This is a genomic window from Legionella norrlandica (assembly GCF_000770585.1).
In the GTDB taxonomy this organism is placed as follows: domain Bacteria; phylum Pseudomonadota; class Gammaproteobacteria; order Legionellales; family Legionellaceae; genus Legionella; species Legionella norrlandica.
This window is the reverse complement of record NZ_JNCF01000022.1, coordinates 1-42692: the sequence shown is the minus strand read 5'-3', so window position 1 is coordinate 42692 and position 42692 is coordinate 1. Positions and strand designations below refer to the sequence as shown.

Here is a 42692-nt window from a genome sequence, read left to right as displayed (position 1 = left end):
GAAACAAATCAGCGCCGATGATAGTGTGAGGTCTCCTCATGCGAAAGTAGGTCATCGCCAGGCTTTTTTACTAAAGCGGCCCTTGTGAGGTTAACATCTTTTTTTTATCAAATATTATAAATCCAGGTATTTATTTTTAAGTTTGACATAATGTTGAGCTGAATAATGCAAGTGCTCTACTTCTTGTGAAGATAATTTTCTATGGGCACGAGCTGGATTGCCCAAATATAAATAACCGCTCTCTAATATCTTACCAGGGCTTACTACACTACCTGCCGCAACAATAACATGTTGCTTAACATGGACTCCGTCCAAAAGAAGAGCCCCCATTCCAATTAGGCAATACTCATCTATAGTACAGCCATGCAAAACAGCTTGGTGGCCTACTGTAATTCCTTGACCTAAAATCAATGGTCTACCACCTGGAGTATAAGGGCCATCATGGGTTACATGAAGAACAGCACCATCTTGGATGCTGCAAGAATTGCCAATTTGAATGTAATTTACATCACCGCGAACAATAGCCATAGGCCAGACGGAGACATCATTTCCTAAAGTTACATTTCCAATGACAACAGCTTGCGGATCGACATAAACTCTTTCCCCTAATTTAGGATATTTATCTTGAAATTTTCGAATTGAATGATTCATATATTTATACCATAGTTACCAACTCTTCAGCGCTAGTTGGATGAATTGCAACTGTTTTATCGAAATCTTTCTTGCATGCTCCCATTTTTATTGCAACGCCAAATCCTTGTAACATTTCATCGGCACCATATCCTATGATATGCAACCCAATGATTTTTTCCTTTTTGCCCAAGGTAACCAATTTCATGGCTGTGGGAGTTTTTTCAATACTTAATGCATCATACATAGGAATAAAACGTGTTTGGTATATTTTGATTTTATTCTTACCATATTTTTCAATAGCCTCATGCTCACTTAAACCTACAGAGCCGGCTGGCGGATGACTAAATATTACTGAGCAAATATTATCATAATTTAAACAAGCATCGGGTTGATTACCAAAAATTCTGTCACACAAACGTCTTCCTGCCGCTATTGCAACAGGTGTTAAGGCTGGGGCATTAGTGACATCTCCTATAGCATAGATCCCTTCCACAGAGGTATTTTGAAATTTATCGACCAGAATCAATCCTTTTTCATCGGTTTTTACTTTTATTTTGCCAAGATTCAAATCACTTGTTCTGGGGTTTCGACCTGCTGCAGATAGAATGACATCAATGTTTTCAATAACAGAGCCACTTTGGCAGAAGATGCTTTTTCTTCCATCACTATGTAGGTGGATTGCTTGAGCTTTATGATTTTTATAAATATAAATTCCTTGTTGCTGCATAATTTCCATTAAGGTATCACCAATTAGTTGATCGAATCGACTTAATGGCCTTGTGCCTCTCATTAGCAAATGAGTTTCACTTCCAAGTGTATTCAGAATTCCTGCAAGTTCTACTCCTATATAACCACTACCAATGACTGCTACTTTAGCAGGTAATTTGGTTAAGGAAAAAAAACCATCCGAATCAATAGCATGTTTGATGCCATTGATTGCAGGTAGCGCTGGTTCGCCTCCAGTTGCAATAATAATATGCTCAGCCTGATAAATGGTATGATCGATTGTGATAGAATTTTGATTATGAAAAATGCCCTTGCCTTTAATCAATGTGATTTGGTATTGAGATAACCGTTTTGTGTAATTTTCTCTTAGACGTTCAAGATAGGCATTGCGCTTATTGATTAATTTTTCCCAATCTAATTTTGTGCTTTCTAAGGAAAAACCATAGTCAGCAGCTTTATGAAGTGTCTCAGCGATCATGGAGGCATTAAACATGACTTTTTTGGGCACACAACCTAAGTTAACGCAGGTACCCCCTATGTGATTTTGTTCAACGATCGCTACTTTAGCACCATGTTGTGCTGCACGTACTGCACTGGCTATTCCACCACTACCGCCACCAAGAACAATAAGATCAAAATGTATTTTTTTCATAGATAATTTAAGAAATAAAATAATAGTAACAGGTAGCATTCAGTCTACCAAGAGAATTAATCAGTGTAGGTTTTATAACAATCTATAGTATTTTGAAGATTGATACAAGGAATGGTTCTAAAAGAGTAGAACTTCACTAGACTTCTTTAGAAAACTCTACTGCAATGAAGTCTAGTGAGTATTGGGAGAAATAAAATAGAAACTTAATTTAGTTTTGCTAATAGTTCTTTCCTGGTTTTTTCATCAATAAATGCCGATTCAATGGCCATCCTTGTGATGTTGTTCATAGTATCATCACTATACCGATAGGATTTTTGGACCTTTTTATATTCTTGGGCGAGCGTTGTATTCATAAAAGGAGGGTCGTCGGAATTAATACTGATTTTAATACCTGCTTCATATAGTTTGTGGAAAGGGTGGCTGTTCATGTCTTTGAATAAACCCAAAAAAATATTACTTGTAGGACAAACTTCTAATGCGATATCTCTATCCTTAACCATATTCATGACATCAGGAGAATATATTACTTTGACACCATGCCCAATTCTTTTGATTGGCAGGTGTTTCATTGCCTCTTCCATTCCTCTTGCTGAGTCAAACTCACCAGCATGGACAGTGCACTCAAAACCTGAGGCTGCTGCGATTTGGTAAGCTTTGGTAAATAGTTTAGGAGGAAATTTTGCTTCATCACCCCCCAACCCAAATCCTGTCACACAAGGAAGCTTGTCTATCCCAGCCTGTTTGGCAACCCGTTCACATGCTTCTACCCCAAAATGGCGTACAGCAGTAATAATAATACGTCCTACTATGTCAAATTTATTTTTGGCATCATCGATAGCTTGTTGAATGGCTACCAGATGCTCTTTTGAAGGAATTCCACTGGATTTTTCTGCATGATCTGGTGAATACATCATCTCAATATAGATGGCATTTTCTTGCGCATTGGATTTCAAATAATCAAAGGTAATATCATAATAATCCTGTGGATTTTTGATTACGGATGCTAAGGTATCATAAACATTAAGAAAATCCAGGAAATCTTTCGACAAGTAGCTTTTCTCATCAGGAGCAATAAGTCCATTTGGGAGTGTTAAATTGTTTCTTTTTGCTAGTTTTTTAGCCAGATTAGGAGAAATAGTTCCTTCTAGATGCACATGCAATTCTGCTTTTTTTAAGTTCATAATATGACCTTTATCTTATCTAAAGAAGATTAATGGTAACTTAGATGAAAAAGAGATAAAATAACTTTTTTGAATAAAGTTATTTTGGATGAGCTATGAATAAAGATGATATAAATAAAGCTTATGTCAGTCCTTATGATAAATTTTTATTTGAATTTGATGCTACTCATAAGAAAACGGCGTCACAACTTCAAGAAATACAAAAGCATGAGCGAATTGCCCGCATGCGCGACGATAAAAACTATAAAATAGAGCAAAATGTGATTTGGGAAGAGTTTTAACTATTTTGAATATGAAATTAATTTGTTTGCGGTTGGTTATTAGTGAGATGGGTCGGGACACTAATCTAAAAATTTAGTATTTTTAATTGGGGTTAGCCAAACAAGTATTTGCTCAAGATAATCCAGATATGGAATTCCTCTGAAGTCGAAAACAGTTACCCTAACAAAGCATGCAAAAGCTTATAAGATAAAATCGTTAATATTGATGCAGCGGGTAATGTGAGTACCCACGACATAAAAATATTACGAATGACAATGAGATTTAAGGCACCAATACCTCTTGCCAGACCTACGCCTAATACAGCTCCAACCAGGGTCTGAGTTGCTGAAACTGGAATTCCAGTACTTGTGGCTACAACGACAGTAGTTGCGGCAGAAAGTGTTGCTGCGAAGGCGCGGCTAGGGGTTAACGCAGTAATAGCACTACCTACAGTTTCAATGACCTTTCTTCCATACATAAGTAAGCCTGTTACTACACCAACACACCCTAATAAAATAATCCAAGAAGGGTAATTGTCCGCATCAAAGGCTTGATGAGAATGCATTACCAGGCTGTGTACGATACTCAATGGGCCTACTGCTAATGCAACGTCATTTGAACCATGAGCAAAAGCCATAGCACAGGCAGTCAATGCCATTAATACAGCAAAGTATTTCTCTACTTGGATAAAGCGTTCTCTACGTCTAATTTTATGATGTTCAGGGATACGCTTAATAAAGATCATGCCTATGATGGTAAGAATAATACTGGTTGCTAAAGTAACAGCTAAATCCTGCTTTAAATTTAAATGAATATCAAAATGGTTAAGTCCTTTAAATACAGTAATAAAGGATAGAATAAAACCGATTAAAAAAAGATAAATTGGAATGTATAGTTTAGCTTTGGTGAGGGGATTGCTTTTTACGAATATGGTTTGCTGAATACTGATAAATAGGGCATAAGCTGTAATTCCGGAAATCATGGGTGATGTGACCCATCCTACCGCAATACGGATTACTTGATTCCAATGTATTGCGTCAGTACCTAGAACCATAGTACCAAAACCAACCATAGAACCTACCAGGCATTGGTTATGGATACAGGAACGCCAAGATAACTCGCAAGATTCATCCAGATGGTGCAGGCGAATAAAACACATAACATGCCTTCGATGAGGATTAAAGGCTCATTGGAAAGTTGGCTGGTGTTGATAATTCCATCACGCATAGTTTCAGTGACACCACTGCCACCTAAAAATGCTCCTGCAAATTCAAAAACGATGGCAATAAGCATGGCTTGACGAGCTGTTATTGCTTTTGAGCCCATTGTTGTGCTCATAACATTAGCTAAATCATTAGCACCAACTCCCCAAGTCATAAGAAAGCAAAGAATTAGCGCAGAAAAAAGTAAGAAAATTGAGTAATCCATGAGTTAATAACTACCGGGCAATGAGAATTTGAAGTCGACCACCAACCGTCTGGGCATGGTCAGCCAATTCGCCAATCCATTGGACTAATTTGTATAGAAATATGATATCTATAGCAGGAAGTTCCTGTTCTAATTCAAAGATTTTATGCCTAATATCCGCTAGTTTTTCATCGCAGTCATGTTCAATTTCATCTAGCTTGACTATCATTTCTTCAACAATTCTAACTTCACTGCCTCTGAATCCTGTTTCAAGCAACTCATCTAATTCATTAATTGCTGTACAGGCCTGCTTTGAAGCATCAAGGCATCGGCTTAAAAAAGGCATAAAACTTGGAACTAATTTTGGAGGTATCGTCATTTGTCTGCTTATAATCAAACCAGCGATATCTTCCGTTTTATTAGCAATTTTATCCTGAGCACTGAGTAATTCTAATATGTCAGTACGGGCAACTGGTAAAAATAATCCAGTGGGGAGATGCAGGCGTAAATCACGCTTTATTATATCCGCTTCTTTTTCAATAGAGATGATTTTATTCTTGATCTTATTTGCTGTGTCCCAATCGTTTTTAAGCACAGACTCAAAAAAAGGGTACAATTGTTTTGCACATTGGTGTGCCTTTCGTATGTGTTGTTCTATGGGCTTTATTGGAGAAGGCCCGAACATATTAAAAATACTACCCATAATTTTTGATCTCAGAGAACAGATTTGGCAATTATACCCAAACTTTTTTAGGAACAAAACCACTACTTATTTTTTTCTCAGGTTCTTTTTCATAATTGACTGTAAATCAAACAATCAACGAATCAGATTATTAATTAATCTATATGTAAAAATTAAAAGCATTAATGGTGTATAATTAAAGTGAGCAGAGATAATTTTCGGGGGGCTTTCTTATGGCAATTATCAATTCATTAGCTAATCATTTATTGATTGCCATGCCCTCATTAAAAGATCCAAACTTTGAAAGGTCAGTAGTTTACTTATGCGAACATCATGAGCAGGGTTCAGTAGGATTAATTATTAACAGGCCTTTGCAGTTTCCATTATCTATTGTTTTTGAACAGTTGGAAATTGAACCAATTCGAGTGGAAAAAAATAAATGGCCTTTATTATTTGGTGGGCCTGTTCAACCTGAGAGAGGATTTGTTATTCATAAACCAATGGGTGGATGGCGCTCGAGTTTGTTTTTACAGGACGAGGTGACGGTTACCACTTCAAATGATATTATTCGTGCCATAGCTTATGATGAAGGACCTGAAAATGTATTAATTACTTTAGGTTATGCCGCATGGACGGAACAACAATTAGAAAGAGAAATTATGAATAATACCTGGTTAGTCTGTCCTTATAAATCTGAAATTCTTTATGAAGTACCTTTTGAAGATCGTTGGGAATATGCAGGGTTGGCATTAGGTGTCAAGATGAATCAATTGTCCTCTGATGCCGGTCATGCCTAACGCTGTCTATTTAGGCTTTGATTTTGGCTACAAACGAATTGGGGTTGCAGTGGGGCAACGGCTAACATGCAGTGCTTCTCCTTTATCAACTATTAATGCCAAAGCTGGTGTGCCCGATTGGAACGCTATCCAAAGAGTGATATCGCAATGGAATCCTCAAGCACTAATTGTTGGGTTGCCTACTTGCATTGATGGGAAGGAATTATATACCACATCAGCTGCTCGTCATTTTGCAAAGCAATTGCATAAGCAATTTACTTTACCTGTATATTTAGTAGATGAACGCCTTTCAACTGTTGAAGCAAGAGGGCATTTATTTGAACAAGGTGGATATCGTAAAATTAAAAAGACAGAGGTAGATAGCATAGCAGCTTGTGTTATACTAGAGCAATGGTTGCAACAGCCAGAAGAATTCAAATGATGAGCGTATAGCAAAATTAAATGTGCTATTTTTGTGACTGTATAAAAGAAGATCTAATGGGGGAATATGAAGCATTTTCTTGAAATTAGCCAATTATCACGCGAACAAATTGAAGCTCTTTTACAAAGGACTTTATATTTTAAACAGCAAACACATTATCCTTCGTATTCTCAGCATATCGTCGCTAATTTATTTTATGAAAACAGTACACGAACTCGAACAAGTTTTGAATTGGCTGCTCGTCATTTATCAATGACTGTTGTAAATCTGGATCTTCAGACTTCATCCGAGACTAAAGGTGAAGTCATAGAAGATACCATTAGAACTTTGGCGGCTATGGGTATTCAATATTTTGTGATTCGTCATAAGCAGGACAGATTACAGCAAAATTTAGCAAATAAATTAGACAATATAGCCCATATAGTAAATGCTGGTGATGGAACTCATGCCCATCCAAGTCAGGCAATACTCGATATGGTGACTGTGATTGAACAAAAGCCACAATTAGGCAAATTAAAAATTGCTATTTTGGGAAATATTAAACACTCTCGTGTTGCGAATTCTTTTCAATGCATTTGTGAAAAATTAGGTGTTGGGGAGTTGGTTTTGATTTCCCCGGAAATCTGGCAGCCACAACAAGTGCATTATGGTAGAATTACTAATAATTTAAGAGATGGTTTAGCAGATGCTGATGTTATTATGTGTTTACGTGTGCAGCGAGAACGTTTGCTAGAGGATGACCATTTAGATTTGGAGTTTTATAGAAATAATTTTGCACTTACTCAAAGAAGTTTATCTTATGCAAAGCCTGATGCTATGGTGATGCATCCTGGCCTATCAATCGAGGTGTTGAAATCGATGACGATGTCGCTGACAGCAGTCAATCCTTTATTTTGAAACAAGTCACTAATGGTGTTTACGCACGAATGGCTATTCTTGAGTCACTGGTGGCAAAAAAAATGTAATAATAAATGTCATTCTCAATTTTTTATGGTTTTATCCAACAACTCAGATAGACCAAATAAAACCTAAAAACCATGAAGCTACCTCTAAAAGAACCCTTATCAGCAAAATATCTTTATGTCAGCTCAGAAAACATCGTGCATGTGTTTATGCCGGTAGTCAGTGGGGCAGTCATTGGACTAGACAACACCTGCAAGACGGTCTATTCCCTGCAAGAGTTTTTTGGCAAGGGCAGTAATTCAAACAAAAAGGCCACGCTTAAAGGCGAGCTATTAGCATATAAGGAGGCGTTGAAAAGTGACTTAAGCCTATTGGGCGCTGACTCAGTCCTTGTCCAACAAAAGCAAGAACGACTCACCCAGATTGAGGCATACCTAAAAGCAGTTACCCATCTTGAACACCATCGGGAATTAGAGTGTTTAAACAAGGGGTTTCCCAGCTACCCAAGACCTTTAGAGTCGATGATGCAAGATAGGAACACTTCCAATTTATACAGCATGGTGCTACGCCCCACAGAGGAAGATGGATTTCTTCGCTCAGAAGCAGCTAATCCTGTTTTTAGTGTGGCGCATCAGAGTGAAGCAAGGCAAATAGAACATGTGATATCCCCGTTACAACAAGCGCTTATTCAAGCCTATACCCCATTAACCTATGAGGCTCGGGATTTAAAATCGCAAGTGATTCGCCAGACATTAGCGCAGTTAATGCCCCCTGAAACACCCGTTGATTTTGAATGCTTAAGGCAAATCCTGCAAAACACAGTAAAGGTCCTCCTGAATGTAGACGTTGATTTTACTAAAACCAACAAGGTACATTCATCAATCAACAAGATATTGATAAGGCCATGGACTTTAATCCCCAAACAACAGCACCCAAAGATTACATAGAAACCTTATTAGGATACTGTGCTCCCAATATATTTGATACTGAAATCGAATCGCCCTTCAATACCTTAACTCAAGCAGAAGACTGGTCTATAGCCACTCAATTTTTATTAGGCTTCACCAATATCTATGCGGCATCACAAGGCATTATAGGCAAAGACACCAATTTTGGACAAATCCTGGATAGCAATCCGGATTTAAGCAACAGCCTTGCCCAAACACTGGTCCGAGCACAAAATGCTCACGACGATATTGAGGAAATTGCGCTTGCTTGGATGAATACACATGCCACAGAACTGAAACTTAATACCTCCTTCACCCAGGAGGATTTTAAGGCTATTAAAAAAACCTTTGTAACACTCTATTCTCAAATCAAAGACTCCCCGCATTTTGATGAGTTTTTCGTATTAGACACCCAAAAGAAAGGTGATTTTGTCATCCACCAAGGGAATATCTGTATGAGTTTTGCCAAGTTTGCAAGCTCACCCTTCTTTGCACTACCCCAAGAATTGACCCAACCTTTGCAGAGGATGTGCACTCATGCAAGCACCTTAAACACAGAAATCCACCATAAAAACCAGTTAATTCAAGAGGAAGTAGAAATCAAGACTACGATCATGGACCCTACTGCATTGCTGGCCTTATACGAAGGAGTTAATAGCCACAAAGACCCAGAGGTCAGAAAGACTCTTTTAAGACAACTGGCTCTAGAGCGGCCTGATTTTAAACTCCAAATTGATATCAAAGCCTTCTTACAGCATGTGGCTTATGGACAGCAGGATGAGGCCGAAGCCTTACTCAGAAAAGAACTAGGCTTGGCACAAGAATTTTTGCTTGCTCAGAATAGATCATTTACTGACTATTCTGGTCGCACCTTCACCTGCAGTGCTTATGAATACGCCTGGTGGGCTAAAGACACCCATATGTGCCGCATGTTAGAGAAGTATATGGGTGAAAATACCAGGTCTGAGATACTCAAGCGGGTTCAGGTCATAGAAGGGCATCAAGGGCCTGGATTATTTAAAAAACCAAAAGGCTTAACCTACACTCAACAGGGTAAAGTGTATCGAAGCGCACATTTTGATTTAACTCCCTTAAAGAATGCATTAAGAACTTATATTGAAAAGTATGATCAAAGTCTCAAGGCAACTTATACGGATTGGAAAGATCTACACGCACTCTGGATAAAAATTGGTTTTCCTCAGAGAGAGCTACCTGCCCATATTGTTCAGGAATATTGTCATCCCAAGCGTTCATTTGAAGAGGTGGCCAAGAAACCAGCCTTATTGGATGCGGCTAATCCAGATAATCTAGAACGACAGCTTAAGTTTTATGACTTGCTGACTGGGGCTTGTGAGGCATGGTTTACCCCTACGCCTTTTGAGGAAAATTCTGCGCTGGGGGTTTCATTTGCACTATTTCGCGGATGGTATAAGTATGGTGCGTGGGCTCGCATGGGTGTGGCGATTTGCAATACGTACGTACGAAGCATCGCGGCTATTGATTTATCGGCTATAGAAGCCATTGATAAGGTGAGAACAAAAGACCTCGAGCGGTCTCTTGAAAATCTTGCTGCGCCATCACACCTGCAGGCAACTACGATTCGCAGTAGTAAGCCAACTGTATCTCAATAACAAAATAGCAGTAATTCAGGCATCATATAGATAAGGCCAAGTATTGAGTATATAATTCATGTAATTTTCACTACCAATGTTCTAATTATTCAACACATCTAATTTTATTTAGGAAATGACAGTGTTTGCTTGTAGGACAATGCTTGCTGCAAATGGGGTAGACTGACCTTTTTGCTATCACTCATGTCTGCAATAGTTCGTGCAACTTTTAGTAACCGATGGTAACCACGAGCTGATAATTTTAATTTGCTCATTGCTTCTCCAAGAAAATATTGTTCTGATGAACCTAATTCACAGACTATTTCACAGGCTTTAGAACCTAAATTGGCATTGATACAATTTTGACGAGCCATTTGTATCTCCCGTATTTGGGTTACCTTATCTCTGATGGAAGGGCTTTGTTTTTCAGGATCAGTATTCGGTTTAATTAATTCTTCCTGAGGGACTGCGTGAACTGTGATGTGCATATCGATTCTATCTAGCAATGGAGCCGATAATTTTGCTAAGTAGCGGCTGATTCTATCAGGCGTACACATACAGTTGGCTTGTGCATTTCCCCATTGACCGCATGGACAAGGATTCATTGCTGCAATTAACTGAAATTTAGCTGGGAATTCAATTTGTGCAGCAGCTCTTGAGATACAAATATGTCCTGATTCTAATGGCTCTCTAAGTGTTTCTAACACTTGTCTGTTGAATTCAGGTAATTCATCTAAAAATAATACTCCATGATGAGCTAATGAAATCTCACCAGGTTTAGGCGGATTCCCTCCGCCTACCAATGAAATAGGGGAAGCCGTATGGTGTGGCGCTCGAAAAGGAGGAGAGCGCCACTCCCTGAAATCGGGCAATTTCCCACGAATGGAATTAATAGCAGCACATTCTAGAGCTTCGGTTTTGGAAAGTTCAGGTAGTAATGTATTGAATCTTCTTGCAAGCATTGTTTTTCCACTCCCAGGCGCACCACTTAAGAGAACACTATGTCCGCCACAAGCCGCAATAATCATAGCGTTTTTAGCATGATATTGTCCTTTAATATCTGACCAATCTAATTCATGAATGTCTGGTAGAGGAGCAGGTCTGGGAGGTAGGTTTTGTAAAGAGGTGCTTTGATATAGATAGCTGCAGACTTCTCTCAAATTATTAGCAGTTAAAACGTTCTGGCATCCTGTTAGTGAAGCTTCAGTAGCATTGGCAGTAGCGATAATCAGTTGCTGATTGTCATTGTGAGCGGCTAAAACAGCTGGAATAATCGCAGAAACCCCTCTCAGTTCTCCGCTCAAGGCTAATTCACCTATAAATTCATGATTAGCCAGGCTAGCAAGGGGTATTTGGTCTGACGCAGCAAGTATTCCCAAAGCGATTGGCAGATCAAAACCACTTCCAGTTTTAGGTAAATCAGCAGGTCCAAGATTCACTGTGATTTTACGACATGGAAATTCAAATTGGCTGTTGATAATGGCGCTACGTACTCTATCCTTACTCTCTTTAACAGCAGTTTCAGCAAGCCCCACAATGGTAAAGCTCGGCAACCCATTGGACAGATGGACTTCTACTGATACAGGCTGTGCTAATATGCCAATAGTACTTCTTGTTTTAGTGAATGCGAGATTCATAGAGGCTTTTCCTTTTTGGTGTTGGACATATCGACAAAATTTCCTATTTGCGACAGGGTCTATTGACATTTCTACTATTTTTGTTAAAAAAACCTTGATTTTCAGTTCCTTTGATCAAAAATCAAGTTTTTTATCGCTATCTATCAAATGTCAAACAGAGATTAAAAATTATTATTTCATATTTTCTTGTTGCTTTATTAAGTCTTCCACTTGATGTTGTAATTGGTCCAGTTTCTCTCTTGTTCTGGCAAGTACTTTACATTGCACATCAAACTCTTCACGGGTCACCAGATCCATTCGACTGAAAGTAGATTGCAACACTTCTTTAAATTTCTGTTGAATGTCTTTTTCAAAATTTTGTAGACTGGTAGGTAAAGCAGCGAAAAGCTTATGAGCTAATTCGTCGAATTGCTTGGTGTCAAACATGATTACTCCAGATTGTTTTTGCTAACAGTCTAACAAAACTGTTTGATAACGACTATAGCTATCTAACACTATGGAGCAAATATGAAAATGATTACAGCCATCATCAAGCCCTTTAAACTTGATGATGTTCATGAAGCTTTAATGGAAATAGGGGTGCCAGGCATCACTATTTCCGAGACAAGAGGGTTTGGGCGCCAAAAGGGGCACACGGAGTTATATCGAGGGGCTGAATACGTAGTGGATTTTCTTCCTAAAATTAAAATTGAATTGGCTCTACCTGATAACATGGTCGAAGCAGCAATAGAAGCGATTTGTAAGTCAGCGTACACAGGTAAAATTGGTGACGGAAAGATATTTGTTTATGCTCTAGAGCAGGTTGTGAGAGTGAGGACAGGGGAAGTTGGTATAGATGCTCTTTAGCCTGATCGCTTGGTAGGCTATTTGTACTATTCCAGGAAAAAAATAAATTTATTGTTCATTATTTATGCAATTGGGCTTCGCCAATAAATGGCTTTTTGTGTGATTACAGCATCCAAAGGAACATCCCATGGTTGTGGTTCTATGTAATCAACTCTTTGAAATTGATAAGCTACACCTAATAGGTGTGCTTTAGATTTATCTGCCAAAGTGCGATCATAATATCCTGCCCCCATTCCCAAACGAGTACAATGAGCATCAAAAGCCACTAATGGCATGATAATTAAGTCTAACTCATCAACAGGAGATGCCAATTCCTTATCTACGTCAGGTTCTGGGATGTTGTATTTATTCATTTTAAAGGGAGTATTGGGAGTAGCTGGTAAAAAAGAAAGGGTTAAATCGTTATTTAATACTGGAAAATAGCAAAATTTACCTTGTAGAGGGGCACTTTTCCAGAGAGGGGTTAAATCCACTTCTCCATTGACAGCAAAATATAATGCTATTCGTTTAGCTTGTCTGTATTGCTCCAATGAACGGATTCGCGTACAAATTTGATTAGAGGATGTCGTTCTGTAGGAGACAGAGAGTTTAGAACGTACTTGCTTTATTGTATTTCTTAGAGCAATTTTATATTGGTCTGACATAGTTTAATATCGCTTATTCTTTTCTTATTATTATAAGTTCAAAGTTCAGCTATTAGTATATATTAATACATATTTGTGTATATTTTCTGATTTATAAATACTTAGTGGAAATGCTAGACTTCTTTTTTTATATAAATTAATTAAAAACTACTAGGCAAAAAATTAAAAATGGGGTATATAGCCGTCCTGGAATTTAGTTCCATCAGATCTCTTTCGAAATTCTACTGCATTGAGTAATGCTTTGTCGGTATGATGATCGAATCTTGTACTAGCTTGTTATATTTTGGTTCTGTGCTTCGTGCCCATTCATACTGACTGCTTTGCAGCGTGTTCAAAAGAGATCTGATGAATGTTGCTTTTTAATTCTTTGAGGGAAAGATAATGAGTGACTTATTTGAAGAAGATGAAGAAGAAGTAATTGAAGTTGTTGATGATTTTGATGATGTTGAAGTTGATACCGAGATTGTGGAGACGTCGGGTGTCAGTTTGGATGCTCGTAGACGGTTGGAAAATATGTTAGAAGAGAAGCGATTACAGGATGAATTAAAAGACTTCATGGATTATTAATGTCTACTCGTATTTTAGAAGAAAAAGGGGATAGAGCGCCATCATTTGAAATAAATGATCGCATTTTTCTGGGGGAGGGGCTATTTGAAACCATTAGAGTCGATAGCTCCAGACCCTGTTTCGCTCATTTGCATTGGGAACGACTAAACAATTCAGCATGCCAATTAGGTATTCCTTTTGAAATTTCATTTGAAGATTGGCTCGAATATCTCATTCAAAAAATTAAAAAGGACAATTTGTATCACGGAGGAATTAAAGCTATTTTAAGTGGTGGTCCTGCCCCAAGAGGCCTAGCAGAACAAGGACAAGTTAGCCACTTAATACTTCAGACCTTTAATTATTCACTCCAAAAACATCCTATTCGATTAATTAGTGTAGCTTGGTTAAGGGATAAGAATAATCCAATTTATAGGTTAAAGTCAGTTAATTATTTGGAAGCAATTATTGCACAACGACAAGCAGTCGCGTGCGGAGCGGATGATGCTTTATTTTTTAACATGGAAAATCATGCTACTGAGACAACCTGCGCTAATTTATTTTTAATTGAAAATAATATCTTATATACGCCTGGAATAGAAGATGGTATTTTGCCAGGCATTACACGAGCACGATTAATTGCATTATGCCAGCAGAATGAGATTATCGTCCAAGAAGCAGCTCTAACTAAAAAAAGAATTGAAGGAGCTGATGCCGTTTTCTTAACGAATAGTTTACAGGGAATCAGAAGAGTACTCTCACTGGATCAAGCTGTTTTTGAGGTAAATCACCCTATTATTGATCAATTAGTATTTCTATTAAATCAGGATGAGTGTTAGCAATCCTAAGCCAAAAATCATCCTATGATTTCTTTTTCAAAAGATTAATAATTAATAAAAAGAAAATAGCTAAACCAGTAAGCACAATACCGCCATTTCTATAAAAATGGCTAGGATTTGTTAAGGCATCCATACCAGCATAGCCAAAATAAGTGTAAATAATTTCTGCAGGAATTAGAAAAATAAAAGTAGTTATTAGATATATGCGGAATGTGATTCCCGTCACTCCAAGACCATAATTTACTATGTTAAAGGGAATAATTGGGAATAGGCGCAAAAGGGCAACAAATATCCAGCCTTTTTGATCTACACCAGCAATTAATTTATTTAGTTTTCCATTTTCTTTACGTGAGAACCAATCATAAATTAGATGTCTTGTTATTAGAAATGCAATGGCTGCACCAGTGGTGGCGCCCAATAAGTTGAGTAGGGTACCTAATACTGGTCCAAAAATAGCTCCACCTGCAAGAGTAATCACCATAGTTGGCAAAAGCAACAGGGTTGCTAGGCAGTAAACAATTAGAAAAAGAACAGGCGCCAACCAGCCTAGATCGTCGATGTAATCAATGATCTCCAAAGAGAAATTTTGAAAGGCCACTGCACAGATAATTAAAGCAATGATGGCCAAAATGAAGCAAAATATCTTAATAGTGGTATTATTTTTAATTAATTATATCGCCACTTTATTACAGGAATTATCTAGCTGCAAGTTATCATTAGCAATGTACTAAATCTAATTCAAACATAGTGAAAGAAAAAAGCGATTTTTCATTCTTAAAATGGCAAGAGGACTTATTGCTCAGAAAGGACTATCCAAATCATCTTGAATCTTGCAAAATAAGTTATAAACATATAACTAATGCGAATTGATGAGAAACAAAAATATGGGCTATTTAACCTGGAAGGAAAAACAGAAGCAACGAGCTAGGAAATGGATAAAAGCGTTTTTGGCAAAATGGTTTAGAATTGAAGTTAAAGGGCAATATCAACCAGGTACTCATTCTGTCATTATCGCTAATAGAACTTCAGTAATTGATGTCTTGCTACTCTCTGTATTTTTACCTGAGCAATTGACTCTAGTCTTGCATCCCAAGATGTTTAAAAAAATATGGGTAAAAATGTTGCTGCTTTTTGCCGAAGTGATTGCTATTAATCCTAATAGTTCCCAAGCTGTAAGAATTCTAATTAAGGCAATCCGCTCGGGTAAACGTTGTGTTATTTTTCCACAGGGCTTATTAAGACAACAAGAAGACAGCTTAAAGGTATTTGACGGTCCTGGTGTCGTGCTCCAAAAGTCTGGCGCTGAGGTGATACCTATTCGTATCGAAGGGGCTGAATATAGTATTTTTTCTATCAGTAAGAATAAGCATCGTATACGGCTGTTTCCCAAAATTACTCTTCATGTATTGGCTGCTCAAAAATTTGCGCAGGAGAAAAAAACGCCAGTTAATCGATCGGCAGTGAGCTTGCGTTTATTTCGCCTAATAAGTGATTTTTCTTTTGCAAACAGTTTTCATCCTAATTCTTTATTTTCAGCATTAATTGAAGGGATTAGTGTAGGAGTTAAAAATAATGCAAAAATAGAAGACAGTAACCGAACTCCTTTAACATATAGACAGTTTCTTGCACGCTGTTTCATTTTGGGACGCCAAATTAAAAAGCAAACAGCACCAGGAGAGAATGTGGGAGTGATGATGCCAACTACCATAGCAGGCATGGTTACTTTTTTTGCTTTACAAGCTTATAGACGTATCCCAGCTATGTTGAATTTTAGCATGGGCTTTTATAACTTGTATTCTGCCTGCAATACCTCTGGGATTAAACTAATTTATACAGCAAGGCAATTTATAGAAACTGCTAAATTGGAAACTTTAGTGGAGGAGCTACAACAAGCAGGTATTAAAATTCATTATTTAGAAGATTTTAAGCCTACTATTAACTTAGGTAACAAGCTTTCTGGATTGCTTAAAGGTGCATTTCCAGCTTTAACTTATCATTTACTCGGCGAAAAAGTATCACCTAATCAAACTGGGGTCGTGCTTTTTACTTCAGGTTCTGAAGGGAGACCGAAAGGTGTTGCTTTAAGTCATTCCAATCTATTAGCCAATTGTTGGCAGATGACATCCAGGGTAGATTTTACTCATAGAGACGTATTATTTAATTCTTTACCTATATTCCATTGTTTTGGTCTTACAGCTGGAAGTGTGCTTCCATTAGTGAATGGTTTAAGCTGCTTTTTTTATCCTTCCCCACTGCATTACAAGGTAATTCCTGGATTGGTTTATCAGACAGGGGCTACAATTATGTTTGGTACAGATACTTTTTTAACTTGGTACGCACGAGCAGCAGATAAGCACGATTTCAATAGTGTCCGCTACATTTTTGCAGGGGCTGAGAAAGTAAAACCAGAGACTATTCGATATTGGAGTGAAACTTTTGGGGCAAGAATTTACGAAGGATATGGGGCTACAGAAGCATCACCGTGATATCACTGAATTGTCCTTTAGCATCAATGTTGGGCAGTGTGGGTATGATTTTACCTTTTATGGAAGCAAAAGTAGAGCCTGTGGAGGGAATCGCACAAGGCGGTCGTTTAAAACTGCGTGGCCCTAACATCATGTTGGGGTATATTAGTGAAGACAAACCTGGAGCAATTATAGCTCCTAGAGATGGCTGGCATGACACCGGTGATATAGTAACCATTGATTCTGAGGGATTTATTACTATTGCCGGGCGTGCCAAACGGTTTGCCAAAATTGCGGGGGAAATGGTATCACTTACAGCAGTTGAGGGTATAGCCGCTTCAATATGGCCTGAATTATTAAATGCGGCTATTGTTCAGAAGTGTCCAAGAAAAGGAGAACAGATTATTCTGTTTACCGAAGCGGAACATGCTGATAAAGTGTCTTTTATAAAAAAAGTACACGAAAAAGGACAATCAGAATTATTAGTTCCCCATACTATTTATTCAGGATGTAAGATCCCTGTATTGCCCTCAGGGAAAATTGATTATATATCTCTTGATCGGCAGTTTGCTAGGCAGAAAGAAAGCATGGAAACGGTATAAATGAAATTTCTATATATCATATTTATCATAATCGCGGCACTTGTGCTCATTATGTATTTATTCCCCCAAATTAATTTTAGAGAAATGCCAGAAGGGTTAATGGATGGGAAATTGCCTGAAGAGAAGCCTAATTGGGTTAGTAGTTTGGTAAGTGAGTCTAGTTCGCATTATATTGCTCCTCTAAAGGTTGAGGCTATCTCTAAATTAGTTTCTTGTATTGAAAGCAGGGTTCCTGAGTTGAAAATTCAGAAACAAGAAGTCTCTTTTTTAATAGGTTACAGACAAAGTCGCGTATTTCATTTTGTTGATTGGTTATGTATCTATGCTAATGGAAATGTTATTTCAAGTGCAACTATGGGGCATTCTGACTTTGGTAAGAATAGGGAGTTGGTGGAGAAAATAAGATCTTTATGCTCTTAATCATTATTGGTAATTTTTAAAGAATGGCATTATTTTTTGAGCACATAACTTCCTGGTGCATCCATTAAAGGAGCAAAATTCAGGTGGCTTATGTCGAGAGAATTAATGTTTTTTCCAGAATGTGATTTAAGCCATTTTAACCATTCAGGCCACCATGATCCTGAATGTTCTTCTGACTGCTCAAACCATTCTTCTGCAGTGAGGTTGGTATTGCTATTAGTTCTATAGCCATATTTTTTCAAAGAGGGTGGATTAACAATGCCTGCAATATGGCCGGACCCTCCTAAAACAAACTGTTTTGGACCATTCATTATCTCAAATCCCTTATAAGTCGTTTTCCAGGGAGCAATATGATCTTTCTGAGTGGATAAAAAGAAAGTAGGGATATCAATTTTGGTTATATCAATAGGAGTATGATTGAGATGAATTTTTCCAGGTTTGATTAAGTCATTATGCAAATACATCCAACGTAAATATTGAGAATGCATAGTCGCAGGCATATTAGTTGAATCAGCGTTCCAATAAAGTATATCAAAAGGAACTGGGTTTTTGCCTTGTAGGTAATTCTTTATAAAGAAAGACCAAATTAAATCATTTGCTCTCAATGAATTAAAGCTAGAAGCCATAAATTTCCCAGCGAGATAACCCTTAGACTTCATCTCATCTTCAAGGTTATTAATTTGCTGTTCATCTATAAAAACAGCAATGTCACCTGGATCACTAAAATCAATCATTGAAGCTAAGAAGGTTGCACTTCGAATGGAATTATCCTGATGTGCCTTATTAAAAGCTAAAAGAGTAGCGAGGAGCGTTCCTCCTATGCAAAATCCTAGCGTATTAATTTCTTTAATATTCAACTGTTTTTGGATTACAGAGATCGCTTCGCGAGGGCCTTCATTTAAATAATCATAAAAATTTTTATTAGCATAAGCGCCATCGGGATTAACCCAAGAGATAACAAAGACAGTAATCCCCTGCTCTACTAGCCAGCGTACTAAAGAATTATGCGGGCTTAAATCTAAAATATAGTATTTATTAATCCAGGGAGGGATAATTAACAGAGGAACTGATTTTACTTTTTGAGTTTGCGGAGAGTATTGAATTAACTCCATCATGGGATTACGAAATATGACTTTACCTGGAGTTGTTGCAAGATTCTCACCAATTTTGAATGCCTCAGTATCGGTCATTTTAATGATCAGTCTTGAGGAGCCGGCTTCCACATCGGACAGTAAGTTATGCAACCCACGCAATAAGTTCTTACCATGACTTTGTAATGTTTCTGCAATCAACTGGGGATTAGTGTGAATAAAGTTAGTTGGCGACAAAGCATCGATGTATTGTCTAGTAAAAAAACGTAATCGTTTAGCTAAAATTTCATCGCCATATTCCATATTTTCCAGCAAAGAGTTCATGTGTTCATTAGCTAAGAGGTAATGTTGGCTTAACAGATTAAAAAATGGATTATGGAGCCAGTCTTCTCCGCTAAAACGCTGGTCATTGATTGGCATGGGCTTCCCTTCAAGCCAATAGCTAAATTGGGCTTGAGCCAAGCTTAAGGCATCTTCCAAGTAATTTAACTGCATTCGCCATACTTTTTCAGGATTTTTTAAGATGATAGCGATTAAATTTTGGAAATGTTCTGTCAGATCAATATATTCATTAACCAATGCAGGAAGAGGAATCGGTTTTTCTTTTAAGTCTGTTATAATCTGCAAGCTTTTTTTAGCTACTGCTTGCATTAATTCGCTTAATTCAGTGTCATGAGTCATCCTTGCTCCTGAAAACATAATATAATTGTTTATTTTTATTTGTTTGCTGATGTTTATCAAGATTATTTTACTATGGCATAGAGAAGATTTTAATTGCGTATTTCCTTGCCAATAAGGTAAAATTTACTATTTGTCGTATATAGAACCAATTTAGTACTATATTTATACTATGGGTAATAAATTTTTATTTTAAGAGAATAGTACCAGATAACGAACGTTCAGATAATAAGACGGAATGGCATCAATAAGCACCTGCCAATTTCTTAATCTCATAAAACGTTATTGTCTTATCTAAAATAAGACTAATTTGGTACTAGATTATTCGTTGCAGGGGTGTTATGCTGCGCATCAGTAAATTAGCCGATTATGGAACAGTTGTGATGGTATATCTAGCCAAACACACAGAAGAATTGTGTAATGCGAGAGATATAGCTTTACATACCCATTTAAAGGTACCGACTGTAAGTAAATTACTAAAACGCTTGACGGGAGCAGGATTATTAACCTCTGTACGTGGTGTTTCTGGAGGGTATAGATTGCAAAGGCCGGCTACTGAGATATCTGTTTCTCAAATTATATTTGCCTTAGAGGAGCATAGAGGTTTTACGGAATGCAGTTTGCAACCAAACGATTGTTTTTTACAGGGAGTATGTGCTATTCAGGGAAATTGGCGCTTAATTAGCCATGCGATAGAAGCTGCTCTTGATAGTGTCAGTTTGGATGCATTGGCAAAACCAACTCTTCCAATCAAGGATGTTGAGCGAGTTCGAGAATTAGCAAGTGGGGTAAGTCGTGGCTAAAAGCAGTGAGCAATTAAATTCTCTGCTCGATAGAGAATATCAACATGGTTTTGTAACTGACATAGAAGTAGAAACTTTTCCTCCTGGGTTGAATGAGGAGGTGATTCGCCGTTTGTCAGCAGTGAAAGGAGAACCCGAATTTTTACTCGAGTGGCGATTAAAAGCATTCAGACACTGGCTTACTATGCCTCATCCGGCGTGGTCTAGTGTGCACTATCCTCCTATAGATTACCAATCTATTTCCTATTACTCAGCCCCTAAAAGTAAGAAGAATGCACCCAAAAGCTTGGCTGAGGTGGATCCAGAGTTACTTAAGACCTATGAGAAATTGGGTATCCCCCTAAGAGAGCAGGAAATGTTGGCTGGTGTCGCGGTTGATGCTGTATTTGACAGCGTTTCTGTAGCAACAACCTTTAAAGCGAAATTAGCAGAAAAAGGGGTAATTTTTTGTTCATTTTCAGAAGCAGTACGCGAATATCCTGATTTGATTAGGGAGTACTTGGGATCAGTGGTTCCTTATAGAGATAATTTCTATGCTGCGTTGAACTCTGCTGTATTTAGTGATGGATCGTTTGTTTATGTCCCCAAGGGTGTAAGATGCCCTATGGAGTTATCTACTTATTTTCGTATTAATGCGGCATCTACTGGTCAATTTGAGCGCACGCTTATTATTGCTGATGTTGACAGCTATGTATCCTATTTGGAGGGATGCACTGCACCTATGCGTGATGAAAATCAATTACATGCTGCTGTGGTTGAATTAGTGGCTTTAGATGGAGCGCAAATTAAATATTCAACGGTACAAAACTGGTACCCTGGCGATAAAGAGGGTAAGGGAGGTATTTATAATTTTGTAACCAAGCGTGGGGCTTGTCGTGGTAAGCGATCTAAGATTTCTTGGACACAGATTGAAACGGGTTCTGCAATTACCTGGAAGTATCCTAGTGTTATTTTGCAGGGCGATGATTCTGTTGGAGAATTTTACTCTGTTGCGTTAACTAATAATTTCCAACAAGCCGACACTGGTACTAAAATGATCCATTTGGGGAAAAATACTCGCTCTACTATTATCTCAAAAGGAATCAGTGCAGGACGTTCACATAATGCTTATCGTGGCTTGGTTCGCATTACACCGACAGCGACTAATGCGCGTAACTATACTCAGTGTGATTCCATGCTAATGGGTAGCCAATGTTCAGCGCATACTTTTCCTTACATTGAAGTTAAAAATCCAACAGCACAAGTAGAGCATGAAGCAACCACGTCAAAAATTAGTGAAGAGCAATTGTTTTATTGCCAGCAGCGCGGTATCGATACCGAAGATGCCGTTTCTATGATTGTTAATGGATTTTGTAAACAGGTTTTAAAAGAATTACCTATGGAATTTGCAGTGGAGGCCACTAAATTGTTAGGTATAAGCTTAGAAGGGGCGGTAGGTTAATATGCTAAGAATTAAAGAACTGAATGTAGCGATTAATGCACAATCTATTTTAAAAGGTATTAATCTTGAGGTTAAGCCAGGTGAGATCCATGCTATTATGGGACCTAATGGATCTGGAAAAAGTACCCTGTCTAAAGTTTTGGCTGGGCATCCCTCCTATGAAGTAACCTGTGGTGAAATTTCTTATTTAGGACAGGACTTGTTGGTTATGTCTCCAGAAGAAAGAGCACGAGCAGGTATTTTTATGTCTTTTCAATATCCAGTAGAAATTCCTGGTGTAACCAATATTAATTTTCTTAAAGCTTCAGTGAATGCGGTTCGTAAGGGACAGGGCAGGAACACTTTAGATGCCATAGAATTCTTAAGTTTTATTCGAGAGAAATGTCAACTGTTGGATATGGATGAAAGTTTTTTATACCGAAGTATTAATGAAGGGTTTTCAGGCGGCGAAAAAAAACGTAATGAAATATTGCAAATGACGGCTTTAGACCCCAGACTGGCTATTCTTGATGAAACAGATTCTGGCTTGGATATTGATGCCTTAAGAATTATTTCTCAAGGAGTGAATTCCATGCGTTCCTCAGAACGTTCTATTATTTTGGTTACCCATTATCAGCGATTACTTGATTATATTGAGCCAGATTTTATTCATGTATTAGCGAATGGCCGTATTATCACATCGGGAGATAAATCCTTAGCACTTGAATTGGAGCAGAAAGGTTATAGCTGGCTTGAAGAAGCGGAGCAGTTATGAACGAAATTTTGGATTATTATCAACAGCAAGCCAAATCTGGGCTATCGTCAATACCTTGGCTTGCACAAATGCAGTCTCAGGCATTAACTGACTTGAAACGCCAAGGTTTCCCTACTCGATACGATGAGGAATGGAAATATACTCTTGTTGATCCTTTGCTCCAATGCCATTTTAAGCAATATGATTCTCCGGTGAATTTGGGTGTTGAGACGATATTAAATGATGCACCAGTAAAAAAACGTCTTTTAATACAAAATGGTTCTATTTTAGGAGATGAGGAATGGATAACCTGCTTGCCCAAAGGAGTATTGGTTCTGCCTTTATCTTCAGCATTAAGTGATTATGCTGATTTGGTAAAGCCTTATCTGGGAAAGATTTTAGAACAAACACATGGGTTCCATTATTTGAATACAGCGCTGATTCAGTGTGGTGTATTTATATATATTCCTGCTGATGTTGGCATGGAAGAGCCGATTGTTCTAACCCATGCTCAAAACCAAACGAACCAGGCTGTTTACTTAAGACATTTGATTCTCGCAGAAAAAGCATCTCAGATGACCCTTATTGAAGAGTATCATGGTGAGAAGGACAGTTGCTATTTTACCAATAATGTTACCGAAATTTTTCTGGGAGAAGGTGCGAAATTTAATCATTATAAAATTCAAAGAGAAAGCAAGGCTGCTTACCATCTGGGGCATGTAGCTGTTAAGCAATCCGCCTATAGCCAATTTTCCAGTCATTCTTTAAGTTTAGGGGGTAAATTGGTGCGTAGCGACATCAGTGTCTATATGCAGGAGGAACACGCACAATGCCTTATGAATGGTATTTATGCTCCAGGAGAAGGGCAGCATGTTGATCATCATACAATGGTACACCATTTGGTACCTAATTGCCGAAGTGATCAAGATTATAAAGGTATCCTAAAAGACCATTCTCGGGCGGTATTTAATGGTAAGGTCATTGTAGCCAAGAATGCACAACATACCGATGCCAAGCAACAAAACAAAAACTTGCTTCTTTCAGCTAACGCCGAAGTGGATACTAAACCGCAATTAGAGATTTTTGCTGACGATGTATTATGTTCACATGGGGCGACCGTTGGACAATTGGACGAAGAAGCAATATTTTATTTAGCGACACGTGGAATTAGTCGTGATGAAGCTTCTCATTATTTGATTCAAGCGTTTGCCAATGATAATTTGTGCCTTATTCCAAATCGTGAGTTAGCTGATTGGATGGCTAATTTATTAACTCAACAGTTGGGGTATGCAGATGAGTACTAATGCTTCATTGATGACATCCTTGGATATTAATAAAATTCGAAAAGATTTTCCTATCTTGGATCAGAAAGTTAATGAGTATGATTTGGTCTATTTTGATAACGCTGCCACAACACAAAAACCCAGATCTGTAATTGATGCCATGACGCAATTTTATGAGCATGATAATTCTAATGTACATCGCGGAGTTCATACTTTAAGTGTCAGAGCAACAGAGATGTATGAAGAGGCTAGGGCAAAGGTCAAGAGATTTATTAATGCGCATTCACCCAGAGAATGTATTTTTGTACGTGGCACTACGGAAGCAATAAATTTAGTTGCTCAGAGTCTTATTGCTCCTCGTATCTTACCTGATGAAGAGATTTTAATAACTCATATGGAGCATCATTCTAATATTGTTCCTTGGCAAATGGTTTGTAAGAAAATGGGATGTAAATTACAGATCGCTCCTATTTCTATTAGTGGTGAAATACTATTAGAGGAATTTGAAAAAAAATTAAATGAAAATACTAAAATGGTTGCGATTAATTATGCTTCAAATTCCCTGGGAACCATCAATCCAGTTAAAAAAATGATAGAGATGGCCCATGAAGTAGGAGCTAAAGTATTAGTAGATGGTGCTCAGGCGACAGCTCATTTGCTAGTTGATGTTCAAGATTTGGGTTGCGACTTTTACGCATTTTCTGGCCACAAGATGTATGGCCCTACTGGAATAGGTGTTTTATGGGGGAGAGAAGAATTATTAAATAGTATGATGCCTTATCAAGGTGGAGGAGAAATGATTCACTCCGTGAGCTTTGATGCGACAGAATACGCAGCACTTCCTCAAAAATTTGAAGCAGGCACTCCCAATATTGCTGGGGCAATTGGTTTGGCCGCTGCGATTGACTACCTTTGGTCTTTAGATTTAGAGGCCATTTCGGAATACGAAGCGCAATTGCTAAATTATGCGACGAAGGCAATCCAGTCAGTGAAAGGTTACAACATTATTGGTACGGCTGCTAATAAAGTACCTATCATATCTTTTGTTCATGGAAAAATTCATGCTCATGATATTGGAACAATTCTTGATAGCGAAGGAATAGCAATACGAAGTGGGCACCATTGCACTATGCCTTTAATGGATTTTTATGGGGTTGCAGCGACTTCTCGCATTTCATTAGCTATTTATAACACATTCAAAGAAATTGATTACTGCATGGAGGCTCTACAACGAGTGAAAGAGGTATTTGCATGAGTATGGAGTTACGAGAGCTTTATCAGGAAATCATCATTGATCATAATCGCAATCCTCGTAATCACCATGTGATGGAGGATGCTACTACTCAGGCAAAAGGATTTAATCCCTTATGCGGCGATAAATTAACTGTTTATATCAAAGTGCAAAATAATTTGATTCATGATTTAAGCTTTGTAGGGTGTGGATGTGCCATCTCCCAAGCCTCCGCATCATTGATGACTGACGCCTTAAAAGGCAAATCAGTTGAGGATGCTCATGAATTGTTTCATCGTGTTCATAGGATGTTGACTCAGGATACAGATGATTATTTGACCTCTATGGATAAATTAACTGTTCTTGCTGGAGTTAAAGCATTTCCAGCACGGGTTAAATGCGCCACTTTAGCATGGCACACTTTAGAAGCAGCACTAAATAAAGAAACGGATATAGTGAAGACTGAATAATTTTGTTGATAGACTACGATATTCTAGGTTGAAAATACAAGTGGTTTGAGATAACGAAATTTCTTGTTCATAACAGACAAGTAGATTTATGAGAGGCACCTCATGTTTGGCTTTAAGAAGAAACAGAGTAATGAATCAATAAAAGAATGTGTTATTGCAGCCCTTAGAGAGGTTTATGATCCTGAGATTCCTGTAAATATCTATGATCTCGGTTTGATTTATGATATTGCAATTAATGATGAGGGCCTTGTTCATATTCAGATGACTTTGACAACTCCTGGGTGTCCTGTTGCCCAAACTTTTCCAGGTACAGTGGAGCAGGCAGTTTTAAAAGTAGAAGGGGTTAGTGATTGTACTGTTGAGTTAGTGTGGGAGCCTCCTTGGTCCCAGGACAGAATGAGTGAAGCTGCTCGTTTAGAGCTGGGAATATTTTATTGATTATGTCTGATATGCCGTGGTTACCGTCTGCGTCCATTCCGTTATTGCGTTTGCGTGCCGAGTTAATAGCTAAAATCCGTCAATTTTTTACAGATCGTCAATATTTAGAAGTTGAGACTCCTGTTATGGGGAGGTATGGAATTACCGATGTGTATCTTAGTAATATTAGAGCTATTTTTAGGGATGAAATTTATTATCTGCAAACGTCTCCTGAGTATCATATGAAACGGCTATTGGCCGCTGGTAGTGGCCCCATTTTTCAATTGGCGCGTGTTTTTCGCGATGACGAATTAGGGCGTTGGCACAATCCTGAATTTACTTTGCTGGAATGGTATCAAATCAATATAGATCACCATGCTTTGATGGATGAGGTGGATTTACTATTACAAACCATTTTGCAATCAAAGCCCATGATCAGAAAAACCTATCAACAAGTTTTTATAGAAGCTTGCGAGATTGATCCTTCTATAGCTTCTATAGAGCAATTAAATAAAATTTTGTTACAACATAATTTGGATAAGGTATTATCCCCTCAGGAACAAGATATTGATCAATATTTGTTTTTATTAATGAGCCATATTGTGGAGCCGTTCTTAGCGCAGGATCCTATGCCGGTTGCCGTTTATAATTTCCCTCCTTCACAGGCTGCTTTGGCACAAGTAAAAAATGGCGTGGCTGAGCGTTTTGAGGTGTATTATCAGGGAATTGAGTTAGCAAATGGATTCCATGAATTGACCAATGCTAAGGCGCAAAAAAAGCGTTTTATTATGGATCAGCAATATAGGAAACAAAAAGGACTGGCAGAGATGGAAGCTGATAAATATCTTTTAGAAGCCTTAGAGCATGGGTTACCACCATGCAGTGGCGTTGCTTTGGGTATAGATAGGTTGTTGGCATTAGCCTGAAGCAACCTAATATTGCTAATGTATTCTCATTTGATTTCTCTAGATCTTAAATAATAGAAGTAGCCGGTTTATACAGAATAAAAAAATGTTGCTTCGTGTTTATTATAAAAGAGATTCAGAACTCTTGAGTTGGGTATTGACTGAAATTGCTTTATTGTATTTAAATCAGTTTTTCCCTGTAGTTTGATTGTAAAAATCAAATGTTTTGCCTTTTGCGAGGCTATCCATTTTTTGATAAGGGCATAGGCTCGATCAGGATAGCAGGCGACGTCCGACAGAACCCAATCATAGGTATTGGTTAATAATTCAGGATCTAAGGCAAAGGCACTTTGTTTTAAAAAGGTGACTCGTGGAAGTGCCATGATCTTGGCATCCAGTTCAGCTTTATCCACGGAAGTAACTTGGGCTCCCAGTGATTGCATCACGTAAGTCCATCCGCCTGGGGATGCCCCCAGGTCTAAAACTGTTTCACCAGGTTGAGGATATTGATTTAATAGAAATAAGGCTTCCCATAATTTTAGATAAGCACGATTTGGGGGATTAACTTTGTCCTCGATAAAATAACAATTTCCATCTGGCCATTTTTTTAATCGTTTAGTGCTAAAGAGTAATGTATTGCGATCAAGAAGACTAAAGACTCCTATGGGTGGTATCTCTGTGGTAACGGGAAAAGAGGATAGTAATGATGGGCATTGGCGTAGTTGCTCCTCAATTAATCGAGATCTGCGAATTTCGGTAACAGGATGTAGATACCAGAATTTTCCGGCTCCTCTGAGTATTTTGGCTGCTTCTGAAATGGATTGAAAGTGTGTGATTTTTGGTTCAAGCCAAACATCTAAAGCAAAGCAAACATCAAGTTTTTGATGTGGAGAAAAAATTAAAGAGTTTATTATCTTGGATATCTCTCCTAACTCCTCAGAAAGTTCTTCTATAAATTCTGGTTTTGTTACGTAGATAGTAGAAAAATTATTTGGTAGTTCCATAAGAAATAGACTTCTATGAGTTAAAATGGTTTTGTATGAGGCAAAAATTTTAAACGACGTCATTGCGAATGAAGTAAATCCAGAGCTGATTTGCGCTAGGAATAGGTTGCTATACGTTCGCAATAACGAGGCTTCAATTTTTGACCTCAATACAGGATAAAGCAAAAAATTCAAGTCGCTAATTTAGGCGATTTTTTATTGCTTTTCCATAGTTTTGATAGGATGGAGCTTTAAATAGAGCTCCAAAAGACCCTGCTGCGGCCTTTTATTTTGACGTGAATCAATAGAATGAGCAAAGTACCACATAAAGCACAGAATGGTATTAGGGATAAAGCCCATTGAAATGAATCTATTTCGTATAATTTAAGCCCATTACTATTTATTTTGCCATTCCAGCTGATATCCATTAATTTACCAATTAAGGTATGGAAGAAAGAACCGCCTAACATATTGATGCAGTTTAAGAAAGCGACAGTGACGCCTAAAGACTGATATGGTACTAAAGTAGCGCCTGCTGCGAACACAACAACTTGATAGCAACACATTAGACCAATTACAAAGAAGAGGGTACTTAATTGCCACCAATTTGCTGTTGTGGTAGAGAAAAGAACGATAAATGAAAAAGACAAACCAGTTCCACAAGCTGCAATTACGAAGTAGTTACCCAATTTTTTGGCAAGAAAAGCAAGGATAGGACCGCCAAATATCATTCCTATAAAAATAAAAGATATGAGAAAGGCGGCATCCGTTTTGCTGAATCCATATTTAGTTATTAAGTAGGGTACTCCCCAAACGTCTGCAAACCCTTCTAATGCTCCAACCATTAATAAATTGGCAAGGGCTAGAGCCCAAATTATCCATGATGAAAGTAAAAAGGAACAGTGGGATAAATTCATCGTTTTTCTTTCTATCTTTGAATTATTTTTTGGCGAGCGCAAAATCAAAAATGTGCAAAATCCCAGCACGATGGAGAGAATTGCCAAGACCAGACCAACCTGTTTCCCGTCAAAATTTTGTATTAAGTGAGCAAGTGGTTTTCCTCCGTAGATTGCTCCAATAAACCTACGCTAAAGGAAAATCCTATCATCTTGGAGTATTGAGAACTACTAAACCACTCGGATACTACTTTAGAGACGCTCAGAAAACCGACCGCAGAACCTACGCCAATCAAAAATCTACCCAATAAAGCCCAATAAAAATTATTGGTAGAGATAAAAAGTAAAGTCCCAAATCCACATAGAATCGCAAAGACACATACAATTACTCTAGCTCCAAATTTTTCAAGTAATAAGGCTACGGGGATTTGCATTCCAGCATAACCATAATAGTAGAATGCTGCTATGAGACCAAAACTTGCTGCATCAATTGAAAATTGCGCCATGATTTCTTGCATTGTTAACCCAGGCCATAGACGCACTAGAAATTGAAAAGTGAAAAAAGATAATGGGAATACCCACATCATCAAAGAGACATAATTGTTCTTTGGGGAAAAAATCATTTCACTCATAATACCCTCCAGTTGAAATCAGTTTAAGCTAACTCGTTGCAGCCTCCCTAGAGAGGCAGAGAATTCGCAATAACTGACCGCTCTAGGGTAAAGAGGGCAAGATAATAATGATTGAAAAGTTATCTATTGGCAAAAAATCATCGCATTGCAAAACAGTTACAAAAGAATCTGAAAGATATTCGTTGCATGTTTTGATATTAGGATGATTCATAATATTATCAAGTTGAATTAATTTTATCTCTTAATCAATTAAAATAACAAATTGCGTTCTGATCTGTCAATAGTGATATGGAACCGAGATATAGAAACCTCAGTTCTATTTCGATCATTTTAAACACGCTAAGACTGAGTTATCCTATTTGTAACAAACTCGATAGATAGTTAATAAAAAATGGAATTTCTCAATGTATAACATTCTGTTAATTTTTATAGCATTCCTGTTGGTATTGCTTAATGCATTTTTTGTATCGGCAGAATTTGGTATGGTTAAACTCAGAACCACGAGAATCCAGGCAATAAAAGAAAGTTATGGGTTGAGAGGACGCATTCTCGAGCAAGTTCACCGAAACCTGGATGCTTATTTATCAGCGTGTCAGTTGGGAATTACTCTTGCTTCATTAGGTTTGGGGTGGATTGGAGAACCTGCTTTTGCCCAATTGCTACAACCATTGTTTGTCATTTTAGGGGTTTCCTCAGCTCATTTAGTTACTATATCCTCTTTTTTTGTGGCATTTTTCCTTATTTCATTTCTTCATATCGTTATAGGCGAATTAATGCCAAAATCTCTAGCTATTCGACAAGCTGAATTTATTTCAATATGGACTGCAGTACCGTTATATGGATTTTATTGGTTCATGTATCCCGTAATTTGGTTACTTAATACCTGTTCCAATTTATTTCTCAAATTAGCTGGATTAGATATAACCAATGAATACGAAGGTTTTTATTCAAGTGAAGAGCTTAAATTAATTTTAAGTGGACAACATCTTCAATCGGAATTAAAAGAAGACGAACGTGAAATTCTTGAACACACCCTGGACTTGGCTGAATTAAATGTCACTGAGGTCATGCGGCCTGCCGATGAAATGATCGCTATAGACATTAACGAACCATTTGAGATGGTTAAAGAAAAAATTTTAAAATATCGTTATAGCCGCTACCCAGTCTATGATTCAAAAATAAAAGAAATGATAGGTGTTATCCATGTTAAAGATTTATTTGCTGATTTGTTCCTCGAAAAAGAAATAAGCACTTTAACTGCTTATGTGCGCCCCGTCCTAAAAGTAAGCCATAAATTACCGGCTATGGATTTGCTTCGTAAATTTCGAGCTGGTATGCCTCATTTTGCCTTAGTCTATAAATACAAATCCAGCTTGCTTGGATTTGTAACTCTGGATAATTTGCTGCATATACTGATTGGGCGTATTAAAGATGAATTCCACAAAACCCATGAAGATTGGATAAAGAACGCAGATGGCACTATCACTGCAAAGGGAGATTGCTCGCTCTATTCATTAGAAAGGGCTCTTGACACAGACATTACTTTATCTCCGGATGAAGAAGAACTCAATACACTGTATGGGCTTATCATTACTCGTTATGGCAAACTACCCCAAGAAGGTGAAATTATTCAATTTGTTGAATTTGATGCATTAATTGAGAAAATACAGGATTCTTCCATAGTTAGAATTAAAATTTTTCCTAAAACCAGTGATTCTTTGAATTGATTAAACGTCCTTAACGTTTAATGGGATAGACAAGTTCTAATAAGATTAGCCTGGATGTCTCATGCAACCACCCAGGCTATCTATCGAACTCATGTTATTTTAATGAGGACATATCAATAACAAAGCGATACTTTACATCACCTTTCAACAATCGTTGATAGGCTTCATTTACTTCATCGATTTTTATTAATTCGATATCTGAAGTAATCTGATGAGAGGCACAAAAATCTAAAACCTCTTGTGTTTCTTTAATCCCACCAATTAAAGAACCGTTGACACTTAATCGTTTTATGATCATTGGAAACATAGAAATTTCCAGGGGCTCAGAGGGTAGCCCAACCTGAGTAAGTTGCCCGTCTACTTTAAGCAGATCTAGATATTGGCTGATATCATGTTTGGCTGAAACAGTATCAAGAATAAAATCATACTGATTAGCAAGAGACTGCATTGCGTCCTTATCAGTGGACAATACTACATTGTTAGCCCCTAAGTCTTTCCCAGCTTGTATTTTGTTTTCTGAAGTCGTAAAAACAGTAACAAAAGCCCCCATGGCACGGGCTAACTTAACAGCCATATGCCCTAAGCCACCCAAGCCTACGATTCCTACTTTACTCATTTTTCCCACTTTAGCTCGCTTTAAGGGAGAATAGGTGGTTATTCCAGCACACAACAAAGGAGCGGCTGCTGCGGGGTCTAAGGATTCATCAATTTTTAATACAAAATCTTCAGAGACTACGATATATTTGGAATATCCGCCATAGGTCATCCCCCCTAAATACTTATCTGGGCTGTTGTACGTGTAGGTGTTACCTGGCTCGCAAAATTGCTCTTCACTGTGTTGGCAGTGAATGCATTCTCGGCAAGAATCTACCATACAACCAACACCTACTAAATCCCCTATAGAGAACCGCCGGACCTTAGATCCTACTTCTTTTACTCGTCCAATTATTTCATGTCCTGGGACCATGGGATAAAAAGAACCCTGCCAGTCGTTGTTTACTTGATGTAGATCTGAATGACAAATGCCACAAAATAATATTTCAATAGCAATATCTTCTTCGCCAACTGAACGGCGCTCAAAAACGAAACGCTGTAGAGGAGCTCCAGCTTTATGCGCTGCATAACCAACAGTTTCTGTCATTTTCTATCCTTATAAAAATTAAGATGCGTTACTATTTAACAAATACTTAAAGTATCTGCTTATTGGTTGATTTATCTACAAAATTGCTCTATCCAGCATTGTCCATAAGGATCACATACTTCCATTTCTTCGCATACTGGTACGTAGACTCTTTGAACTGGGACATTGATGACTACATTCGGTACAATCACATTGGGAACAATGATATTTCTTCCGCCATAGTAATAATATCCGTTGTTCCATGGTGGATATATTCCATCCCCATGATAATGAACATTTCCTCCCGTAAAGCCAATAGCGATTCCCGCACTATACCAGGCACTGCTGGAGGTACTAATAAGGAATAAGCCTAAAAATAAAAATGTTATCTTAAGGATATTTTGCTTGATGCATGAGCTCATTTTACACCTCAAAAAGTGATTCAGTTTTTAGTTTTAATCACATTAATAAAAGAGTCGTTAGGGTTTGACTCAGAAGACATCATAATTAAACTGCCTCGCTTTGCCAAATTAATTATCTTAGAAAAAGCAGTTAAAACTACTGCACAAGCTAATGACGCGGAATCTACTAGCCTTTTGGACTTTTGTTACTCACCGTAGTGGCTAGTACTTTTTTTCGAAAAATTCAAAAAGTATCTTCAACGTTATTTTCTTGCGCGCTACGGTCTCAACTGTTTTTTCTATTTTAGTAAGATTGGTATTCTCGTAGTACTATCCTTTTACTTGAAAGGTCCGCTTGAAAGGTAAAATTATGAGCATAATGTCCTATAATTTTATATATCATAATAATATTCGGAACTAGAAATGTATAAGTTAACGGAATTGGAGGGCGTTGGTCCAAAATATGCTGAAATGTTAAGGCGAGTAGGTATTGTGAGTCAGGACGATTTATTACGTGTCTGCAGTAGTCGCCGAGGACGTTTTAGAATTGCCGAGCAAACAGGCATCAGCCACAAATTAATTTTAAAATGGACTTCTCAGGCCGATTTAGCACGAGTTAACGGCATCAACGAAGAATATGCCGAGCTTCTGGAACAAGCTGGGATTGACTCAATTCCGGGGTTAGCACATTGTAACCCCGAACAACTATATAGTTCATTAAAAGAAAAAAATGAAAAATGCCATTTAGTACAACATATACCTGGTCTATCGCAAGTAGTGACGTGGGTTGAAGAAGCAAAAAAATTGCCAAGAGCTGTCTATCATTAGGTCCGATCACCCTATTTATTAAGTTTTTTAGCCATGATGTGATCAAAAAGCTTTCTTTTATCTTTTGATAATTCTGTACGTCGGATGCTCATCATTTCTTCTATCGTTCCTTGTACACAGTCTGGAGTTAAGCGATCAATAATTAATATACCGTTCAAATGATCAATTTCATGTTGTAAAACACGCGCGTAAAAGCCATACTCAATTTGTTGATGATATTGTCCTTCTTCATCATAGTATTTAAGTTGAATACTGTCGTATCTTGGAACTTTTCCGGCTTTATTGGAAACAGAATAACAACCTTCAAAGTCATTTACTATCTTGGCACCTGATAAAGGCTCATAACTTGGGTTTATCAGAATGTGCATTGGATAGATTTTTGCGTTATCACGTATAAGCTGGGCTTCTTCAGGTATATAAATTGCAATAATTTGTTTCTCAGAATTGACTTGTGGAGCAGCCAAACCAACTCCTCCCAAGGCATAGAGTTTTTCTTTCATTGCTTCGATTAATTCTTTATCCTTTTGATTTAAAGGAAATTTAATATTCTTTGCTGGCTTCTTTAACATTTGACGGTTTTCAGCTTTTTCTATGGTAATAATTTCTAAAGCCATGATTTTTGATATTCCTATTAATAAGATGATTAAGATAGAGAATTGTTGAGCTCTTTTTTTATTAAGCAGGACCATATTTTATTCGAACTACAACAAAGGATCTTTAATGTAATGATATCTAAATAACTTAGATATAGAAATAATCTCTGCACATGACAAATTTTTTTGTCATGTGCAGAGAGAAATAATACTCATTGATTAATTTTTATTTTCAATAATTGGATTATGTAAAAACAGATTGCCATTTAAATCGGCATTAATATAATAGTTCTTTATTACGTGATGCCGATAGAACAATGAACGAAAAAAGTGAAAAATTAGGATTAAAGTATTACGGAGGTGCATTCCTAGCGGCTTCCTTGGCAACCTATGCTATGTGTCGCAAGGGAAATTATCGTGTAGCTTTTCTTTTTTACTCCAGATGTGGAGGTGGCGGCTTAAATTTTTATAAACAACAGGAAAATGGCAAACTACATCGCTTTTTTGCAATTGATTACCACTCTTTTTGGGATCATACAAAGAAAGAGAAGGTAAAAAAGCTTCATTATCATCGTGGGGAGAACGCGAGCCAGATGAAAAAGCATCGACCTTACGAAGGAGGATGGTAAATAAAGTTAACCCCCTCTCAACATACTTCCCTAATATCTTTAATGACCAGATAATATATTATTCGAGATTGTTAATTTCTCTACTTCTTGAGATTTTCTTCGCTTAGTATTGCAACCAAAGATGCTACATAAACAGAGGAGACGATAAGAAGTTTTCTCTGAATCCGATGAGTTGTTTATTTCTGTTTGGGAAGCATTGCTATGACTATCAAGTAAATGTTCTTCTGAGGCAGATTTTTTAATGGGTTTGTAGTGCTCAACAAATATATCTTCAGGAATCTTGGATGCTTTAATAACAAAATCCAGTAATTGTAAAGGAGTGGGAGTAACATACTTGGCTATAGTCGCTTTTGAATTAAGCCCACAGGGATCTCCACTCTTTTTTGCAAGCCATTGCGTTAAATTACTTTTTTCATAAAGAGCAGTGATCCCTTCGGAAGTAGGATAAAAAACCGGGTTTTCTGGAAGCTCCAAACTGATAACGCAACAGAGCCAATCCGTATCGGTTGCTTCGAGCAGTTCTAATTTTTGCGCTAAAATTTTTAACATCATTCCAGCATCAGGTTCAACGGTTTTTATGCCACGTGGCACACTGTCTTTGTAGTAGAGTGTCTTGGTAGGATCATTTTTTAAATAAACAATCTTTTTTGTCATATTATTAGTCATGAAGTTTATTTTTTTGGATTATATGATTATGAGAAATTCGCGTCAAACTCGGTTATTAATAAATCACGAAATATTTTTTAATCAACATTCTATAGAATGTGAAGTTCATGTAACAGATTCTACTATTCCCCCAAAATGTCCTATAATTTAACAGAAACATTCAAATGTGGAGATGTGGACTTATTCTTGGACGAATAAAGGAAAGGAATGAATCATATAAGACTAAAGCTATTTGTTATTGGTAATAGCTCTATTTCAAAACGAGCAATTATTAATCTTGAGACAATTTGTTCTCACCCAAAGCTTATAGGCTTGTGTGATATAGAGGTGGTGGATGTGCGTAAACACAAGGATCTAATATCTGAAGAAAAAATTCTGGCGACCCCCCTGCTAATTAGAAAAAAACCTTTGCCTGAACGACGAGTTTTGGGAGATTTATCCAATATACAAAAAGTCTTAGATATATTGGAAATAAGTTAGGTACTGCTATGTTTGAGGAATCTCAATACTCCAGAGACTCTAAAAAAGATATATGGCAACAAGTAATTGAGGCTGTAGCTTTGGGTGTATTGGTAGTCAATCAAGAAGGTCAAATTCTTTATGCTAATGATTATGCTGTTCAATTGTTCAATACCAACCGTTCTGAATTGATTGGGACTAATTTTTCATCTCCATTAGCAGCAAATGTGACTCAGGAAATTGAAGTTTTAAAAGCTAATGATGAAGTTTTAACGATCCATATGACGATTAAAAAAGGAACTTGGGAAAATCGTTTGGTGTGGGTTATTTCCCTTATTGATATTACAGAGATTAAATTAAAGGAAAGGCTTTTAAAAGTTTCAACCCAGGGAGTTAGTTCTGCTTTTGAAGGTATTATTATCACTGATCCCAAAGGTACCATCATCGAAGTTAACAAAGCTTTTTTGAAAATGACAGGGTTTAAGGAAAAAGAGGTAGTAGGCAAAAATCCCAAGATGCTCCATTCAGGTGAACAAGATGTGCAATTCTATAAAGATTTATGGTCAGTCTTGCTTGAAAAGGGGCATTGGCATGGAGAGATTTGGGATAAAAAGAAAAGCAAAAAGCGATTCCCAGTATTTTTATCTATTTCTGCTGTGAAAAATGCTGATGGGGAAGTAATGAATTATATTGGTTTTTACCACGACCTTACTGTGATAAAAAAACAAGAGCAGCAAATTGAGCGGTTTAAATATTATGATTATCTAACTGGGTTACCAATAAATTTTTACTTATTCAAAGATTGCAAAGGCTTATCAGTAGTTTGTCCGATGAAAAAAAGGATCTCATTGTTTTTAATATTCGAATATTTGATGCAAAAACCATGAATTCTCTATTAGATTATTCCCCAGATACACGAGATGAAATTATTTTAGAAGCGGTCGCTCGCATTGAACGGTCATCACCTAAAAAAATGTTCATCGCACGCATTGGTTTTAGTGAGTTCATTGTTGTTTATTTCACTCAAAATAAACTTGAGTTCATGGTTTCAGTGGCAAAGCAAATGATAGAGAAACTCTCCAGTCCTTATCATATTCATAATCAAACGTTTATCCTGCAAACCATTATTGGATTAACGGTATATTATAAAAACACTGCTTTCAGTGCTGAAGATTTATTGCAACAATCTGAAATCGCTCGTCGTCAGGCTCAAAATAATGGCGTTAATATTTTTAAATTTTTTGATCCACGAGTTGAAGAACAAATTATCGAATTCAATAAACGTCTTGAATCAGTGCGAAAAGCAATCCAGTTAAATGAACTGGAAATGCACTACCAACCCATAGTGGATTTAAAAACTAGAAAAGCAGTGAGTCTGGAGGCCTTGCTCCGTTGGCGACATCCGGATAAAGGGCTTTTACTTCCAAAACAATTTTTGGATGATCTGGATAATCATCCCCTCTCATTGCAATTAGGAGAGTGGGCACTTCATCAAGTTTTGCACCAGATTGAAAAACTACTTGAGCTCAAAATCTCAATACCCATTAGCATCAATGTTGGTGCTTACCAGTTGCAATATCCTGATTTCGTTAAAAAATTGTTTAATATTTTAGAAAAGTACCCTAAGGTACCAGCTAATTTGATTAAACTTGAAATTATTGAAACAGAAGCCATCGAGGATTTAAGTTTGGTGTCTCAGATAATCCAAGAATGCAAAGACAAAGAAGTTTATTTTTCTTTGGATGATTTTGGAACAGGTTATTCTTCTTTAAATTTCCTAAAAGAATTTAATACTCATGAGGTGAAAATTGATCAAAGCTTTGTAAGCAATATTTTAGATAAACCTAAAGACCTGGCCATTCTAAAAGTGATGATAGAGTTTTGTAAGGTAGTAGGGCGTGTATTGGTAGCGGAAGGCGTGGAAACGATAGCTCATGGAAAATTACTGCATCTGCTGGGTTGTACTCTGGTTCAGGGTTATGCTATTGCCAGACCTATGTCTGCAGCAGAGCTTATTCCATGGCTAAAAACTTGGAGACTTGGTTCAGAATGGGGAGAAAATAGGTTTTCGAGAAAAATTTTAAAAGAGTTGGTTGGCGCTGCGATAAAGCATTACCTTATCTTACAATCGATTGGATTTTATATACAAAATTATCAATACCCGAAGCCTAAGTTAGCATCTCAAGCTTGCCCAATAGAGCGTTGGTTGCTTAAGAACCAGCAACAATTTCAGGATAATAAGAAACTTAAAATAATTTATGATATGCATCAAAAACAGCATGAATTAGGTTCTGAAATAATTCAACTAATTGACTTAGGACAAAAAGAACAGGCTTATAAACAATTAGCTTGTCTCGATGATTTAAGAAGCATGCTTTTGAAAGAGTTAGTTAACGCAATTTTTCTGGGTTAACTAAAATGTTTGTTCCATGATAGGTTGGAAAATATAAACTACAATTAGTTAGGTAATTGAATTCATTAAAATGGAATTTGCTAAAACAAGGAGTCAAAAATGAAAAAAGTTATATCGCATCATTTAGCTGTTCATAATAATCTAAAAACATCGGATTGCCAGGATATTGCACAAGCAATTAATCCTTTAGTAGCAGACGCTTTTGCTTTGTATATTAAAGCCAAAAATTTTCATTGGCATACATCTGGTGCTCATTTTCGAGATTATCACCGTTTATTTGATGAACAAGCCGGACAAATTCTCGAAATGATCGATGTTCTTGCTGAGAGGGTGCGTAAGCTCGGTCAAACAACAATACATTCAGTAGGACATATTAAACAATTACAAAGTATTAAAGACGATAACGATGTTTTGGAACCTAAAAAAATGATTAGTACGCTAATGAAAGATAATAACGATTTTGTAAGCCGTATGCGTGCTGCTCATCAAATTTGTAGTGAGAAAAAAGATGTTGCTACGACCAGTATTCTGGAGCAATTCATCGACACTACTGAAGAAAGAATTTGGTATCTTACTGAAATTTTAAAAGAATAGGCACAACAGCTCTTTTTCTAGAGAAGAACAAATAGGTAGCGTTTATGGACTCCTCTGTTACCTAATAGTAGGGCTATTATGAATAGCCATTTTAGTTATTAGCTTCTCTTCATTGCTATGTGAGGAATGCCATCTTCATCGTAGCTTTCTCCATAGGCTTTAAATCCAAATCTTTCATAGAATTTTTGTAAGTAATTCTGGGCTGAGCATTGAATAGGGATATCAGGGTAGTTTTTATCGCAATAAATTAATAATTCGTGTATTAATTTTTTCCCATATCCCTTGGTGCGTGCTGATCTGGCCGTAACGACGCGGCCAAAGGTAATGTAATTTTCAATTTCAGTAGGAGGGAACAAACGTAGATAAGCTGCCAGTGACCCATATTCCATGCCTAACAAATGCATGGCAAAAAGATCTTTACCATCTGGATCAAGATAAGGGCAGTGTTGTTCTACTATAAAAACGTCTGCGCGTAATGCGAGAATTCCATAAAGTTGTTGGGCTGTTAACTCGGAAAATGGATACCAATTAAGATGAAGCATGGAAAACACCTATTCAGTTGGAACTACGTCTCATTATGCTGAAGTTATGATTCTGAAATCAATAATAATCACACAGCATGATTATGCGGGACTAATAGCAGAATTCACATTAAAACTTGGCGCATCGATTTCCGATAAGCTGTTATAATCTGACTAATTATACTTATTAGTTAAGGGAATAAAGAGTCATTTTAGAGAATTGCGAATAAATAGAGGATGAAATTATGGATAATTTTTCAGAAAGAAGTTTTAATTTTGTTGATATAAAAAATCTACCCCCTAAACCACGCAAGATCGGTCTAATTGAAATTCGTGGCGCTTACTATGAAGCATTTACCGTAAAACAATTCAAAAGCTTACTTGCTACTTGGGGATATTATATTGATGGTTTTAAATTCGCTGGGGGAGTACAAGGATTACTTGAGCCAAAAGTTGTAAAAGAGTTTACTGATATTGCACATAAACACAATGTTTATGTTAACACCGGAGGTTTTATTGAGAGAATAGTCATTCAAGATCCCAAAAATGTGGATAAATATTTGAATGAAACAAAAGAATTAGGTTTTGACGTAGTTGAAGTGTCAAGTGGTATGTTTGAACATCCTGATGATTTTAAATTGAAAGATCAAATTGAAGTAGTAAAAAAAATTGTAAAACTGGGACTTAAAGCCAAACCAGAAATTACAATTATGAGCGGAGTAGGGGGCGGTTCAAAAGAACTGGATTATGCCAAGCATGTAAAAGCGGTTAAAACAGTTCAACACATGATAGAAGAAGGGGAGCGTTTCTTTGATGCAGGTGCGTATATGCTGATGGTGGAATCAGAAGGCATTACTGAAGGTATTAAAAACGCTAAGAATTGGAGAGACGATGTCATTTTTGCCCTGATTGATAAATTCGGCTACGATAAACTAATGTTTGAAGTATCTCCTGAGGATGATGAAGCAAGGGAAACATTTAAATGGTATTTAAAAAATGTTAGTCCTGATGTCAACTTAATGATGAACTCAAAAAATATTGTTGAGTTTAATGCATGGAAGTTGCAGTTGTGGGGAGATCGTGAACTTTGGCAAGGAAAAAAAGTTTCGTTTGATTAATATTAGTTGTTGATTGCTCTCCGGTACCTACATATTGCAATTTATTCACAGTACGTAGAGACCAGAGGCAATTGCCAACACACCTATCCATTCCTCGTTATTTGCTTCGTTTTACGAATAATATTGTTTATAAATAATCCATCATAGATTTTATAAGGGCATATTTAAAAAAAATTGGATTACTTAATGTTCCGTTAATTTTTGTTTTGTATTCTCTAACTCAATTCACCATAAAAATGAGCGCTAACATGAGTTTATCCGATCAACAAAAAACTGCTATTAGAACTTACTTTGAATCAAATTATAATATGTTTTTCGGGATCCCCAGTGAGCGCAAAGAGGGTGATTTAACACCTAATGAGCATGTGATGTTACTACAATATATGCAATTGATTTTATTGAATTTACCGGTTGAACCATTGGATAGCGGCTTATTGAATAAAATAATTAAGAATGATTATGATGATGAAACTACTGTTTCCCTATTATTGAATGATTTTTTAGAAGGTAAACTTTCACCAATTAAACCGGATTCTTATTTAATTTATCAGAAAAATTTTCAAGATTTCGGGAATAAGGAAGATCTCGCGACAGCTCAAGATATCCTTAAATATTTAGTAACAGTGACTGAAACTATAGCGGCACAGATAGATCATGGTTATTTAAAGACAGAAAGCGATCCAAGACGAACTAATAGTAATTCTAATGTGTCACGTATTATAAAGTGGGGTATATTTGGAGGTGCTGCATTAGGTATGACTTATGCGCTTAGTAAATTGTGTGATTCAAGTAGCTCATCTAATGCCCTAGGAAATTCATGATGTTTCGGATTGCAGTCGATTGACACTTGTTTTAATGCGGCCTTAGAAGAAAACTGGCTTCAACCTATAGGAAACCTGGGTAACACTTACCTAGGTTTCCAGCGTTGTATTATCTATCAGTATACTTGGTGCTCTATTTTAATTCTGCACGTTTTTCTGTATCAATTTTTTCTAGTGTCGGCGCTTGCTTAATCTCAGAGATCATATGCTCAAGAAGTGCCTCTTTGTGGCCTAGTGGAATTTCCTTTGGAACTTTCTCAAGTCGATGAGTTTCGCTTATTTTATGAGTTTTATTCAATTCTTCTAACTCTTCTGAATTTGCTACAGCTCTTGCGTCTTCGATAGTTAATAACCTCTCATCTTTAGATATTAATCCCATTTCACAAGCTTTCTTAAACATTTTTTCATAATCTATGGGATCATCTCCACATAAAATAACTTCCATTGCCCATACTCTTTTTTGGAATTCAGGATTTTCCCAGTCTTTGACATGTACAGGCTGGCTAGAAGACATGAATGGTCCTAATATACGGCCTGGCCCAACAACCTGTACTATTTTTTTTACATCGCGTGAGACTTGAAACGCCCAGTTATCTGCTTTTGTACCCCCTACAATAGCAGTAATTTCATTATTATTAGCTGTCATTTCAGTGATAAGATCGTATCTTTGGGGGGCCTCTAGATCTTGTTCTTTTATTTTTCTTTGATCATATTCGTCAAACATTTCCCTATTTAAATACAACAATTTTTGTGGGCGTGTATATACCATTGGTATGTTAGTGACCCAAATAAACCCTTTACAAGGAATTATTGGTAGGCCAGTAGCATAAGGTTTTACTGTATCCCTGCAGGGTGTCATAGAAAAAAAGAATCTGCTATTATTTGATCGGATATAATCTACAATATTAAAACTGGCCGCTTTTCTTCTTTGTATTGATGACATGCCCAGAAAATCAGACGTCATTGCCTCTTCAACTTCTTTAGTCCCTATTGTCCCTCTAAAAATTAAATCATTATCGGTGG

39 protein-coding genes and 6 pseudogenes are annotated in these 42692 nt (G+C 37.2%); 27 read left to right on the top strand and 18 right to left on the bottom strand.

Going from position 1 to position 42692, the window contains the following annotated elements:
• Positions 1 to 114 precede the first annotated feature (114 nt).
• From OK13_RS07405 to OK13_RS07395, 3 genes are all read right to left on the bottom strand, one after another.
• Positions 115 to 651, bottom strand: a complete 537-nt coding sequence (locus OK13_RS07405; RefSeq protein WP_035889465.1) for a gamma carbonic anhydrase family protein — start codon at positions 649 to 651, stop codon at positions 115 to 117.
• A 4-nt stretch (positions 652 to 655) separates the two neighbouring features.
• Positions 656 to 2011, bottom strand: a complete 1356-nt coding sequence (gene gorA, locus OK13_RS07400) for a glutathione-disulfide reductase (RefSeq protein WP_035889471.1) — start codon at positions 2009 to 2011, stop codon at positions 656 to 658.
• Between the two features lie 203 nt (positions 2012 to 2214).
• Positions 2215 to 3192 (bottom strand): adenosine deaminase, encoded by a 978-nt coding sequence (locus OK13_RS07395; RefSeq protein ID WP_035889464.1) that lies wholly within the window; start codon positions 3190 to 3192, stop codon positions 2215 to 2217.
• Between the two features lie 95 nt (positions 3193 to 3287).
• Between OK13_RS07395 and OK13_RS07390 the strand changes: the two genes are divergently transcribed.
• The gene (locus OK13_RS07390) at positions 3288 to 3473 is read left to right on the top strand and encodes a CBU_0585 family protein (RefSeq protein ID WP_035889462.1); all 186 of its coding nucleotides are present in this window, start codon (positions 3288 to 3290) and stop codon (positions 3471 to 3473) included.
• Between the two features lie 155 nt (positions 3474 to 3628).
• On the opposite strand, the pseudogene OK13_RS07385 reads toward OK13_RS07390, so the two are convergent.
• Positions 3629 to 4881 (bottom strand): annotated as a pseudogene (locus tag OK13_RS07385) (inorganic phosphate transporter).
• A 10-nt stretch (positions 4882 to 4891) separates the two neighbouring features.
• Positions 4892 to 5563, bottom strand: coding sequence for a TIGR00153 family protein (locus OK13_RS07380; RefSeq protein ID WP_035889459.1), 672 nt, complete (start codon positions 5561 to 5563; stop codon positions 4892 to 4894).
• A gap of 212 nt (positions 5564 to 5775) precedes the next feature.
• Here OK13_RS07380 and OK13_RS07375 point away from each other — a divergent pair, with 212 nt between their 5' ends.
• From OK13_RS07375 to OK13_RS07360, 4 genes and pseudogenes are all read left to right on the top strand, one after another.
• Entirely contained in the window at positions 5776 to 6339 is a 564-nt protein-coding gene (locus tag OK13_RS07375) for a YqgE/AlgH family protein (RefSeq protein WP_035889455.1), read from the top strand.
• A complete protein-coding gene (gene ruvX / locus OK13_RS07370; protein WP_035889453.1) occupies positions 6332 to 6760 on the top strand; it encodes a Holliday junction resolvase RuvX in 429 nt (142 codons plus the stop codon). The genes OK13_RS07375 and ruvX overlap by 8 nt, the downstream gene beginning before the upstream one ends.
• Positions 6761 to 6826: 66 nt before the next feature.
• Positions 6827 to 7725 (top strand): annotated as a pseudogene (locus tag OK13_RS07365) (aspartate carbamoyltransferase catalytic subunit).
• A 72-nt stretch (positions 7726 to 7797) separates the two neighbouring features.
• Positions 7798 to 10241 (top strand): annotated as a pseudogene (locus OK13_RS07360) (SidC).
• A 104-nt stretch (positions 10242 to 10345) separates the two neighbouring features.
• Here the strand turns inward: OK13_RS07360 and OK13_RS07355 are convergent.
• A complete protein-coding gene (locus OK13_RS07355) occupies positions 10346 to 11857 on the bottom strand; it encodes a YifB family Mg chelatase-like AAA ATPase (protein WP_035889450.1) in 1512 nt (503 codons plus the stop codon).
• Positions 11858 to 12028: 171 nt separating this feature from the next.
• Complete coding sequence (gene ubiK, locus OK13_RS07350; protein WP_035889447.1) at positions 12029 to 12283, bottom strand: ubiquinone biosynthesis accessory factor UbiK; 255 nt, start codon at positions 12281 to 12283, stop codon at positions 12029 to 12031.
• Positions 12284 to 12364: 81 nt separating this feature from the next.
• Between ubiK and OK13_RS07345 the strand changes: the two genes are divergently transcribed.
• Positions 12365 to 12703 (top strand): P-II family nitrogen regulator, encoded by a 339-nt coding sequence (locus OK13_RS07345; RefSeq protein ID WP_035889445.1) that lies wholly within the window; start codon positions 12365 to 12367, stop codon positions 12701 to 12703.
• Between the two features lie 62 nt (positions 12704 to 12765).
• Here the strand turns inward: OK13_RS07345 and OK13_RS07340 are convergent, their stop codons facing one another.
• Positions 12766 to 13347 (bottom strand): 5-formyltetrahydrofolate cyclo-ligase, encoded by a 582-nt coding sequence (locus OK13_RS07340; RefSeq protein WP_035889444.1) that lies wholly within the window; start codon positions 13345 to 13347, stop codon positions 12766 to 12768.
• Positions 13348 to 13728: 381 nt separating this feature from the next.
• On the opposite strand from OK13_RS07340, the gene OK13_RS07335 reads away from it, so the two are divergent.
• Entirely contained in the window at positions 13729 to 13914 is a 186-nt protein-coding gene (locus tag OK13_RS07335) for a PA3496 family putative envelope integrity protein (RefSeq protein ID WP_035889442.1), read from the top strand.
• The gene (locus OK13_RS07330; protein WP_035889437.1) at positions 13914 to 14729 is read left to right on the top strand and encodes an aminotransferase class IV; all 816 of its coding nucleotides are present in this window, start codon (positions 13914 to 13916) and stop codon (positions 14727 to 14729) included. Before OK13_RS07335 ends, OK13_RS07330 begins: the two co-directional genes overlap by 1 nt.
• Before the next feature lie 22 nt (positions 14730 to 14751).
• Here OK13_RS07330 and OK13_RS07325 read toward each other — a convergent pair whose 3' ends face one another.
• Positions 14752 to 15396: a VTT domain-containing protein gene (locus OK13_RS07325; RefSeq protein ID WP_052117614.1), complete on the bottom strand. Its 645-nt coding sequence runs from the start codon at positions 15394 to 15396 to the stop codon at positions 14752 to 14754.
• Between the two features lie 217 nt (positions 15397 to 15613).
• On the opposite strand from OK13_RS07325, the pseudogene OK13_RS07320 reads away from it, so the two are divergent.
• Both OK13_RS07320 and OK13_RS07315 read left to right on the top strand, forming a co-directional pair.
• A pseudogene (locus tag OK13_RS07320) lies at positions 15614 to 17796 on the top strand (AMP-binding protein).
• The gene (locus tag OK13_RS07315; protein ID WP_035889431.1) at positions 17797 to 18216 is read left to right on the top strand and encodes a DUF1499 domain-containing protein; all 420 of its coding nucleotides are present in this window, start codon (positions 17797 to 17799) and stop codon (positions 18214 to 18216) included.
• A gap of 29 nt (positions 18217 to 18245) precedes the next feature.
• Here the strand turns inward: OK13_RS07315 and OK13_RS07310 are convergent, their stop codons facing one another.
• Positions 18246 to 19988: a PHA/PHB synthase family protein gene (locus tag OK13_RS07310; RefSeq protein ID WP_035889428.1), complete on the bottom strand. Its 1743-nt coding sequence runs from the start codon at positions 19986 to 19988 to the stop codon at positions 18246 to 18248.
• A gap of 338 nt (positions 19989 to 20326) precedes the next feature.
• On the opposite strand from OK13_RS07310, the gene OK13_RS07305 reads away from it, so the two are divergent.
• The 8 genes and pseudogenes from OK13_RS07305 (at position 20327) to epmA (ending at position 27339) form a co-directional block, all read left to right on the top strand.
• Positions 20327 to 20788, top strand: coding sequence for an SUF system Fe-S cluster assembly regulator (locus tag OK13_RS07305; RefSeq protein WP_035889422.1), 462 nt, complete (start codon positions 20327 to 20329; stop codon positions 20786 to 20788).
• Entirely contained in the window at positions 20781 to 22229 is a 1449-nt protein-coding gene (gene sufB / locus OK13_RS07300; protein WP_035889420.1) for a Fe-S cluster assembly protein SufB, read from the top strand. Before OK13_RS07305 ends, sufB begins: the two co-directional genes overlap by 8 nt.
• A 1-nt stretch (position 22230) precedes the next feature.
• Positions 22231 to 22983, top strand: a complete 753-nt coding sequence (sufC, locus tag OK13_RS07295; protein ID WP_035889417.1) for a Fe-S cluster assembly ATPase SufC — start codon at positions 22231 to 22233, stop codon at positions 22981 to 22983.
• On the top strand, positions 22980 to 24266 hold the full coding sequence (gene sufD / locus OK13_RS07290) for a Fe-S cluster assembly protein SufD (protein WP_035889413.1): 1287 nt from the start codon (positions 22980 to 22982) through the stop codon (positions 24264 to 24266). Before sufC ends, sufD begins: the two co-directional genes overlap by 4 nt.
• Positions 24256 to 25500, top strand: coding sequence for an aminotransferase class V-fold PLP-dependent enzyme (locus tag OK13_RS07285; protein WP_152571625.1), 1245 nt, complete (start codon positions 24256 to 24258; stop codon positions 25498 to 25500). The genes sufD and OK13_RS07285 overlap by 11 nt, the downstream gene beginning before the upstream one ends.
• Positions 25497 to 25946 (top strand): Fe-S cluster assembly sulfur transfer protein SufU, encoded by a 450-nt coding sequence (sufU, locus tag OK13_RS07280; protein ID WP_035889411.1) that lies wholly within the window; start codon positions 25497 to 25499, stop codon positions 25944 to 25946. The genes OK13_RS07285 and sufU overlap by 4 nt, the downstream gene beginning before the upstream one ends.
• A 102-nt stretch (positions 25947 to 26048) precedes the next feature.
• A complete protein-coding gene (locus OK13_RS07275; protein WP_035889408.1) occupies positions 26049 to 26384 on the top strand; it encodes an SUF system Fe-S cluster assembly protein in 336 nt (111 codons plus the stop codon).
• 2 nt (positions 26385 to 26386) lie between these two features.
• Positions 26387 to 27339: pseudogene (epmA, locus tag OK13_RS07270) on the top strand (elongation factor P--(R)-beta-lysine ligase).
• Between the two features lie 18 nt (positions 27340 to 27357).
• Here the strand turns inward: epmA and OK13_RS07265 are convergent.
• Positions 27358 to 28272 (bottom strand): SAM-dependent methyltransferase, encoded by a 915-nt coding sequence (locus tag OK13_RS07265; RefSeq protein WP_035889467.1) that lies wholly within the window; start codon positions 28270 to 28272, stop codon positions 27358 to 27360.
• A gap of 230 nt (positions 28273 to 28502) precedes the next feature.
• Positions 28503 to 29779 (bottom strand): annotated as a pseudogene (locus OK13_RS16030) (MFS transporter).
• A gap of 404 nt (positions 29780 to 30183) precedes the next feature.
• Between OK13_RS16030 and OK13_RS07255 the strand changes: the two are divergent.
• Positions 30184 to 31506, top strand: a complete 1323-nt coding sequence (locus OK13_RS07255; RefSeq protein ID WP_035889405.1) for a hemolysin family protein — start codon at positions 30184 to 30186, stop codon at positions 31504 to 31506.
• 94 nt (positions 31507 to 31600) lie between these two features.
• On the opposite strand, the gene OK13_RS07250 is transcribed toward OK13_RS07255, so the two are convergent.
• Together OK13_RS07250 and OK13_RS07245 are read right to left on the bottom strand one after the other, a co-directional pair.
• The gene (locus tag OK13_RS07250) at positions 31601 to 32647 is read right to left on the bottom strand and encodes an NAD(P)-dependent alcohol dehydrogenase (RefSeq protein ID WP_035889404.1); all 1047 of its coding nucleotides are present in this window, start codon (positions 32645 to 32647) and stop codon (positions 31601 to 31603) included.
• A gap of 71 nt (positions 32648 to 32718) precedes the next feature.
• On the bottom strand, positions 32719 to 33048 hold the full coding sequence (locus OK13_RS07245) for a hypothetical protein (protein ID WP_035889401.1): 330 nt from the start codon (positions 33046 to 33048) through the stop codon (positions 32719 to 32721).
• A 402-nt stretch (positions 33049 to 33450) separates the two neighbouring features.
• On the opposite strand from OK13_RS07245, the gene OK13_RS07235 reads away from it, so the two are divergent.
• A complete protein-coding gene (locus OK13_RS07235; RefSeq protein WP_035889397.1) occupies positions 33451 to 33855 on the top strand; it encodes a DUF4332 domain-containing protein in 405 nt (134 codons plus the stop codon).
• 11 nt (positions 33856 to 33866) lie between these two features.
• Here OK13_RS07235 and def read toward each other — a convergent pair whose 3' ends face one another.
• Positions 33867 to 34469 (bottom strand): peptide deformylase, encoded by a 603-nt coding sequence (gene def, locus OK13_RS07230; RefSeq protein WP_035889395.1) that lies wholly within the window; start codon positions 34467 to 34469, stop codon positions 33867 to 33869.
• A 296-nt stretch (positions 34470 to 34765) separates the two neighbouring features.
• Here def and OK13_RS07225 point away from each other — a divergent pair, with 296 nt between their 5' ends.
• The gene (locus tag OK13_RS07225) at positions 34766 to 35077 is read left to right on the top strand and encodes a hypothetical protein (protein WP_035889393.1); all 312 of its coding nucleotides are present in this window, start codon (positions 34766 to 34768) and stop codon (positions 35075 to 35077) included.
• 39 nt (positions 35078 to 35116) lie between these two features.
• Here OK13_RS07225 and OK13_RS07220 read toward each other — a convergent pair whose 3' ends face one another.
• The gene (locus tag OK13_RS07220; RefSeq protein ID WP_035889390.1) at positions 35117 to 35731 is read right to left on the bottom strand and encodes an RING finger protein; all 615 of its coding nucleotides are present in this window, start codon (positions 35729 to 35731) and stop codon (positions 35117 to 35119) included.
• A gap of 219 nt (positions 35732 to 35950) precedes the next feature.
• Here OK13_RS07220 and OK13_RS07215 point away from each other — a divergent pair, with 219 nt between their 5' ends.
• The 4 genes from OK13_RS07215 (at position 35951) to OK13_RS07205 (ending at position 39209) form a co-directional block, all read left to right on the top strand.
• Positions 35951 to 36223 (top strand): circadian clock KaiB family protein, encoded by a 273-nt coding sequence (locus OK13_RS07215; protein WP_035889383.1) that lies wholly within the window; start codon positions 35951 to 35953, stop codon positions 36221 to 36223.
• A gap of 8 nt (positions 36224 to 36231) precedes the next feature.
• Entirely contained in the window at positions 36232 to 37089 is an 858-nt protein-coding gene (locus OK13_RS15255) for a PAS domain-containing protein (protein WP_241480465.1), read from the top strand.
• Positions 37005 to 38615, top strand: coding sequence for a putative bifunctional diguanylate cyclase/phosphodiesterase (locus OK13_RS07210; protein ID WP_338151669.1), 1611 nt, complete (start codon positions 37005 to 37007; stop codon positions 38613 to 38615). The genes OK13_RS15255 and OK13_RS07210 overlap by 85 nt, the downstream gene beginning before the upstream one ends.
• Before the next feature lie 99 nt (positions 38616 to 38714).
• A complete protein-coding gene (locus tag OK13_RS07205; protein WP_035889380.1) occupies positions 38715 to 39209 on the top strand; it encodes a Dps family protein in 495 nt (164 codons plus the stop codon).
• A gap of 98 nt (positions 39210 to 39307) precedes the next feature.
• On the opposite strand, the gene OK13_RS07200 is transcribed toward OK13_RS07205, so the two are convergent.
• Positions 39308 to 39751, bottom strand: coding sequence for a GNAT family N-acetyltransferase (locus tag OK13_RS07200; RefSeq protein WP_035889372.1), 444 nt, complete (start codon positions 39749 to 39751; stop codon positions 39308 to 39310).
• 224 nt (positions 39752 to 39975) lie between these two features.
• Between OK13_RS07200 and OK13_RS07195 the strand changes: the two genes are divergently transcribed.
• Both OK13_RS07195 and OK13_RS07190 read left to right on the top strand, forming a co-directional pair.
• On the top strand, positions 39976 to 40848 hold the full coding sequence (locus OK13_RS07195; protein WP_035889367.1) for a phosphosulfolactate synthase: 873 nt from the start codon (positions 39976 to 39978) through the stop codon (positions 40846 to 40848).
• Between the two features lie 248 nt (positions 40849 to 41096).
• Positions 41097 to 41669 carry a hypothetical protein gene (locus OK13_RS07190; protein ID WP_035889365.1) on the top strand — a complete coding sequence of 191 codons (573 nt, stop codon included), beginning with the start codon at positions 41097 to 41099 and terminating at the stop codon, positions 41667 to 41669.
• Positions 41670 to 41802: 133 nt separating this feature from the next.
• On the opposite strand, the gene OK13_RS14555 is transcribed toward OK13_RS07190, so the two are convergent.
• A partial coding sequence (locus OK13_RS14555) for a hypothetical protein (RefSeq protein ID WP_052117613.1) occupies positions 41803 to 42692 on the bottom strand: 890 nt, incomplete at its 5' end.

What these genes read in the sequence shown, in the direction of transcription:
- ruvX (WP_035889453.1), top strand. Translation starts at nt 6,332, where the DNA reads ATGCCTAACGCTGTCTATTTAGGCTTTGATTTTGGCTACAAACGAATT.
- OK13_RS07310 (WP_035889428.1), bottom strand. Translation starts at nt 19,988, where the DNA reads ATGACTCATGACACTGAATTAAGCGAATTAATGCAAGCAGTAGCTAAA.
- OK13_RS07275 (WP_035889408.1), top strand. Translation starts at nt 26,049, where the DNA reads ATGTTTGGCTTTAAGAAGAAACAGAGTAATGAATCAATAAAAGAATGT.
- OK13_RS07200 (WP_035889372.1), bottom strand. Translation starts at nt 39,751, where the DNA reads ATGCTTCATCTTAATTGGTATCCATTTTCCGAGTTAACAGCCCAACAA.
- OK13_RS15255 (WP_241480465.1), top strand. Translation starts at nt 36,232, where the DNA reads ATGTTTGAGGAATCTCAATACTCCAGAGACTCTAAAAAAGATATATGG.
- OK13_RS07335 (WP_035889442.1), top strand. Translation starts at nt 13,729, where the DNA reads ATGAGTGACTTATTTGAAGAAGATGAAGAAGAAGTAATTGAAGTTGTT.
- OK13_RS07220 (WP_035889390.1), bottom strand. Translation starts at nt 35,731, where the DNA reads ATGACAAAAAAGATTGTTTATTTAAAAAATGATCCTACCAAGACACTC.
- def (WP_035889395.1), bottom strand. Translation starts at nt 34,469, where the DNA reads ATGGCTTTAGAAATTATTACCATAGAAAAAGCTGAAAACCGTCAAATG.
- OK13_RS07340 (WP_035889444.1), bottom strand. Translation starts at nt 13,347, where the DNA reads ATGTCAGACCAATATAAAATTGCTCTAAGAAATACAATAAAGCAAGTA.
- OK13_RS07215 (WP_035889383.1), top strand. Translation starts at nt 35,951, where the DNA reads ATGAATCATATAAGACTAAAGCTATTTGTTATTGGTAATAGCTCTATT.
- OK13_RS07305 (WP_035889422.1), top strand. Translation starts at nt 20,327, where the DNA reads ATGCTGCGCATCAGTAAATTAGCCGATTATGGAACAGTTGTGATGGTA.
- OK13_RS07395 (WP_035889464.1), bottom strand. Translation starts at nt 3,192, where the DNA reads ATGAACTTAAAAAAAGCAGAATTGCATGTGCATCTAGAAGGAACTATT.
- OK13_RS07330 (WP_035889437.1), top strand. Translation starts at nt 13,914, where the DNA reads ATGTCTACTCGTATTTTAGAAGAAAAAGGGGATAGAGCGCCATCATTT.
- OK13_RS07345 (WP_035889445.1), top strand. Translation starts at nt 12,365, where the DNA reads ATGAAAATGATTACAGCCATCATCAAGCCCTTTAAACTTGATGATGTT.
- OK13_RS07235 (WP_035889397.1), top strand. Translation starts at nt 33,451, where the DNA reads ATGTATAAGTTAACGGAATTGGAGGGCGTTGGTCCAAAATATGCTGAA.
- OK13_RS07195 (WP_035889367.1), top strand. Translation starts at nt 39,976, where the DNA reads ATGGATAATTTTTCAGAAAGAAGTTTTAATTTTGTTGATATAAAAAAT.
- sufU (WP_035889411.1), top strand. Translation starts at nt 25,497, where the DNA reads ATGAGTATGGAGTTACGAGAGCTTTATCAGGAAATCATCATTGATCAT.
- gorA (WP_035889471.1), bottom strand. Translation starts at nt 2,011, where the DNA reads ATGAAAAAAATACATTTTGATCTTATTGTTCTTGGTGGCGGTAGTGGT.
- OK13_RS07190 (WP_035889365.1), top strand. Translation starts at nt 41,097, where the DNA reads ATGAGTTTATCCGATCAACAAAAAACTGCTATTAGAACTTACTTTGAA.
- OK13_RS07250 (WP_035889404.1), bottom strand. Translation starts at nt 32,647, where the DNA reads ATGACAGAAACTGTTGGTTATGCAGCGCATAAAGCTGGAGCTCCTCTA.
- OK13_RS07390 (WP_035889462.1), top strand. Translation starts at nt 3,288, where the DNA reads ATGAATAAAGATGATATAAATAAAGCTTATGTCAGTCCTTATGATAAA.
- sufC (WP_035889417.1), top strand. Translation starts at nt 22,231, where the DNA reads ATGCTAAGAATTAAAGAACTGAATGTAGCGATTAATGCACAATCTATT.
- OK13_RS07405 (WP_035889465.1), bottom strand. Translation starts at nt 651, where the DNA reads ATGAATCATTCAATTCGAAAATTTCAAGATAAATATCCTAAATTAGGG.
- OK13_RS07315 (WP_035889431.1), top strand. Translation starts at nt 17,797, where the DNA reads ATGAAATTTCTATATATCATATTTATCATAATCGCGGCACTTGTGCTC.
- OK13_RS07355 (WP_035889450.1), bottom strand. Translation starts at nt 11,857, where the DNA reads ATGAATCTCGCATTCACTAAAACAAGAAGTACTATTGGCATATTAGCA.
- OK13_RS07255 (WP_035889405.1), top strand. Translation starts at nt 30,184, where the DNA reads ATGTATAACATTCTGTTAATTTTTATAGCATTCCTGTTGGTATTGCTT.
- OK13_RS07245 (WP_035889401.1), bottom strand. Translation starts at nt 33,048, where the DNA reads ATGAGCTCATGCATCAAGCAAAATATCCTTAAGATAACATTTTTATTT.
- OK13_RS07375 (WP_035889455.1), top strand. Translation starts at nt 5,776, where the DNA reads ATGGCAATTATCAATTCATTAGCTAATCATTTATTGATTGCCATGCCC.
- ubiK (WP_035889447.1), bottom strand. Translation starts at nt 12,283, where the DNA reads ATGTTTGACACCAAGCAATTCGACGAATTAGCTCATAAGCTTTTCGCT.
- OK13_RS07380 (WP_035889459.1), bottom strand. Translation starts at nt 5,563, where the DNA reads ATGGGTAGTATTTTTAATATGTTCGGGCCTTCTCCAATAAAGCCCATA.
- OK13_RS07285 (WP_152571625.1), top strand. Translation starts at nt 24,256, where the DNA reads ATGAGTACTAATGCTTCATTGATGACATCCTTGGATATTAATAAAATT.
- OK13_RS07265 (WP_035889467.1), bottom strand. Translation starts at nt 28,272, where the DNA reads ATGGAACTACCAAATAATTTTTCTACTATCTACGTAACAAAACCAGAA.
- OK13_RS07205 (WP_035889380.1), top strand. Translation starts at nt 38,715, where the DNA reads ATGAAAAAAGTTATATCGCATCATTTAGCTGTTCATAATAATCTAAAA.
- OK13_RS07225 (WP_035889393.1), top strand. Translation starts at nt 34,766, where the DNA reads ATGAACGAAAAAAGTGAAAAATTAGGATTAAAGTATTACGGAGGTGCA.
- sufD (WP_035889413.1), top strand. Translation starts at nt 22,980, where the DNA reads ATGAACGAAATTTTGGATTATTATCAACAGCAAGCCAAATCTGGGCTA.